66 protein-coding genes and 2 pseudogenes (2 of these 68 only partly in view) are annotated in these 53,649 nt (G+C 49.5%); 51 read left to right on the top strand and 17 right to left on the bottom strand.

The genetic code is table 11. The features are described from left to right. Positions 1–1,416: the 5' portion of an AsmA family protein gene (locus tag CKV66_RS11945; protein ID WP_085363488.1), read on the bottom strand. 738 nt of this gene lie to the left of the window's left edge; 1,416 of the gene's 2,154 nt are visible here — the first part of the coding sequence; the start codon lies at positions 1,414–1,416; its stop codon lies beyond the left edge, outside the window. A 224-nt stretch (positions 1,417–1,640) separates the two neighbouring features. On the opposite strand from CKV66_RS11945, the gene CKV66_RS11940 reads away from it, so the two are divergent. Then, a complete protein-coding gene (locus tag CKV66_RS11940) occupies positions 1,641–2,516 on the top strand; it encodes a chorismate mutase (RefSeq protein WP_085363489.1) in 876 nt (291 codons plus the stop codon). Between the two features lie 164 nt (positions 2,517–2,680). Here CKV66_RS11940 and CKV66_RS11935 read toward each other — a convergent pair whose 3' ends face one another. The 8 genes from CKV66_RS11935 to CKV66_RS11900 all read right to left on the bottom strand — a co-directional run bounded on the left by CKV66_RS11935 (position 2,681) and on the right by CKV66_RS11900 (position 10,708). Next, complete coding sequence (locus CKV66_RS11935; protein ID WP_085363490.1) at positions 2,681–4,612, bottom strand: sigma-54-dependent Fis family transcriptional regulator; 1,932 nt, start codon at positions 4,610–4,612, stop codon at positions 2,681–2,683. A gap of 374 nt (positions 4,613–4,986) precedes the next feature. Further along, the gene (locus tag CKV66_RS11930; RefSeq protein WP_085363491.1) at positions 4,987–6,615 is read right to left on the bottom strand and encodes an ABC transporter substrate-binding protein; all 1,629 of its coding nucleotides are present in this window, start codon (positions 6,613–6,615) and stop codon (positions 4,987–4,989) included. A gap of 137 nt (positions 6,616–6,752) precedes the next feature. Beyond that, positions 6,753–7,724: a phosphatidate cytidylyltransferase gene (locus CKV66_RS11925; protein ID WP_085363492.1), complete on the bottom strand. Its 972-nt coding sequence runs from the start codon at positions 7,722–7,724 to the stop codon at positions 6,753–6,755. Further along, the gene (locus CKV66_RS11920; RefSeq protein WP_085363493.1) at positions 7,721–8,401 is read right to left on the bottom strand and encodes a lysophospholipid acyltransferase family protein; all 681 of its coding nucleotides are present in this window, start codon (positions 8,399–8,401) and stop codon (positions 7,721–7,723) included. Before CKV66_RS11920 ends, CKV66_RS11925 begins: the two co-directional genes overlap by 4 nt. Before the next feature lie 83 nt (positions 8,402–8,484). Continuing rightward, positions 8,485–9,261 (bottom strand): exodeoxyribonuclease III, encoded by a 777-nt coding sequence (locus tag CKV66_RS11915; RefSeq protein ID WP_085363494.1) that lies wholly within the window; start codon positions 9,259–9,261, stop codon positions 8,485–8,487. Positions 9,262–9,535: 274 nt separating this feature from the next. Further along, positions 9,536–10,099, bottom strand: coding sequence for a hypothetical protein (locus tag CKV66_RS11910; protein ID WP_095197894.1), 564 nt, complete (start codon positions 10,097–10,099; stop codon positions 9,536–9,538). 200 nt (positions 10,100–10,299) lie between these two features. Then, complete coding sequence (locus CKV66_RS11905) at positions 10,300–10,491, bottom strand: hypothetical protein (RefSeq protein WP_085363496.1); 192 nt, start codon at positions 10,489–10,491, stop codon at positions 10,300–10,302. Further along, a complete protein-coding gene (locus tag CKV66_RS11900) occupies positions 10,475–10,708 on the bottom strand; it encodes an RNA-binding S4 domain-containing protein (RefSeq protein ID WP_085363497.1) in 234 nt (77 codons plus the stop codon). Before CKV66_RS11900 ends, CKV66_RS11905 begins: the two co-directional genes overlap by 17 nt. Before the next feature lie 294 nt (positions 10,709–11,002). Here CKV66_RS11900 and CKV66_RS11895 point away from each other — a divergent pair, with 294 nt between their 5' ends. The 7 genes from CKV66_RS11895 (at position 11,003) to CKV66_RS11865 (ending at position 17,045) form a co-directional block, all read left to right on the top strand. Next, entirely contained in the window at positions 11,003–12,532 is a 1,530-nt protein-coding gene (locus tag CKV66_RS11895; RefSeq protein ID WP_085363498.1) for a catalase, read from the top strand. A 250-nt stretch (positions 12,533–12,782) separates the two neighbouring features. Then, positions 12,783–13,274, top strand: coding sequence for an REP-associated tyrosine transposase (locus CKV66_RS11890; protein WP_085363499.1), 492 nt, complete (start codon positions 12,783–12,785; stop codon positions 13,272–13,274). A gap of 57 nt (positions 13,275–13,331) precedes the next feature. After that, the gene (locus CKV66_RS11885; protein WP_085363500.1) at positions 13,332–14,171 is read left to right on the top strand and encodes a PHP domain-containing protein; all 840 of its coding nucleotides are present in this window, start codon (positions 13,332–13,334) and stop codon (positions 14,169–14,171) included. Between the two features lie 294 nt (positions 14,172–14,465). Next, the gene (locus tag CKV66_RS11880; RefSeq protein ID WP_085363567.1) at positions 14,466–14,840 is read left to right on the top strand and encodes an ACP-like domain-containing protein; all 375 of its coding nucleotides are present in this window, start codon (positions 14,466–14,468) and stop codon (positions 14,838–14,840) included. A gap of 110 nt (positions 14,841–14,950) precedes the next feature. Beyond that, positions 14,951–15,571, top strand: coding sequence for an L-threonylcarbamoyladenylate synthase (locus tag CKV66_RS11875; protein WP_054599871.1), 621 nt, complete (start codon positions 14,951–14,953; stop codon positions 15,569–15,571). 128 nt (positions 15,572–15,699) lie between these two features. After that, positions 15,700–16,320, top strand: a complete 621-nt coding sequence (locus tag CKV66_RS11870; protein ID WP_231990492.1) for a Type 1 glutamine amidotransferase-like domain-containing protein — start codon at positions 15,700–15,702, stop codon at positions 16,318–16,320. Between the two features lie 74 nt (positions 16,321–16,394). Beyond that, positions 16,395–17,045, top strand: a complete 651-nt coding sequence (locus tag CKV66_RS11865) for a site-2 protease family protein (RefSeq protein ID WP_054599872.1) — start codon at positions 16,395–16,397, stop codon at positions 17,043–17,045. Positions 17,046–17,126: 81 nt separating this feature from the next. Here the strand turns inward: CKV66_RS11865 and CKV66_RS11860 are convergent, their stop codons facing one another. Together CKV66_RS11860 and CKV66_RS11855 are read right to left on the bottom strand one after the other, a co-directional pair. Then, positions 17,127–17,651: a gluconokinase gene (locus tag CKV66_RS11860; protein ID WP_085363501.1), complete on the bottom strand. Its 525-nt coding sequence runs from the start codon at positions 17,649–17,651 to the stop codon at positions 17,127–17,129. A gap of 18 nt (positions 17,652–17,669) precedes the next feature. After that, positions 17,670–19,055: a GntP family permease gene (locus tag CKV66_RS11855; RefSeq protein WP_085363502.1), complete on the bottom strand. Its 1,386-nt coding sequence runs from the start codon at positions 19,053–19,055 to the stop codon at positions 17,670–17,672. A gap of 459 nt (positions 19,056–19,514) precedes the next feature. Here CKV66_RS11855 and rplC point away from each other — a divergent pair, with 459 nt between their 5' ends. The 30 genes from rplC (at position 19,515) to fumC (ending at position 36,493) form a co-directional block, all read left to right on the top strand. Continuing rightward, positions 19,515–20,159 (top strand): 50S ribosomal protein L3, encoded by a 645-nt coding sequence (gene rplC / locus CKV66_RS11850; RefSeq protein WP_085363503.1) that lies wholly within the window; start codon positions 19,515–19,517, stop codon positions 20,157–20,159. After that, positions 20,159–20,779: a 50S ribosomal protein L4 gene (gene rplD, locus CKV66_RS11845; protein WP_085363504.1), complete on the top strand. Its 621-nt coding sequence runs from the start codon at positions 20,159–20,161 to the stop codon at positions 20,777–20,779. Before rplC ends, rplD begins: the two co-directional genes overlap by 1 nt. Further along, the gene (gene rplW / locus CKV66_RS11840) at positions 20,776–21,090 is read left to right on the top strand and encodes a 50S ribosomal protein L23 (RefSeq protein ID WP_197697455.1); all 315 of its coding nucleotides are present in this window, start codon (positions 20,776–20,778) and stop codon (positions 21,088–21,090) included. Before rplD ends, rplW begins: the two co-directional genes overlap by 4 nt. A 5-nt stretch (positions 21,091–21,095) precedes the next feature. Continuing rightward, a complete protein-coding gene (gene rplB, locus CKV66_RS11835; RefSeq protein ID WP_085356006.1) occupies positions 21,096–21,929 on the top strand; it encodes a 50S ribosomal protein L2 in 834 nt (277 codons plus the stop codon). Between the two features lie 5 nt (positions 21,930–21,934). After that, positions 21,935–22,213: a 30S ribosomal protein S19 gene (gene rpsS, locus CKV66_RS11830; protein ID WP_002215422.1), complete on the top strand. Its 279-nt coding sequence runs from the start codon at positions 21,935–21,937 to the stop codon at positions 22,211–22,213. Positions 22,214–22,221: 8 nt separating this feature from the next. Continuing rightward, entirely contained in the window at positions 22,222–22,551 is a 330-nt protein-coding gene (gene rplV, locus CKV66_RS11825) for a 50S ribosomal protein L22 (protein WP_085363506.1), read from the top strand. Positions 22,552–22,560: 9 nt separating this feature from the next. Then, positions 22,561–23,262: a 30S ribosomal protein S3 gene (rpsC, locus tag CKV66_RS11820; protein WP_054599880.1), complete on the top strand. Its 702-nt coding sequence runs from the start codon at positions 22,561–22,563 to the stop codon at positions 23,260–23,262. Further along, entirely contained in the window at positions 23,246–23,662 is a 417-nt protein-coding gene (gene rplP, locus CKV66_RS11815) for a 50S ribosomal protein L16 (RefSeq protein WP_054599881.1), read from the top strand. The genes rpsC and rplP overlap by 17 nt, the downstream gene beginning before the upstream one ends. Beyond that, a complete protein-coding gene (gene rpmC, locus CKV66_RS11810) occupies positions 23,662–23,853 on the top strand; it encodes a 50S ribosomal protein L29 (RefSeq protein ID WP_085363507.1) in 192 nt (63 codons plus the stop codon). Before rplP ends, rpmC begins: the two co-directional genes overlap by 1 nt. Then, positions 23,853–24,116, top strand: a complete 264-nt coding sequence (gene rpsQ / locus CKV66_RS11805) for a 30S ribosomal protein S17 (RefSeq protein WP_085363508.1) — start codon at positions 23,853–23,855, stop codon at positions 24,114–24,116. Before rpmC ends, rpsQ begins: the two co-directional genes overlap by 1 nt. 229 nt (positions 24,117–24,345) lie before the next feature. Continuing rightward, positions 24,346–24,714 (top strand): 50S ribosomal protein L14, encoded by a 369-nt coding sequence (gene rplN / locus CKV66_RS11800; protein ID WP_054599884.1) that lies wholly within the window; start codon positions 24,346–24,348, stop codon positions 24,712–24,714. A 12-nt stretch (positions 24,715–24,726) separates the two neighbouring features. After that, on the top strand, positions 24,727–25,050 hold the full coding sequence (gene rplX, locus CKV66_RS11795) for a 50S ribosomal protein L24 (RefSeq protein ID WP_085363509.1): 324 nt from the start codon (positions 24,727–24,729) through the stop codon (positions 25,048–25,050). A 9-nt stretch (positions 25,051–25,059) separates the two neighbouring features. Then, positions 25,060–25,599, top strand: coding sequence for a 50S ribosomal protein L5 (gene rplE, locus CKV66_RS11790; RefSeq protein ID WP_085363510.1), 540 nt, complete (start codon positions 25,060–25,062; stop codon positions 25,597–25,599). Between the two features lie 3 nt (positions 25,600–25,602). Next, a complete protein-coding gene (gene rpsN, locus CKV66_RS11785; protein ID WP_085363511.1) occupies positions 25,603–25,908 on the top strand; it encodes a 30S ribosomal protein S14 in 306 nt (101 codons plus the stop codon). A 14-nt stretch (positions 25,909–25,922) separates the two neighbouring features. After that, positions 25,923–26,315 (top strand): 30S ribosomal protein S8, encoded by a 393-nt coding sequence (gene rpsH, locus CKV66_RS11780; protein ID WP_085363512.1) that lies wholly within the window; start codon positions 25,923–25,925, stop codon positions 26,313–26,315. 16 nt (positions 26,316–26,331) lie between these two features. Further along, positions 26,332–26,865, top strand: coding sequence for a 50S ribosomal protein L6 (gene rplF, locus CKV66_RS11775; RefSeq protein WP_085363513.1), 534 nt, complete (start codon positions 26,332–26,334; stop codon positions 26,863–26,865). 14 nt (positions 26,866–26,879) lie between these two features. Beyond that, positions 26,880–27,233, top strand: coding sequence for a 50S ribosomal protein L18 (gene rplR, locus CKV66_RS11770; RefSeq protein WP_085363514.1), 354 nt, complete (start codon positions 26,880–26,882; stop codon positions 27,231–27,233). A gap of 17 nt (positions 27,234–27,250) precedes the next feature. Further along, a complete protein-coding gene (rpsE, locus tag CKV66_RS11765) occupies positions 27,251–27,772 on the top strand; it encodes a 30S ribosomal protein S5 (protein WP_085363515.1) in 522 nt (173 codons plus the stop codon). Then, entirely contained in the window at positions 27,765–27,950 is a 186-nt protein-coding gene (gene rpmD, locus CKV66_RS11760) for a 50S ribosomal protein L30 (RefSeq protein WP_085363516.1), read from the top strand. Before rpsE ends, rpmD begins: the two co-directional genes overlap by 8 nt. Positions 27,951–27,952: 2 nt before the next feature. Next, positions 27,953–28,387: a 50S ribosomal protein L15 gene (rplO, locus tag CKV66_RS11755; RefSeq protein ID WP_085363569.1), complete on the top strand. Its 435-nt coding sequence runs from the start codon at positions 27,953–27,955 to the stop codon at positions 28,385–28,387. Between the two features lie 13 nt (positions 28,388–28,400). Then, complete coding sequence (gene secY, locus CKV66_RS11750; RefSeq protein ID WP_085363517.1) at positions 28,401–29,714, top strand: preprotein translocase subunit SecY; 1,314 nt, start codon at positions 28,401–28,403, stop codon at positions 29,712–29,714. An 11-nt stretch (positions 29,715–29,725) separates the two neighbouring features. Then, entirely contained in the window at positions 29,726–29,944 is a 219-nt protein-coding gene (infA, locus tag CKV66_RS11745; RefSeq protein ID WP_003684714.1) for a translation initiation factor IF-1, read from the top strand. 14 nt (positions 29,945–29,958) lie between these two features. After that, on the top strand, positions 29,959–30,072 hold the full coding sequence (gene rpmJ, locus CKV66_RS11740; RefSeq protein ID WP_003697674.1) for a 50S ribosomal protein L36: 114 nt from the start codon (positions 29,959–29,961) through the stop codon (positions 30,070–30,072). 63 nt (positions 30,073–30,135) lie between these two features. Further along, positions 30,136–30,498, top strand: coding sequence for a 30S ribosomal protein S13 (gene rpsM, locus CKV66_RS11735; RefSeq protein WP_054599894.1), 363 nt, complete (start codon positions 30,136–30,138; stop codon positions 30,496–30,498). Positions 30,499–30,517: 19 nt separating this feature from the next. Continuing rightward, entirely contained in the window at positions 30,518–30,913 is a 396-nt protein-coding gene (gene rpsK / locus CKV66_RS11730) for a 30S ribosomal protein S11 (protein ID WP_054599895.1), read from the top strand. Between the two features lie 18 nt (positions 30,914–30,931). Beyond that, positions 30,932–31,552 carry a 30S ribosomal protein S4 gene (gene rpsD / locus CKV66_RS11725; protein ID WP_085363518.1) on the top strand — a complete coding sequence of 207 codons (621 nt, stop codon included), beginning with the start codon at positions 30,932–30,934 and terminating at the stop codon, positions 31,550–31,552. 25 nt (positions 31,553–31,577) lie between these two features. After that, complete coding sequence (locus tag CKV66_RS11720) at positions 31,578–32,564, top strand: DNA-directed RNA polymerase subunit alpha (RefSeq protein ID WP_085363519.1); 987 nt, start codon at positions 31,578–31,580, stop codon at positions 32,562–32,564. A 24-nt stretch (positions 32,565–32,588) separates the two neighbouring features. Further along, positions 32,589–32,963, top strand: a complete 375-nt coding sequence (rplQ, locus tag CKV66_RS11715) for a 50S ribosomal protein L17 (RefSeq protein WP_085363520.1) — start codon at positions 32,589–32,591, stop codon at positions 32,961–32,963. Between the two features lie 542 nt (positions 32,964–33,505). Beyond that, on the top strand, positions 33,506–34,918 hold the full coding sequence (cysS, locus tag CKV66_RS11710; RefSeq protein ID WP_085363521.1) for a cysteine--tRNA ligase: 1,413 nt from the start codon (positions 33,506–33,508) through the stop codon (positions 34,916–34,918). A gap of 186 nt (positions 34,919–35,104) precedes the next feature. Further along, complete coding sequence (fumC, locus tag CKV66_RS11705; RefSeq protein ID WP_085363522.1) at positions 35,105–36,493, top strand: class II fumarate hydratase; 1,389 nt, start codon at positions 35,105–35,107, stop codon at positions 36,491–36,493. Positions 36,494–36,593: 100 nt separating this feature from the next. On the opposite strand, the gene CKV66_RS11700 is transcribed toward fumC, so the two are convergent. The 3 genes and pseudogenes from CKV66_RS11700 to CKV66_RS11690 all read right to left on the bottom strand — a co-directional run bounded on the left by CKV66_RS11700 (position 36,594) and on the right by CKV66_RS11690 (position 38,008). Continuing rightward, entirely contained in the window at positions 36,594–36,989 is a 396-nt protein-coding gene (locus tag CKV66_RS11700; RefSeq protein ID WP_085363523.1) for a rhodanese-like domain-containing protein, read from the bottom strand. Positions 36,990–37,096: 107 nt separating this feature from the next. After that, positions 37,097–37,426 (bottom strand): annotated as a pseudogene (locus tag CKV66_RS11695) (ribonuclease E inhibitor RraB); the annotation flags it as partial. A 63-nt stretch (positions 37,427–37,489) separates the two neighbouring features. Beyond that, entirely contained in the window at positions 37,490–38,008 is a 519-nt protein-coding gene (locus tag CKV66_RS11690) for a DUF695 domain-containing protein (protein WP_085363525.1), read from the bottom strand. Between the two features lie 50 nt (positions 38,009–38,058). On the opposite strand from CKV66_RS11690, the pseudogene CKV66_RS12710 reads away from it, so the two are divergent. Beyond that, positions 38,059–38,198: pseudogene (locus CKV66_RS12710) on the top strand (lipoprotein signal peptidase); the annotation flags it as partial. Between the two features lie 94 nt (positions 38,199–38,292). Here CKV66_RS12710 and CKV66_RS11680 read toward each other — a convergent pair. Next, positions 38,293–39,816 carry a fumarate hydratase gene (locus CKV66_RS11680; protein ID WP_085363526.1) on the bottom strand — a complete coding sequence of 508 codons (1,524 nt, stop codon included), beginning with the start codon at positions 39,814–39,816 and terminating at the stop codon, positions 38,293–38,295. A gap of 292 nt (positions 39,817–40,108) precedes the next feature. On the opposite strand from CKV66_RS11680, the gene CKV66_RS12705 reads away from it, so the two are divergent. Continuing rightward, positions 40,109–40,255 (top strand): lipoprotein signal peptidase, encoded by a 147-nt coding sequence (locus CKV66_RS12705; RefSeq protein ID WP_085363527.1) that lies wholly within the window; start codon positions 40,109–40,111, stop codon positions 40,253–40,255. A 51-nt stretch (positions 40,256–40,306) separates the two neighbouring features. Here CKV66_RS12705 and cysE read toward each other — a convergent pair whose 3' ends face one another. Further along, positions 40,307–41,110, bottom strand: a complete 804-nt coding sequence (gene cysE, locus CKV66_RS11670) for a serine O-acetyltransferase (protein WP_085363528.1) — start codon at positions 41,108–41,110, stop codon at positions 40,307–40,309. 305 nt (positions 41,111–41,415) lie between these two features. On the opposite strand from cysE, the gene CKV66_RS11665 reads away from it, so the two are divergent. The 4 genes from CKV66_RS11665 to orn all read left to right on the top strand — a co-directional run bounded on the left by CKV66_RS11665 (position 41,416) and on the right by orn (position 44,063). Then, a complete protein-coding gene (locus CKV66_RS11665; RefSeq protein WP_157739169.1) occupies positions 41,416–42,291 on the top strand; it encodes a Slam-dependent surface lipoprotein in 876 nt (291 codons plus the stop codon). Positions 42,292–42,367: 76 nt separating this feature from the next. Beyond that, a complete protein-coding gene (locus CKV66_RS12700; protein WP_231990550.1) occupies positions 42,368–42,556 on the top strand; it encodes a lipoprotein signal peptidase in 189 nt (62 codons plus the stop codon). A gap of 123 nt (positions 42,557–42,679) precedes the next feature. Then, positions 42,680–43,414 (top strand): hypothetical protein, encoded by a 735-nt coding sequence (locus tag CKV66_RS12375; RefSeq protein ID WP_085363530.1) that lies wholly within the window; start codon positions 42,680–42,682, stop codon positions 43,412–43,414. Between the two features lie 100 nt (positions 43,415–43,514). Continuing rightward, entirely contained in the window at positions 43,515–44,063 is a 549-nt protein-coding gene (gene orn, locus CKV66_RS11650; RefSeq protein WP_085363531.1) for an oligoribonuclease, read from the top strand. A gap of 80 nt (positions 44,064–44,143) precedes the next feature. Here the strand turns inward: orn and CKV66_RS11645 are convergent, their stop codons facing one another. After that, positions 44,144–45,130, bottom strand: coding sequence for a hypothetical protein (locus tag CKV66_RS11645; RefSeq protein ID WP_085363532.1), 987 nt, complete (start codon positions 45,128–45,130; stop codon positions 44,144–44,146). A 1,098-nt stretch (positions 45,131–46,228) separates the two neighbouring features. Between CKV66_RS11645 and CKV66_RS11640 the strand changes: the two genes are divergently transcribed. The 7 genes from CKV66_RS11640 to CKV66_RS11610 all read left to right on the top strand — a co-directional run. Next, positions 46,229–47,545, top strand: a complete 1,317-nt coding sequence (locus tag CKV66_RS11640) for a M23 family metallopeptidase (protein ID WP_231990549.1) — start codon at positions 46,229–46,231, stop codon at positions 47,543–47,545. A gap of 270 nt (positions 47,546–47,815) precedes the next feature. Next, entirely contained in the window at positions 47,816–48,418 is a 603-nt protein-coding gene (locus CKV66_RS11635) for a CDP-alcohol phosphatidyltransferase family protein (protein WP_085363533.1), read from the top strand. Positions 48,419–48,525: 107 nt separating this feature from the next. After that, positions 48,526–49,146, top strand: a complete 621-nt coding sequence (locus CKV66_RS11630; RefSeq protein ID WP_085363534.1) for a DUF2238 domain-containing protein — start codon at positions 48,526–48,528, stop codon at positions 49,144–49,146. 71 nt (positions 49,147–49,217) lie between these two features. Next, positions 49,218–50,960: a bifunctional alpha/beta hydrolase/class I SAM-dependent methyltransferase gene (locus CKV66_RS11625; protein WP_085363535.1), complete on the top strand. Its 1,743-nt coding sequence runs from the start codon at positions 49,218–49,220 to the stop codon at positions 50,958–50,960. 239 nt (positions 50,961–51,199) lie between these two features. Continuing rightward, entirely contained in the window at positions 51,200–52,612 is a 1,413-nt protein-coding gene (locus tag CKV66_RS11620; RefSeq protein ID WP_220182130.1) for an amino acid permease, read from the top strand. A 116-nt stretch (positions 52,613–52,728) separates the two neighbouring features. Further along, a complete protein-coding gene (locus CKV66_RS11615; protein WP_085363537.1) occupies positions 52,729–53,010 on the top strand; it encodes an accessory factor UbiK family protein in 282 nt (93 codons plus the stop codon). Positions 53,011–53,025: 15 nt separating this feature from the next. Then, positions 53,026–53,649 carry the start of a YifB family Mg chelatase-like AAA ATPase gene (locus CKV66_RS11610; protein WP_085363538.1) on the top strand. Its footprint extends 867 nt past the window's final position, so the window shows 624 of its 1,491 coding nt (coding positions 1–624); it begins with the start codon at positions 53,026–53,028; its stop codon lies off the right edge, out of view.

Below are 53,649 nucleotides of genomic sequence, written 5' to 3'. Positions count from 1 at the left end.
CATCTGCAGGCCGGGCATGTTTAGGCTGCCGATGTTGATGTCGGCATGAACTTGGGTTTGGGCAGATTGGGTCAGAAAGGCTGGAAAAAGATTGCCACTTTTGGCTTGGAAATCGCTCCAATAGGGATGCAGGGACAGCTTCTGTATGCCCACTGTGGTGTTGAGTTTGGCGGGATTATCTTTGTGCGCTGCGGTATATTGGGCGGAAACTTCGGCATTTTGTCGGTCAAACAAACCTTTTAACGACAGCGTCCAATCTTTGTTGCCGGATAATGCAAAACGGCCTTCCATTTGGCTGATCAGCCGTGAGCGTGGCGCAGCTTTTAAGCTGTCTTGATGTGTGCTTAGAACGAATTTTTCAGACTCGAGCAGCGTATCTTTTTGCCAGGTCAGCGGTCCGGCGATATTGAATGTAGTTTGTCTGCCGAGGTTTTTGTGGCTGCCGTTGAATTCAAACTCGCTGATGGTGGCAACGCTCGGGCGCAGGCTGACGCGGGAGAGCGACAAAGAACCGTCCCAGCTGCTTTCTTCTGAAGAGCCGGCAGTAAACACCGCGCGGATGTCGCTCAGGCTGATGTGTTTCTTTTTCCACAACAGAGCAGGGCTTTGTGCGGTGAGATGTAATTTGTGGAAAGAACTGTCGGCGCGAAGGCGTAAATTGCGCGCTTGTAAAGTGTCGTTTTGCGGTTGCCAAGTTACGTCGGCATCGGCGGAAATCGAAGCGGTTTCTTTTTTGAACGGCACCGTGGCATCCACATGCAGGGCAGGGAGCAGCCACTCTTGTCCGTTATTCATATTCAGACGGCCTGTGCTGTTCCATTTGAAAGTAGATTGGTTGTTGAGACGTGTTGTTCCGCTCAAAGCAAATTCACGCACCGCTTCCGATTCGCCGCTGAGGTTTAGGTTAAGACTTTCCGTATGGTAATGCGCTTCGGGCGTACCTATATTCAGACGGCTGTTTTCAATGATAACTCTGTTGATTTGCACCGGACGGCCGGATGTTTTCCATAAATCCCCAATATTCCACGCACCGTCGGGCTGGCGGGTTGCTTCAGCATCGGCTTCTTTAATTACCCATTTTTCAATAGTCGGCATATCGCTCCACAGATTGCTCCATGCCAAACCGATGCGCATTTCTTTCGCATGCAGAGCCGAAGCCGTGCTGTTTGGCTTGCTAATCATCACATTGTGCAACGTGACGGTAGGGCGGGGCAGCCATGAGCGGTTGATATCGCCGCTGAAACGCACCGTGCGACCGCTTCCGCGCACGGCCTCGTCTGCAAAAGCCTGAATGCGCTGACTGCTGAACAAATAATGCAGCAGAGATTGAGCGATCAGTAAAGCAGAAACGAAAGCAATCAGGCCGTAGAAGGCGAAACGCAGCCAGAATTTGCCGGAACGGAACAGACTAACCATGATAAAAGAATAAAAAGAAACATTTGCAGTATAGCATAGAGGCCGTCTGAAACATCAGTCGGTAGCGCATATCATTGAATATTGCTACCATTCGGCCACGCATTATTGTTGAGACCAAACAGGTTTACCGCCTTGCGCCGATTGGGTTTCAAATCGACAGCACGCTGTATATAGTATAGACGGCCACACTTTGAATTTCCCCGCCGGCAATCACGGAGCGAATGATGATTATTGTTATGCAGAAACAGGCAGCGCCGGAAGCAGTTGAGCGCGTGATCGAATTTATCCGCAGCAGAGGTTTGCAAGAACACGTTTCGCGCGGAGAAGAGCGCACCATTATCGGCGCAGTCGGCGACGAGCGCGTGTTCCACCCCAATGAATTGGAACGTCTAAACGGCGTTGAGCGCGCCATCAGAGTGTTGAACGAATGGAAAATCATCAGCCGCGAAACCAGCCCCAACAATACCGTTATTACCGTGCGCGGCGTATCAATCGGCAGCGGCAAAATGCTCAACATCACAGCAATTGGCGAACGCTCCGATTCAGCCGACATGATATTTGCCGACCCCTTCTACTTACCATCGCGCCCTTATAGCGATCATTCATTCCACAACGAACAAGAGCAGATCCGCACCATGCAGGCCGAGGTGGCCAAATACCACGCCGCCGGCAAACCCGTAATTGTACGCATCCGCGACGTCCGCCAGCTCGCCCCCGCTTTAGAAGCCGAAGCCGACGTGCTTTATCTTGGCGGCGAACTCATGAGCAACCGCGCCCTTCAAGACGAAGTAGGCCGTCTGAATACGCCCGTCGTTTTATGTAAAGACAAACACCACCGTGCCGATGAATGGTTGGTTGCCGCCGAGCACATCGCCCTTCGCGGCAACCACCATCTCATTCTCGGCGAAGCCGGCACACTCAGTTTCGAGCCGGAGCACCCGTACCGTTTAGACGTCGACGCCATCGTGCGCGTGCACCGCGTAACCCATCTGCCCGTTATCGCCAACATCACCCGCCTCTGGCATGGCGATATGCCGCAAGACATTCTGTACAAACTCGTCGAAGCGGCAGGTGCCGACGGCATCGTAAACAGCTTGTAAGGTTGGGGTATTTCTTCCGCGGATTCGTGTGAACGGCGCGCGGGTGGATATGTGTCATCCCTACGAAGATGCGGATATTTTTTCAGACGGCATCGCCAATATATATGCAGTATTGCAGTCGTTTTTTCAGATGGCCTTTATCAAGTCTTACGCGCTAACAACCATCAGCGATCCAAGCCGTATTTTTTCAAGTAGCGGTACACCGTCATGCGGCTGACACCGATGTGTTTGGCCAAAGCGGAGACATTGCCTTGATGTGCCAGCAGCCCAGCTTGCAGGCTTTTAGCGCAGGTCAAAACCGATTTTCCCATCGGTGTGTCTTCCGCAGCGACGGCGGGGTTTGAAGGTTCGTGAAAAAAAGGGCGGGCAGCGGTTTTGATGTAGTCGGGCAGGTCGTCGTATTCGATGCGCGTGCCGGGCGAAGTGAGTAAGGCTACTTCGAGTACGCCGGCCAGTTGGCGCAGGTTGCCGGGCCAGTCGTAGGCGCGGAGGGTGTCGAGCGCACGGGCAGACAGCGCTTTGGGCGGTCGGTCGGTTTTTTCGGCGGCACGTTCCAAAATCATGCGCATGATGTAATCGAAATCATCGCGTTCGCGTAAGCGCGGCAGCTGCACGTGGGTGCTGTTGAGGCGGTAATACAAATCTTCGCGGAATTTGCCGCAGGCAATCCGCTCCTGCAAATCGGCATGGGTTGCCGAAATCACGCGGATATCCACTTTGACGGCACGCACGCTGCCCACCGGCATCACTTCCCGTTCGGACAACACGCGCAACAGGCGCGATTGCAGGTAAAGCGGCATGTCGCCGATTTCGTCGAGAAACAGTGTGCCGCCGTCGGCCGCCTGAATCAAACCGATTTTGCCTTTGCGGTCGGCGCCTGAAAAACTGTGCGGTGCGTACCCGTAAAGCTCGCTTTCAATCAAGTTTTCAGGAATCGCTGCGCAGTTGACCGCGATAAAAGGCTTGTCGGCGCGGCTGCTTGAGCGGTGGATGGCGCGGGCGAGAAATTCTTTGCCCGAACCGGTTTCGCCGTTAATCAGTATCGGCACGGGCGTGTCTGACAAAGCGGCAATACGCTGCAAACTTCGGCGGTAACGGCTTTGCGGGCCGTACAGGGCTGCGAGTGCGGCGGGCAGTTCCGGCTCGCGCGGAGAAGCGGGAACAGGACGGCAGGTTGGTGCGGAGGCTGCGGCAAACAGGCGGTTGTTGCCAAGCATCAAGGAGGTATGGCCGCCTGAAGCGGAGTAAACGCCAGTCAGGCAGGTGTCGGAGAGTAAATCGAACAGCCGGTCGATAAGCTGTCCGGCAGGAATATCCAAATGCGCTGCCGCCCATTCGTGGAAGGCATGGTTGGCACCGCTGATTTTTCCGTCGTCATCAACGGCAATCAGAAATTCAGGCGAAACATTCAGAAATTCGGCAGCGTGACCGAGCCGTACAATCCAATGGCGGCGGTGCGCCTGCAACAGGGCGGCAGTTTCCACCAGACCGGCGAAATGGCGCACCAGCTGCAAAACCCATTGTTGGCTTTGTTTGGCAGAAGGCGGTGTCAGTGCAGACACATCCAATACGGCACGCAGGCGGTTGTGTGAGTCAAACACGGGCGCGGCAGTGCAGGTGAGGCCGATATGGGTGGCGTCGAAATGGTCGGCACGGTGGACAATTGAGGCGTCGCCCGTGGCCAATACCATGCCGACCGCACTGGTGCCGTTGGTGTGTTCGCGCCAAAGTGCACCCAAATGCAACCCTGCGCGGGTAAGCTCGGTTTTTTGCCGGTCGAATCCGAAGGCCTCCACCACCACACCGTGTTCGTCTGCCAGCAAAACCACATAACCCATGTCGCGGATTTGCTGCCACAACACCTGCATCCCGTGGCGGGCAACAGCCGTCAGGTTGTCCATGGCATCCAGATGTTCGACTAAATCATGATGGGGCAGGATGATGGCTTCGCACAGTTGTTCGGGATCAAGGCCGTGCCGGTGCACGCAGCGTTGCCATGAGGCGGCGATGCCCGGGTCGATATGGGGATGGGACAATCCGTCGCCATAGACAAGTGCCAGCACATCGCGGATGTGTCGGGTTTGTTTGGCCAACATATGGCTTGCGCTCCTTATGTATGTGTCGATTGTTTGAAAATACAGGTGCGGGCTTTATGTGTGTGGATTGGGTGTAATAGGCGTAATTTGTTGCTTATTCAGGATATTTTTAGTTCTTTGCAGTATCTTAGGAGGAAAGTAAGTAAGGGTCGGTACATGGATGTGAAAGATATGCAAAGATATCAAAGCACTGAAAGGGAAGAGTGTGTGCCGGATATAGCCGGAAAGGTTTCAGACGGCCTCGGTTAAGTAAATGTGATGACTTTTATGTTTGGAGCAGCGTATCTTGGGCTTTAACAACTCCAAAGGCCGTCTGAAAACTTTTAGCGAAACTCGCTAGCTCGTTTTCAGACGGCCTTTGTATATCAACCAGCTTATTTCTTGATAAACAAACGCTTGCTGGGCAGTTCGTTCAACACGTCTTCGCTTGAATAGCCGCCGATGCGCTCTTTTACCAAACGTGAGTTGACGTAGCCGTAAACGGGAATCACGGCGGTGTCTTTATCGATTTGCGCTTCAGCTTGCGTGTAGAGGCGGGTGCGCTTTTGGTCGTTGATGCCGGCGTTGAGGGTTTTTGCAAGCAAGGCGTCGTAGTCGGCGTTTTTATAGAAGGCGCGGTTGCTGCTGTTGGCCGATTGCAGGGTGTTCAAGAATGTGGAAGGCTCGTTGTAATCGCCGCACCATGATGCGCGGGCGATTTGGTAGTTGCCGTTGCGGCGGCTGTCGAGATAGGTTTTCCATTCTTGGTTTTCGAGGTTCACTTTCACATTGCCCAGTGCTTCCTGCCACATGGCAGCGGCGGCTACGGCGATTTTTTTATGTTGCTCGGAGGTGTTGTAGAGGAAGGTGAAGGTCAGCGGTTTGGCTGCGCTGTATCCGGCTTCGGTCAGCAGTTTTTTGGCTTCTTCCACGCGGGCGGGGTAGTCGAGTTTGGTCCATTCGGGCTGGTGCGAGGTGAAGCCTGCGGTGCCGACGCGGGTCAGGTTGTAGGCGGGTTCTTCGCCGCGGCCCAGTACTTTGGCGGCGATGGTGTCGCGGTCTAAGGCCAATGACAATGCTTTGCGGACGCGCACGTCGTTAAACGGGGCTTTTTGGTTGTTGATTTCAAAATAGTAGGTACACAGATAGGGGCTGCGTTTGAGTTCGTTGGGGTATTTTTCTTGCAGCTTGCTGTACATTTCGGGCGGCAGGGCGTCGGTGATATCAACTTCTCCGGCTTCGTAGCGGGCAACGTCATCGGTTTGCGAGCCGATGGGCAGGAAAACGACTTTGTTGATTTTGACGTTGGCGGCATCGCGGTATTGGGGGTTTTTTTCTAATTCGATGCGCTCGTTAACCACCCATTTTTTCATTACATAGGCGCCGTTGCCGACGAAGTGTTCGGGCTGAGTCCATTTGATGCTGTGTTTTTCCACGGTGGCGCGGTGCACCGGTTTGGTGGCGACGTGGTAGAGCATTTGCGGGAAGTAGGGCACGGCGGCGGTGAGGGTGACTTCCAGAGTATGCGGGTCGAGGGCTTTTACGCCTAAGGTGTCGGGGGATTTTTTACCGGCGAGGATGTCGTCGATATTGGCTACTTTGGCGGCTTGCAGGTAAGAGGCGTATTGTGAGGCGGTTTTGGGGTCAACCAAACGCTGCCAGCTGTACACGAAATCTTCGGCGGTTACGGGGTCGCCGTTGCTCCATTTGGCATCGGGGCGGAGCTTGAAAATCCATACTTTGTTGTCGCTGCTGCTCCACGATTCGGCGGCAGCGGGGGTGACTGCGCCTTTTTCATCGGTTTCTACCAAGCCTTCCAGCAGGTCGCGCACGATGTTGATTTCGGGCACGCCGGTAATTTGATGCGGGTCGAGCGACTGCGGTTCGGTTACATTATTACGTGTCACGGTGTTTTCTGCAGCGGGAGCGGCAGTTTGCGGTGCGCTGCTTTCTTGGTTTCCGCAGGCGGCGAGCAAAAAGGCGGCAAGTGCCAAAGCGGAAAAGCGGAAGGGAACGGCAGGCATGTTTTTCTCCTCTTGTTGTGGAAGGTGTAACCAGTAAAGCCCCGAATATAACGGAAATTATTTTGTGATGAAACCGAAATCAGATGAAAGGCCGTCTGAAAGGTTTCAGACGGCCTCAAGCAGCTGCGGCAGCGGTTTCAGCCGTGCCAAAAATAGCGAACGATATGGAAAAACACCGGTGCGGCGAAGCAAATCGAATCGACGCGGTCGAGCATGCCGCCGTGCCCTTGAATCATGTTGCCCCAGTCTTTCACGCCGTAATCGCGTTTGATGGCTGACATCACCAGTCCGCCGAAAAAGCCCATCAGGCACAACACCAGCCCGATCAGCCCGGCTTGAAAGGGAGAAAACGGCGTAATCGGCGAGAGCAGCACGGCAATCAGGGTGGCCGACGCAATGCCGCCTACCGTGCCGGCCACGGTTTTAGACGGGGAAAGTGTGGGCATGATTTTGCGTTTGCCCAAAGTTTTGCCCCATACATATTGCAGCACGTCGCTTGATTGCACCACGGCGATCATAAAGATCAGCAAGAGTACGTTTTGACCGTGGGGAAAGCCGTCCAAATGCAGGTTTAGCAAGGCGGGAACATGCGATAAACAGAATATCGACACCATCGCTGCCCATTGCGTTTTGGCCGTCCGCTCTAAAAAGTGCTCGGTTCGGCCGCTCAAGCTGGCAATAATCGGCAGCAGCAGAAAGCCGTACACCGGGATGAAAATCGAAAACATGCCGTACCATTCGGTCAGCACAAAATAATATTGGATGGGCAGCAGTAAATAGAAGCATGCCACCATCACGTTGTAATCGCTGCTGCGCTGGTAAACCAGCGTGAGAAACTCGCGCAGGGCGGCAAACGAAATCAGCAGAAACAGAATCACGGTGCCGACTTTGCCGAACCAAAAAGCCAACAACAGCACCAAAGTCATCACCCACCAAGCGTACACGCGGGCGTTGAGGTTGGAAATCGTCGGATTGTTGCGGCCTTTTTTGCGCTTGAGCCATTGTCCGACAAAACTCGCCGCCAGCAATACGGCAAACACCCCGATAAAAATATAGCCCGCCTGCAAAGGTATGGCCGAAGCGTGGGGCTGGGTTGCGAAGAGGTTCATACGATATCCTCCTGTCGGGCGGCTTTTTGCTGTTTTTCAGACGGCGCCAATGCAAGCAGGGCATGGCGTGCGCGCAGTAGAAACGCTTCTTTGCTTTCGTTGCCCGCCAAGCGGATTTCCTCGCCTATGTTGACGTCGCACAATAGAGGTACGGGCAGGATTTTGCCTTTGGGCAGCACATGGTTGATGTTGTTGATCCACATCGGAATAAAGCTCACATCAGGATTGGCGCAGGCGAGATGATAGATGCCGCTTTTAAACGGCAGCAGCACCAAGTCGTCATCCACATTGCGTGTGCCTTCGGGGAAAATAATCAAAGAATCGCCGTTTTGCAGCGCCTCGCTCATTTGCGCGACCACTTGCTGCGGGTCGCTGCCATCGCGGTCGATCAAGAGTGCATTGAAAACATTATTGATGATAAAACGTTTGATTTTATTGCTCAGCCAGTAATCGGCACCCGCCACGGGGCGCACGCACATCCGCCATAAGCGTGGCAGCGAAATCCACACCAGCACAAAATCTCCGTGGCTGCCGTGGTTGGCGTAATACACTTTTTTAGCGGGCGTAAACGACAGGCTGCGGGGCGCTTTAGGGCGCACGCCGGTCATAAACGATACAAACAGGCACAAGGCTTGGTCGGTAAGCCAAGCAGCATGTTTGGCGAGAAATGCTTTCATGATGTTTTCCGTATCCGTGCGGGCAATGATGTTTTCAGACGGCCTCAAGGCTTATCGCGAATCATTGCCCGGAGAAGTTTTTGTTAGACCGAATAATCGTATGCGACAACCAAAGGCGCATGATCGGAAAATTTTTCTTCTTTATACACATGCGCTTCCACCGCTTTGGCCGCCAGCTCGGGCGTGACCATGTGGTAGTCGATACGCCACCCCACATCCTTCGCATACGCCTGCCCGCGGTTGCTCCACCAAGTGTAGCCGGGCACTTCGGGATACAGTGTGCGCCACATATCCACCCAGCCCAAGTCGGCAATCACTTTGCCTATCCATGCGCGTTCTTCCGGCAGAAAGCCCGAATTTTTCTGATTGCCTTTCCAGTTTTTCAAGTCGATGTTTTGATGGGCGATGTTCCAATCGCCGCACACCACGATATCGCGGCCTTCCGCTTTCATCTCGGCCAACATGGGATAAAACGCATCCAAAAAGCGGTATTTCAATTCCTGCCGTTCCGGCGCGCTGGTGCCGCTGGGCAGATAAAGCGAAATCACGCTCAATTTGCCGAAATCGGCGCGCACGAAACGGCCCTCGCTGTCGAATTCTTCAATGCCCATGCCGATTTGCACATTGTCCGGGCGTTGCTTGCTGTATATCGCCACGCCGCTGTAACCGCGTTTTTCGGCGCAATGCCATACGCCATACATACCGTGCGGATTTTTCATATCGTCCGACAAATCCGGCTCTTGCGCTTTCAATTCCTGCACGCAAACGATGTCGGCGCCCGACGCGGCGATGTATTCGTGGAAGCCCTTTTTATAAGCGGAACGGATGCCGTTCACATTGGCGGAGATGATTTTCAACATAATGTTTCAGTGTGATAAAGAAAAGGCGCATTGTACCTGAATTATTTTTTACAGTTTCAGCCTTTGGGATAGGTTGGGTTGATTTACCTACAATCGGTAATATTTCAATGAAGATGCAGTAGTAAGGCCGTCTGAAAACGGGCTTGCGGGTTTCGCTAAAAGTTTTTCAGACGGCCTTAAAGTGTTGGATAGTGTCGGCTTTTGTTTGAATTGTGCACAAACATCATGCTGTCAAACCGATTGTTGAATATTGGTGAGCATGAAAGCTTGCCGGCTAACGCTCCGGCGTAAATAAAATTTCGTTGATGTAAAAATAGTCGTTTTCTATTTCGTGTGCTGCCGCTTTGCCTGTGAGCGTTACCGTTTGCCCTTTTTTCCAATGAGGGCTGTCGAGCAACATCAGCCGTTTATAAACCCCGCCTCTGCCGCTTTTCGGTAAAACGGTATAAAAAGGCTGATGCACCGGCTTGATAAACCAGCGTTTGCGGCGGATTTCCGCATTGGGTTCGCGCGTGCAGTTATGTAAAAACTTTCGGTGTATGTTCGGGCTTTCGTAAACCAATTTGCCCTGTATGGTTGAGGCTCTGCCTTCGAGCGGTATGATGTCGCGTTGGAAATGCTCCCGCGCAGCTTGATCGGATGTTACATCGCTTTGGGCGATAATCAGTTTTTTGCCGTATACCGAACGGGCGCCTTTCGGTAAATCAAGATAGAGATAATCGCCGTCGTAAACGCGGCTGCCCGCAGCGGCCTCTTTTCCTGAAATATACCTGCCGAAGAAATAGACTTTATCGGCATATTCGACTTGATACTTTTTACGGCTTTCTCCCGTGCTCACATCATTTTTCGTTAAACGCCGGGAATAATTTTTATCTTCTTTTAAATCAACAAAATAAGGATAAGTAATGGCGGATGAAAGGAAACATACGTCAGCTTTCGCCGCAGCCGATAGTGCCAAACATAAAACAGGGATGCTCTTCAATAACCGATTCATGATGACCTTCCAAAGTAGGAACCCGGGTTTTGCAGGATAAAACTTTATTCTTGTGGGTCGTTTTCTTCGGCGGCTTGCTGCTCGCGCCAGATTTTCTGCTGTTCGTCGTACTTGGCTTTTTCATTCCAATAAATGGTTTGGATGCAGGCGTCGCCGCAATCGCTGCCGCAGCATTCCCATGATTCGGGGCGTACCGGCTCGGGGAGCAGGTCTTCCGGTTTAAGCTTCTGGGTCATAGCCGTCTACCACTTCGAGAATGGCGCCGTTGAATTCGATGATGTCGCCGCCGCGTATTTTGGCCGTTTTGCGGGTTTCGGTGGCGCCGTTGCGCAATACTTCTCCCGCAGTAATAGCCATTTTCGCCTGCCCGCCGCTGTCGGTAAGGCCGGCGAGTTTCAAGAGGTCGCACAAGGTGATGTATTCGTTATCTTCCAAATAAACAGTTGCTTGCATGGTTTTTGTGTTATGGTGGGAACAGAGTGCGTATTTTACGCTAAAACAAGATGTTCTAAATCATTTAAAAATAAGCTATTGAAATTTATTTTCCAATATAAAATAACTAAAATAAATCGGAATCATAGTTTTAATAGTGAAAATCTTAATGTATAGTGCGCTCTATAGATTAAAGCAAACGTGAAGAGCAGGTTGCCGCACTATGAGCCTGATCCTAAATTTGCTGTTTTACGCTAACAAACACACGCACATCATTTTTCAATCACTACCGACATTACTTAAGGAGCACAAACCATGTCCAAATGTCCCGTAACCCATTTAACCATGAACAACGGCGCGCCCGTTGTCGACAACCAAAACAGCCTCACCGCCGGCCCGCGCGGCCCCTTGTTGGCTCAAGATTTGTGGCTGAACGAAAAACTGGCGAACTTCGTGCGCGAAGTGATTCCCGAGCGTCGTATGCATGCTAAAGGTTCCGGTGCTTTCGGTACGTTCACCGTTACCCACGACATCACTCAATACACCAAAGCCAAAATTTTCAGCCAAGTAGGCAAAAAAACCGAAATGTTCGCCCGCTTTACCACAGTAGCCGGTGAGCGCGGTGCGGCCGATGCCGAGCGCGACATCCGCGGTTTCGCCTTGAAGTTCTACACTGAAGAAGGCAACTGGGATATGGTGGGTAACAACACGCCCGTATTCTTCATGCGTGACCCGCGTAAATTCCCCGATTTGAACAAAGCGGTAAAACGCGACCCGCGCACCAATATGCGTTCCGCCACCAACAACTGGGACTTCTGGACTCTTCTGCCCGAAGCCTTCCACCAAGTAACCGTTGTGATGAGCGACCGCGGTATTCCTGCTTCTTACCGTCACATGCACGGTTTCGGCAGCCATACTTACAGCTTCATTAATGCACAAAACGAGCGTTTCTGGGTGAAATTCCATTTCCGTACCCAACAAGGCATTAAAAACCTGACTAACGAAGAAGCTGCCGCAATCATTGCCAATGACCGCGAAAGCCATCAGCGCGACCTGTATGAGTCTATCGAGAAAGGCGATTTCCCGAAATGGACCATGTATATCCAAGTGATGCCTGAAGCCGACGCAGAAAAAGTGCCTTACCATCCGTTTGACTTGACCAAAGTATGGCCCAAAGGCGATTACCCGCTGATCGAAGTAGGTGAGTTCGAACTGAACCGCAACCCTGAAAACTTCTTTGCCGATGTTGAGCAATCTGCCTTTGCACCGAGCAATCTGGTTCCCGGTATCAGCGTATCTCCCGACCGCATGTTGCAAGCCCGCTTGTTTAACTATGCCGACGCACAGCGTTACCGCTTGGGTGTGAACCACCATCAAATTCCGGTGAACGCACCGCGCTGCCCCGTACACAGCAACGCCCGCGACGGTTACGGCCGCGTTGACGGCAACTACGGCAGCACCCTGCACTACGAGCCGAACAGCTTCGGCCAATGGCAAGAGCAAGCCCAATACGCCGAACCGCCTTTGAAAATCAACGGTGATGCGGCACATTGGAACTACCGCGAAGACGACGCAGACTACTTCAGCCAACCGCGCGCGCTGTTCAACCTGATGAGCTGCGAACAAAAAGAAACCCTGTTCAAAAACACTGCCGCGGGTATGGGCGATGCGCTGGACTTCATCAAATACCGCCACATCCGCAACTGCTACGCTTGCGACCCGGCTTACGGCGAAGGCGTTGCCAAAGCACTGGGCATGACTGTGGCCGACGCGATGGCTGCCTACAAAACCGACCCCGCTATGGGCCAACCCGGTTTGTTGGACTTCAGCGACTACAAAGGATAAGCCGTTGCACAGTTTGAAACCTTATTGAATTAAGGTTGATTGGAAAGGCCGTCTGAACATTTCAGACGGCCTTTGGCTTTGCAATAGCAATCCCGTAGGAGCGGATTACATATCCGCCCGTGTGCGGTTCACGGAAATATGTGAGGGCAATCGGGAATCTTCAGGGATGGGGCGTATATTGATGCTTCAGTAAGGGCTGGCGTGTTTATCAATTTTTTAAACATTTCATCAATCAAAAGGGGATTTGCAAATGGCAGAGCTTTTGCCTACCAGACGCAGAATGCGCTTGCCTGATTATGATTATGCTGCGGTAGGCGGCTATTTTGTAACGCTGTGCATTCATGGCCGCCATAATGTTTTCGGCAGGGTGGAAAATGGTGTGATGCTGCTGAACAGTGCGGGCGAAATGGTGCAGGATGTTTTGTGTGAATTGAACGGACATTTTGAAGGCGGGTATTTAGATCGGTATGTGGTGATGCCTAACCATGTTCATTTTATTTGGGTAAACCGCTGCGGCAGAGTGAATTTGTCTAACGTTGTGCAATGGTTGAAAATAGTCAGTACCAACCGTTATATACGAGGAGTAAAAGAAAGCGGGTGGCCTGCGTTTGAAGGCAAGCTTTGGCAGCGTGGTTTTCATGATCATGTAATCCGCAATGAGGCTGATTATTTCCGTATTGCGGAATACATCGCTAATAATCCGCTGCAATGGCATTTGGATACGCTATATCGCGAAAATTGATTACCCAAACATCTATGCTAAGATGCGCGGCAATGTTCACCTTGCTTTATTCACACAATGATAGACCTCCATTGCCATTCTAATATTTCAGACGGCCTGTTAAGCCCCGCCGAAGTTGCGCGTTTGGCGCATGCCAACGGCTGCACGATGCTGTCGCTAACCGACCACGACCATACCGGCGGGCTGGCGGAAGCGCGTGCCGAAGCGGAAAAGCTCGGCATGCGTTTTATCAATGGGGTGGAGGTTTCGGTAACGTGGCGCAAGCGTACGATACATATCGTCGGGCTGGATTTCGATGAACACAACGAGGTGTTGCAAAATCTGTTGGCCAAAGTGCGCACAGGCCGTCTGAAACGCTTGGAAGCGATTGCTGCAAAGCTTGAAAAGAAGGGCATAAGCGGTGCGTATGAAGGGGCGTTGGCTTTGGCGGCGAACCCTGAAATGGTCAGCCGCACCCATGTTGCGGAATTTCTGATTAACGAAGGCCATGTGCGCAACAAGCAGCAGGCGTTTACCAAATATTTGGGCGACGGCAAACCTGCTTCGGTGCCGCACGAATGGGCTGCGTTGGAGGAATGTGTGGCGGCCATTAACGAGGCGGGCGGTATGGCGGTGATTGCCCATCCGATGCGCTATGGTTTTTCGGCAACGGCCAAGCGCAATCTTTTTGAAGAGTTTAAGGCTTTGGGCGGGCAGGGCATTGAAGTGCATAGCGGCAATTGCGATAAAAACGACCGTTTGAATTATGCTTTGCTGGCGCAACGCTACGGCTTGTTGGCAAGTGCAGGCAGCGATTTTCACCGTTTAAACGATTACAGCGGCGGGATATTGGGCGCATGCCCCGAACTGCCGGATATCTGCCGGCCGGTATGGGAAGAGTTTAGGGCGGTTCAATAAGCGGTAAGAGTTGCTGTTGATGCAAGGGCGCCCGGCCGGAAACGGTGTGAAAATGGTGCGGAAATGTGGTGATGATGCCGGTGTGCAACAGCAAAAAACGGCTTATTATTCGTGCAAATATTTAAATAAATTTATATATATATCAATGGGTTGATTTTGTCTTACTCAAAATTACATTTGGCTGTCTTTTCATAAAACCGAACAAACCTATAATCCGCCGCATGCATTCGCTGCCCCGTTGCCGGGAATATGCAGAGTATGCCGAATATCTTAATTTTGATGAAAGAAAAGCATATGAAAATCTTATCTACTGCGTTATTGGTAGCGGCTACATTGGTTGCCGGTGTTGCCCATGCGGATGCCGGTCAGGCCGTACGCAAATCTTCTGTGAGCTATACTTGCCAACAAGGTAAAAAAGTAAAAGTAACTTACGGTTTCAACAAGCAAAATCTGCCTGTTTACGCTTCTGCCTACATGAACGGCAAAACCCGCTATATGCCGATTAACCTGAATGCTTCAGACAATGTTGATACTGTGTTCGGCGATGAAAACAACTTCAAGTTGAGCACCGGCTATTTGGATCGTTCCAACCACCGCCGCAATTCGATTATGATTACTTCGCCCGGTCAGGACATCCTTTTCAAGAGCTGTAAACCGCGCCGCCGTTAATACCGGTTGATGGATTAGGGAGGCCGTCTGAATAGGTTCAGACGGCCTTATTCATTATATAATTCTGTTTCTAAAACATTTGATACCGATAAATAAGCAAGGAACGCAATATGGCACAATTTTTCGCGATCCACCCCGATAATCCGCAAGAGCGTTTGATTAAACAGGCGGTGGAAATTATTAGAAAAGGCGGCGTTATCGCTTATCCTACCGATTCCTGTTATGCGCTGGGTTGCCATTTGGGTGATAAAGAAGCAATGGAGCGGGTGTTGAATATCCGTAAAATCGATCAGAAACACCACCTTACTTTGATGTGTGCCGACTTAAGCGAACTGGGCACTTATGCCAAAGTTGATAACAGCCAGTTCCGCCAGTTGAAAGCGGCCACGCCGGGCAGTTATACCTTTATTTTGCAGGCCACCAAAGAAGTGCCTAACCGCACGCTGCACCCCAAGCGTAAAACCATCGGTCTTCGTGTGCCCGACAACAAAATCGCTTTGGCGTTGCTAGCCGAATTGGGCGAGCCGTTATTAAGTTGTACCCTGATGTTGCCGGAAGACGACGAACCGCTAACCGACCCGTATGAAATCCGCGACCGTTTGGAGCACACGGTAGATTTGGTGATCGACGGCGGTTGGTGCGGCACCGATCCGACTACGGTAATCGACATGACCGATGGTGTGGAGCTGATTCGGGAAGGCAAAGGCGATAAGGCTTTGTTTGGTTTGTAAGAGCCTGTTGAATGCGCTGTTGTAACGGTGGCTTGGGTCGAAATGCCGGAAGTCTTGCTTTGACAACGATAAGGCCGTCTGAAAATAAATGGCATTGCCTGCCAGCCTGAAAGCATATTGAGAGGGGCATGATGAAACTGTTTTTAACTGCTTATTTTGCACAAACCGCATCGTTGTTGCCGCCGTTTCTCGGCGAGCCGATGCAGGGTAGAAGTGTGGGTTTTATCGCTACTGCGGCGGATGTGGAAGCCGTAGATTTTTATGTTGAAGAGGCACGCCGCATTTGGCATTCGTGGGGTGTGGAAATCGATATGGTTGATGTGGTGGCGTTGAGTGCCGAAGAAATTGCCCGCAAACTTCACCGTAGCGACTATATTTATGTGAGTGGCGGAAACACTTTTTATTTGCTGGCACAATTGCGGCAAAAGCAGGCGGATAAGGTATTGGCGGAGGAAATCGCTTCCGGCAAACCGTATATCGGCGAATCGGCGGGCAGCATGATTGTGGCCGAAAATCTGTCTTATGTGCATGAAATGGATGAAGTCAGCAGGGCGGAATACGATACTCGGCATGGGTTGGGCGTGTTGGATGTCTGCATCGTGCCTCATGACGGCGAAGAGCCTTTTGCAGAAGCCACGCAAGCCATTAGAGAGAAGTATGCGCATCTGCCGCTTTATCCGCTCAACAATTCACAGGTGTTGCTGGCAGAAGGTGGCCAACCGCCGGCAGTAACCGTTCGGGCCGTCTGAAAATAAGATTCGGCAAAGGTGTAAGGCTGGGGGGGTTCAGACGGCATCACACACAAAAAGGAAAATTAAAAATTATGTTTCAAAATTTCGATTTAAGTATCTTTTTACTCGCCTTGTTGCCGGTGCTGCTGGCAATTACCGTGCACGAAGCCGCACATGCTTATGCTGCACGCTACTGGGGAGACCGAACGGCGGAGCAGCTGGGCAGGCTCACACTCAATCCGGTGGCGCATATCGACCCTGTCGGCACAATCGTGGTGCCTTTGCTGATGTTTATGTTTACCCCGTTTTTATTCGGTTGGGCCAAGCCGGTTCCCATTGTGCCGCGTAATTTCCGCAACATGCGCATGGGTTTGCGGATGGTGGCGATTGCCGGGCCGCTGTCTAATTTGGTGATGGCTTTCGGCTGGGGGCTGGCGATGGTGTTGGCACCGCATGTGCCTGAGTCGTTTCAGTATCCTTTAGGCGAAATGGCCAAATACGGCGTGATGATCAATGCCGTTCTGTTTGTGCTGAATATGATTCCGATTCTGCCGCTGGATGGCGGACGCTTTGTCGACAGCTTCCTGCCTGCCCGAGCTTCGATGCAGTTTCATAAAATCGAACCTTACGGTACATGGATTATTTTGATTCTGTTGATGACAGGGCTGCTGGGTAAAATCATGATGCCTTTTGTGGGCGGAATTATCGTATTGGTTACTTCGGCTGTTGGTGTGTTTATGTAAGCCGTAGTGTGTAAGAAAGCCGGAGGCCGTCTGAAAAATATTCAGACGGCCTCCGGCTTTCTGTTCCGGGTTGGAAAGAAGTTATACAAAATTTTGCGCTTTTATCCAGCTGATGATTTCGGCCTGAACATCTTCCGCGCTGCCGACGCTGTCAATACGCACACCTTCTTCATCGGCTTGCAGATCTTCCAAAATTTCAAGCTGAGAGGCCAGCATATCTGCTTTCATATAATGGCCTTTACGCGCCATCATGCGTTCCAAGTTGACATCGTGGGGCGGAGCCAGATGAATAAACACCACTTTACCTTCGGCTTCACGCAGGATGTCGCGGTATTCACGCTTTAACGCCGAGCATGTGACTACGCTTACTGCTTCGCCGCTTTGCGCTTGGCTGCTCATCCAATCGCGCAGGCTGCGCAACCACGGGTAACGGTCTTCATCGGTTAGCGGAATGCCCGAACCCATTTTGTCGCGGTTGGCTTGCGAATGGAAATCGTCGCCTTCGGCATAAGGGCATCGATAATGTTGTTGCAGGGCAACCGCAGCGGTGGTTTTGCCGCAGCCGCTTACGCCCATCACCACAAAATGCACGGTAGGTTTGCTCATCTCGACACTCCTTTATTATTACAACACGCTGAATGCCAAAGCCGACAAAGCAAAGCCGATAATGGCAATCAGGGTTTGATTGACCGTCCACGTTTTCAGCGTAGTGGGAACATCCATATCCAGCAGGCGGCCCACCAGCCAGAAGCCGGAATCGTTGAAGTGGCTCACGCCCACCGAACCGGCGGCAGTCGCCAATACGATTGCGGCAAGCTGCCAGTCGCTGAAGCCGGCGGCAGCAACAGCGGGAGCCATCAGCGCGGCGGCGGTGGTTAAAGCCACGGTTGCCGAACCTTGCGCGATACGCAGAGCCAAGGCCACCAAGAAGCAGCCCAGCAATACGGGAATACCCAGTTGCCCCATGCTGTCGGCCAAAGCCTGACCGATGCCGGAAGCACGCAGCACGCCGCCGAACATACCGCCCGCACCGGTGATCAGAATCACCGAGCAAACCGAGCCGAGTGCGCCGTCGATGGTTTTTTCGAGTGCCGTCGCTTTTTCGCCGCGCTTACGCCCCAGCACAAACATCGCAACCAATACCGAAATCAGCAGCGCAACCGGTGTCGAGCCGATCATACGTAGGGTTTTCACCCATTCGGCGTTGCCGTCGACCATTTTTTGGGCAATCAGCGTGGCTAAACCGGTATTGAGGAAAATCAGCAACATCGGAATCAGCATAATGCCGATAACCGTGCCGGCTCGGGCGGGCGCTTTGGGTTCGTCGCCATCCTGTTTGCCGCCGCTGAGCAAGTCCGGCACCGGTACATGAATGCGGCGGCCGAGAAACTGACCCAGTAGATAACCGCTGAAATACCAAGTGATGAAGGCCAGCGGCAAACCGAGCAGCAGCACGTGGCCGATGCTGGCACCGTAAAATTCGGATGCGGCAATCGGACCCGGATGCGGCGGCAGAAACACGTGCATCACCGAAAACGCGCCGATGGAAGCCAAGCCGTAGGGCAGAATCGGTGCTTTCATGCGGCGGGCGGTGGCAAACACAATCGGCAGCATCACCACCAAACCGGCATCAAAGAAAATCGGAAAACCGAAAATCAGCGAAGCCACGCCTAAGGCGAAAGGCGCGCGTTTCTCGCCGAACGCCCGCACCAACGCATCGGCCAGCGATTGCGCCCCGCCCGACGTTTCCACCAAACGGCCGAGCATCGCGCCCAAACCCACCAGCAAGGCCACATTGCCGAGCGTGCCGCCGAAACTTTTTACCAATACGTCGCCTACGATACTGCCCATCGGCAGGCCGGTGGCAATCGCGGTAAGCAGGCTGACGATCATCAGTGTCAACAGGGCGTGCACGCGGAATTTGATGATCAGTATCAAAATCAGCAGAATCGCCCCTGCCGCAATGCCGAGCAACTCGCCCGTGCCTAAAGTTTGGGTCCAGTTTTCCATTGTTTGAATCCTTTTGTCATTGAAGCGTTAATATGAGGATGTAAATATTAATTTGAAGGCAATTTTGAATAGTAATATTAATATTAGAAGGATGCATATCCTCCGTCAGAAGGTTTGAGGCCGTCTGAAAAGCCATAATGAAAGTTTAGAGAGAGTATAGTATCTATAAATTTCATGAAGCTGATCGTTAATGCAAACGCTTTAGGTCTGTGTTCATCATTATCATGCAGTAGAGATGCCATAGTGGTAAGAGAAAAAACAGGTGGATAAGTTCGGTTGATATGTAAATATATTGTTTCCTTTTTGGCAGCTTAAGTAGTTGCACTTAAATAAAGATTTTCTTGAGTTTTTTTGAAAAAACTATGGTATAGTACAGAGCTTGGCATTTGCCAAGTTTGTATTTTGTGCAAGGCCAATCAATCGTAATTGGCCCCTTTAATTTAAAAAAGGAAAATAATCATGACTTTAGGTCTGGTTGGGCGCAAAGTAGGTATGACTCGCGTGTTTAACGAACAGGGTGCTTCCGTTCCAGTAACCGTGTTGGATATGTCTGCTAACCGCGTCACTCAAGTGAAATCCAAAGATACCGACGGCTATACAGCAGTACAGGTTACCTTTGGTCAGAAAAAAGCAAATCGCATCAATAAAGCCGAAGCCGGTCACTTTGCAAAAGCAGGTGTTGAGGCAGGTTGCGGTTTGATTGAATTTGCTTTAACTGAAGAAAAGCTGGGCGAGCTGAAAGCCGGCGATCAAATCGCTGTTGATATGTTTGAAGCTGGTCAGCTGGTAGATGTAACCGGTACCTCAAAAGGTAAAGGTTTCTCTGGTACGATCAAACGCCACAATTTTGGTGCGCAACGTACTTCTCATGGTAACTCGCGTTCACACCGCGTTCCCGGTTCTATCGGTATGGCTCAAGATCCCGGTCGCGTATTCCCTGGTAAACGCATGGCCGGTCAATATGGTAACACCAAATCTACTGTTCAAAACTTGGAAGTAGTGCGTGTAGATGTTGAGCGTCAGCTGCTGCTGGTTAAGGGTGCTGTTCCCGGTGCGGTAAACAGTGATGTTGTGGTGCGTCCTAGCGTGAAAGTAGGTGCGTAATGGAATTAAAAGTAATTGATGCTAAAGGGCAAGTGTCGGGCAGCTTGGCTGCTTCTGATGCATTGTTTGCTCGTGAATACAATGAATCTTTGGTTCATCAGTTGGTTACTGCATTTTTGGCTAATGCCCGTTCAGGCAACCGTGCTCAAAAAACACGTGCAGAAGTTAACCACTCAACCAAAAAACCATGGCGTCAAAAAGGTACAGGCCGTGCCCGTTCAGGTATGACTTCTTCTCCGCTGTGGAGAAAAGGTGGCCGCGCGTTCCCTAACAAACCGGATGAGAACTTTACTCAAAAAGTAAACCGCAAAATGTACCGTGCCGGCATGGCAACCATTTTGTCTCAGTTGGTTCGTGACGAACGTTTGTTTGTTATTGAGACGCTTAACGCACAAACGCCTAAGACCAAAGAATTTGTTGAGCAAGTGAAAAGCTTGGGTCTGGAGCAAGTTTTGTTTGTAACTAAGCAGTTGGATGAAAATGTTTATTTGGCGTCGCGCAACCTGCCTAATGTGCTGGTTTTGGAAGCTCAGCAAATTGATCCGTATAGCTTGCTGCGTTACAAAAAAGTAGTCATCACTAAAGAAGCAGTAGCGCAGTTAGAGGAGCAATGGGTATGAATCAACAACGTTTAACACAAGTGATTTTGGCTCCTGTTGTTTCTGAGAAAAGTAACCTGTTGGCAGAAAAACGCAATCAGATGACTTTCAAAGTATTGCCTAATGCAACTAAACAGGAAATTAAGGCCGCTGTGGAGTTTTTGTTTGGTGTAGAAGTTGCTTCTGTGACTACTGTTACCACTAAAGGTAAAACCAAACGCTTCGGTCGTACCATCGGTCGCCGCAGTGATGTTAAAAAAGCTTATGTAAGCTTGGCTGCCGGGCAAGAATTAGATTTGGAAGCCGCTGCTGCAGCTGCAGATAAGGAATAAGTGACATGGCTATTGTAAAAATGAAGCCAACCTCTGCTGGTCGCCGCGGCATGGTTCGTGTAACCACTGAAGGTTTGCATAAAGGTGCTCCATACGCTGCACTGCTGGAAAAGAAAAACTCTACTGCTGGTCGCAATAATAATGGTCATATTACTACTCGTCACAAAGGCGGTGGGCATAAACACCATTATCGTATCGTAGACTTCAAACGTAATAAAGACGGCATCCCTGCCAAAGTAGAGCGAATCGAATACGATCCAAACCGTACTGCGCATATTGCATTGTTATGCTATGCGGATGGTGAGCGTCGTTACATTATTGCTCCGCGTGGTATTAAAGCAGGTGCGGTATTGGTTTCTGGCGCTGAATCTGCGATTAAAGTAGGTAATACTCTTCCTATTCGTAATATTCCCGTTGGTACCACAATTCACTGTATTGAGATGAAGCCTGGTAAAGGTGCACAAATTGCACGTTCTGCCGGTGCATCTGCCGTACTGTTGGCTAAAGAAGGAATCTATGCTCAAGTACGTTTGCGTTCAGGTGAAGTTCGCAAGATTCATGTAGATTGTCGTGCTACCATTGGTGAAGTTGGCAATGAAGAGCAAAGCCTGAAGAAAATCGGTAAAGCTGGTGCAAACCGCTGGCGCGGCATTCGTCCGACTGTTCGAGGTGTTGTAATGAACCCTGTAGATCACCCGCATGGTGGTGGTGAAGGACGTACTGGTGAAGCTCGCGAACCTGTTAGCCCATGGGGTACACCTTCTAAAGGCTACCGTACTCGTAACAATAAACGCACGGACAATATGATTGTTCGCCGCCGTTACTCAAATAAAGGTTAATTAATATGGCTCGTTCATTGAAAAAAGGTCCATATGTAGACCTGCATTTGCTGAAAAAAGTAGATGCGGCTCGTGCAAGCAATGACAAGCGCCCGATCAAAACCTGGTCGCGTCGTTCTACTATTTTGCCTGATTTTATCGGTTTAACCATCGCTGTGCATAACGGACGTACTCATGTCCCTGTGTTTATCAGTGATAATATGGTTGGTCATAAATTGGGTGAGTTCTCATTGACCCGTACCTTTAAAGGCCATTTGGCTGATAAAAAGGCTAAAAAGAAATAAGGTGAATCATGAGAGTAAGTGCACAACATAAAAATGCCCGTATCTCTGCACAAAAGGCTCGTTTGGTCGCAGATTTAATTCGTGGTAAAGACGTTGCCCAAGCTTTAAATATCTTGGCATTTAGCCCTAAAAAAGGCGCTGAGCTTGTTAAGAAAGTGCTGGAATCTGCAATTGCAAATGCAGAGCATAACGAAGGTGCTGATATTGACAAGTTAAAAGTGGTAACCATTTTTGTTGACAAAGGTCCGAGTTTGAAACGTTTTCAAGCTCGTGCCAAAGGTCGTGGTAACCGCATTGAAAAACAAACTTGTCACATTAATGTGACAGTAGGTAATTAAGGAAAAGCTATGGGACAAAAGATTAATCCTACCGGCTTTCGCTTGGCGGTAACTAAAGACTGGTCTTCAAAATGGTTTGCTAAAAGTAGCGATTTCCCTACTGTTTTGAAGCAAGATATTGATGTTCGTGAGTATTTACGTAAGCGTTTGGCGAATGCCTCAGTAGGTCGTGTAGTGATTGAGCGTCCTGCAAAATCTGCCCGCATTACCATTCACTCAGCTCGTCCTGGTGTTGTGATCGGCAGAAAGGGCGAAGATATCGAAGTTCTGAAACGCGATTTGCAAAAATTGATGGGTGTGCCGGTTCATGTAAATATTGAAGAAATTCGTAAACCTGAATTGGATGCTCAAATTATTGCTGATGGTATTGCACAACAGCTTGAAAAGCGTGTTCAATTTCGCCGTGCTATGAAGCGTGCAATGCAAAATGCCATGCGTGTTGGAGCTAAAGGTATCAAAATTATGACCTCTGGCCGTCTGAATGGTGCCGATATTGCTCGTAGCGAATGGTATCGTGAAGGCCGTGTGCCTTTGCATACTTTACGTGCAAATGTTGATTATGCTACCAGTGAAGCTCATACAACCTATGGTGTGTTGGGTTTGAAAGTTTGGGTTTATACAGGCGAAGGTAACGAAAAAGTTTCTCAAGCTAAACCTGAGCAAGAAAAAAGACAAAGAAAGGTAGGAGGCCGTCATGCTGCAGCCAACTAGACTTAAATATCGAAAACAGCATAAAGGCCGTAACACCGGTATTGCTACTCGAGGAAACAAAGTAAGCTTTGGTGAGTTTGGCTTAAAAGCGGTTGGTCGTGGTCGTCTGACTGCGCGCCAAATTGAGGCTGCCCGTCGTACAATGACCCGTCACATTAAGCGCGGTGGTCGAATTTGGATTCGAGTGTTTCCTGATAAACCGATTACATCTAAACCTGCAGAAGTTCGTATGGGTGGCGGTAAAGGTTCTCCTGAGTATTACGTTGCCGAAATCCAACCGGGTAAAATGTTGTATGAAATGGATGGAGTTCCAGAGGCCTTGGCTCGTGAAGCGTTTGAGCTTGCTTCTGCTAAACTGCCGATTCCGACAGTATTCGTAGTAAGACAGGTAGGTCAATAATGAAAGCGAATGAATTAAAAGACAAATCGGTTGAGCAATTAAACGCAGATTTGCTTGATTTGCTAAAAACCCAGTTTGGCCTGCGTATGCAAAATGCTACTGGTCAATTAGGTAAACCGAGTGAATTAAAACGAGTACGTCGCGAAATTGCCCGTATTAAAACCATTTTAACTGAAAAAGGTGCTAAGTAATGAGCGAATCAAAAAATGTTCGTACTTTGCAAGGCAAAGTGGTTAGTGACAAAATGGATAAGACAGTAACCGTTTTGGTGGAGCGTAAAGTAAAGCACCCCTTGTATGGTAAAATTATCCGCCGCTCGACCAAAATTCATGCTCATGACGAGCAAAATCAATATGGCATTGGAGATGTGGTTGTGATTGAAGAAACTCGTCCTCTGTCAAAAACTAAATCTTGGGTTGTTAAAGAGTTGGTGGAAAAAGCACGCTCTGTTTAAAATTTAATACAGTAATGCTTAAAAAAGAAACGAAGTCTTGCATTGATGGAAATTTGCATGTAAACTTCGTTTCTTATCTTTCAGCTTCTCTTTGAGAGCTTCTTCCCTTCGGGATCCAAGACTGGTTTACTAGAACCTATGTAGGTTTCAGTTTAGTAGGCACAAAATCTAATATTGTGTGGACTGGCTGAAAGAGGTAGATTAAGTTGGTTTTTTAAAAGGTAATAAAATGATTCAAATGCAGACCATTTTAGATGTGGCTGATAACTCTGGTGCGCGTCGTGTAATGTGTATCAAGGTTTTAGGCGGATCTAAACGTCGTTATGCTTCGGTTGGCGACATTATTAAAGTTGCAGTTAAGGATGCGGCTCCGCGTGGTCGTGTGAAAAAGGGTGATGTATTTAATGCTGTTGTGGTTCGTACTGCAAAAGGCGTACGTCGTCCTGATGGTGCACTGATTAAATTTGATAATAATGCGGCCGTTTTGTTGAATAATAAGCTTGAGCCTTTAGGTACCCGTATTTTTGGTCCGGTTACTCGTGAGCTGCGTACGGAGCGATTTATGAAAATTGTTTCATTGGCACCTGAGGTATTATAAGGAATAACGGCGATGAATAAAATTATTAAAGGTGACCAAGTAATTGTGATTGCTGGTAAAGATAAAGGCAAGCAAGGTCAGGTTGTAAAGGTTTTGGGTGATAAGGTTGTTGTTGAAGGTGTTAACGTTGTTAAGCGTCATCAAAAGCCGAATCCTATGCGTGGTATTGAGGGTGGCATCGTTGTGAAAAATATGCCTTTGGCTATTTCTAATGTTGCTGTTTTCAATCCTGAAACAAATAAAGCTGATCGTGTTGGCGTCAAATTGGTTGAGAGCGATGGCAGGGTAAAGCGTGTCCGCTTCTTCAAGTCTAATGGCTCTATCATTGGGGCATAAGGAGATAACATGGCTCGTTTGAGAGAGTTTTATAACAGTACTGTGGTTCCGGAATTGATGAAGCAATTTGGTTATAAATCAATTATGGAAGTGCCTCGTATTGAGAAAATTACGTTGAATATGGGTGTTGGCGAAGCTGTTGCTGATAAAAAAGTGATGGAACATGCTGTTGCTGATTTGGAAAAAATTGCTGGTCAAAAGCCGGTAGTTACTGTTGCCCGTAAGTCAATTGCTGGTTTTAAGATTCGTGATAACTATCCAGTGGGTTGTAAAGTTACTTTGCGTCGTGATCAAATGTTTGAATTTTTGGATCGTTTGGTTACTATTGCTTTGCCTCGTGTGCGTGATTTTCGGGGCGTTAGTGGTAAATCTTTTGATGGTAGCGGTAACTACAATATGGGCGTGCGTGAGCAAATCATTTTCCCGGAAATTGAATATGACAAAATTGATGCTTTGCGTGGTTTGAATATTACTATCACAACAACCGCTAAGACTGATGAGGAAGCAAAAGCTTTGTTATCATTGTTTAAGTTTCCGTTTAAAGGATAATTCATGGCTAAAAAAGCACTTATCAATCGCGAATTAAAACGCGTTGCTCTGGCGAAAAAATATGCCGCTAAGCGTGAGGTTATTTTTGCTATTATTAATGATTCAAATGCTTCGGATAAAGAGCGCTTTGAGGCTCGTTTGAAACTTCAAGCAATTCCTCGTAATGCTGCGCCTGTGCGTCAGCGTCGTCGCTGTGCTCTTACAGGTCGTCCTCGTGGGACCTTCCGTAAGTTCGGTTTGGGTCGTATTAAAATCCGTGAAATTGCTATGCGTGGCGAGATTCCGGGTGTTGTTAAAGCTAGCTGGTAATAGGAGTAATAACTATGAGTATGCATGATCCTATTTCCGATATGTTGACTCGTATCCGAAATGCACAGCGTGCAAACAAAGTTGCCGTTTCTATGCCTTCTTCTAAATTGAAATGCGCCATTGCTAAAGTATTAAAAGAAGAAGGGTATATTGAAGATTTTACAGTTTCAAATGACTTGAAACCTGTTTTGGAAATTCAATTAAAATATTATGCAGGCCGCCCTGTTATTGAGCAGATTAAGCGTGTATCACGTCCTGGTTTGCGTATTTATAAAGCCTCAAATGAAATACCTAGCGTAATGAATGGCTTGGGTGTTGCTATTGTAAGCACTTCTAAGGGTGTAATGACAGATCGTAAAGCTCGCTCCGAAGGTGTTGGTGGTGAGTTGTTGTGTATTGTTGCCTAAGTAGGAGATTTTTAAGATGTCACGCGTAGCTAAAAATCCAGTGACTGTTCCTGCTGGGGTTGAAGTGAAATTTGGAACAGATTCCATTATAATTAAGGGTAAAAACGGTGAGTTATCCTTGCCTTTGTCTGCTGATGTTGCAATTGAATTGACCGATGGTCAATTGACTTTTGCTGCAAAGAACGACAGTAAGCAGGCGAATGCCATGTCTGGTACCGTTCGCGCTTTAGTTAATAATATGGTTAAAGGTGTTTCTGAAGGCTTTGAGAAAAAATTACAGCTTATTGGTGTAGGTTATCGCGCTCAAGCTCAAGGCAAGGTATTAAATCTTTCTTTAGGTTTTTCTCATCCTGTTGTTCATGAAATGCCTGAAGGTGTTTCAGTGCAAACGCCGAGTCAAACAGAGATTATTTTGACAGGTGCGGATAAACAAGTTGTTGGCCAAGTTGCTGCGGAAATTCGTGCATATCGCTCGCCTGAACCTTATAAAGGTAAAGGTGTTCGCTATGTTGGGGAAGCAGTAGTAATGAAAGAAGCCAAGAAAAAATAATTGAGGTTTTCCTAATGAATAAACATGTAACCCGACTGCGTCGTGCTCGTAAAACACGTGCTCGTATCGCAGATTTAAAAATGGTTAGATTGTGCGTATTCCGTTCAAACAGCCATATTTATGCACAAGTTATTAGTGCTGAAGGTGATAAAGTTTTGGCTCAAGCTTCAACTTTAGAGGCAGAAGTGCGCAATGACCTGAAATCAGGCGGTAATATTGAAGCAGCTGCAATTGTAGGTAAGCGAATTGCTGAAAAAGCTAAAGCTGTTGGTGTTGATAAAGTTGCTTTTGATCGTTCTGGTTTTCAATATCATGGCCGCGTGAAGGCTTTGGCTGAAGCTGCACGTGAAAATGGCTTAAGCTTTTAAAAGATTGGAGATTTCAAATGGCAAAACATGAAATTGAAGAGCGCGGCGACGGCTTAATTGAAAAAATGGTAGCTGTAAATCGTGTAACAAAAGTAGTTAAAGGTGGCCGCATCATGGCTTTTTCAGCTTTAACTGTGGTTGGTGATGGAGATGGCCGTATTGGTATGGGCAAGGGAAAATCAAAAGAAGTTCCTGTGGCTGTGCAAAAAGCGATGGATCAAGCTCGTCGTTCAATGATTAAGATACCATTGAAAAATGGCACAATTCATCATGAAGTAATCGGAAAGCACGGTGCTACTCGTGTATTTATGCAGCCTGCTAAAGAGGGTAGCGGTGTTAAAGCTGGTGGTCCGATGCGCTTAGTATTTGACGCAATGGGTATTCATAACATTTCTGCAAAAGTACACGGTTCTACAAACCCTTACAATATTGTACGTGCTACTTTAGACGGTTTATCAAAATTATACACTCCTGCTGATATTGCTGCTAAACGTGGTTTGACTGTTGAAGATATTTTGGGAGCCAATAGTAATGACTGAGCAAAAGAAAATTAAAGTAACTTTGGCAAAAAGTTTAATTGGTACTATCCAGTCTCATCGAGCTTGTGCGCGTGGGTTAGGCTTACGTCATCGTGAACATACCGTTGAGGTTTTGGACACTCCTGAAAATCGTGGCATGATTAATAAGATCAGCTATCTATTAAAAGTGGAGTCTTAATGATGTTTTTAAATACTATTCAACCTGCTGAAGGCTCAACTCATTCTAAACGACGTGTGGGTCGTGGTATTGGTAGTGGTTTAGGCAAAACTGGCGGGCGTGGTCACAAGGGCCAAAAAAGCCGTTCGGGTGGGTTCCATAAAGTAGGTTTTGAAGGTGGACAAATGCCATTGCAACGCCGCCTGCCTAAGCGTGGTTTTAAATCTTTATCAACTGCAAAAAATGCAGAAGTTAGTTTGAATGAGTTGTCATTGATTGCAGTTGATGTAATTGATTTGCTAACTTTAAAACAGGCTGGCTTGGTTGATTCACGCGCCCAAAATGTTAAAGTGATTGCTTCTGGTGAGATTCAAAAAGCAATTGTTTTAAAAGGTGTTAAGGTTACGGCAGGTGCGAAAGCAGCGATTGAAGCTGCTGGTGGAAAAATTGAAGAATAAGGCTTGGATTTAAGTGGCTAATCAACTATCTTCATTAGTACTGAAAAAGTACGGTGATCTTAAGCAGCGATTATTATTTTTGCTTGGAGCATTAATTGTATTTCGTATTGGTGCTCATATACCCGTACCAGGTGTTGATGCAGTTGCTTTAGCTAAGCTATACGAAAGCGCAAGCAGCGGCATCTTGGGTATGTTAAATATGTTCTCAGGAGGTTCGCTGGAGCGCTTTAGTATTTTTGCTATTGGGATTATGCCTTATATTTCTGCGTCAATTATTGTTCAATTGGCGTCTGAAATCTTTCCTTCGTTGAAGGCTCTTAAAAAGGAAGGTGAGTCAGGAAGAAAAATCATTACTAAATACACTCGTTATGGTACGGTAATTTTAGCATTGCTTCAAAGTTTTGGCGTGGCCACTTTTGTTTATCAGCAAAATGTTGTAGTTACTTCCCAATTTGAGTTTTATGTTTCAACTGTTATTTGCTTGGTAACTGGAACTATGTTCTTGATGTGGTTAGGGGAGCAGATGTCTGAGCGAGGTATAGGTAATGGGATTTCTCTAATTATTACTGCTGGTATTGTATCTGGTATTCCATCTGCTATCGCACAGTTACTGACCTTGACTAACCAGGGATCAATGAGTGTACTAATGGCAATTTCTATTGTGCTTGGTTCACTAATATTAATTTATGCTGTCGTGTATTTTGAAAGTGCACAGCGAAAAATACCAATTCATTATGCTAAACGCCAGTTTGGGAATAGGATTGTACAAGGGCAGAGTACTCACATGCCTTTTAAATTAAATATGGCTGGAGTGATTCCTCCTATTTTTGCTTCGAGTATTATATTGTTCCCTGCAACTTTAGTGGGTTGGTTCGGCTCAGCAGACTCAGGTGGTTGGTTAAGTAAGTTAGCTACCTTGTTACAACATGGTCAGCCTATTTATATTGTTTTGTTTGCAAGCACTATAATATTCTTTTGCTATTTTTATACGGCTTTGGTATTTAGTCCAAAAGAGATGGCTGAGAATTTAAAAAAGAGCGGTGCTTTTGTGCCTGGTATTAGGCCGGGCGAGCAAACTTCAAGATATCTGGAGAAAGTTGTATTGCGTTTAACTTTTTTTGGTGCCTTGTATATTACTATTATTTGTTTAATTCCTGAGTTTTTAACAACAGCTTTAAACGTACCTTTTTATTTAGGTGGAACTTCATTGTTGATTTTGGTTGTTGTTACAATGGATTTTAATACCCAGATTGCTTCGTATAGAATGACTCATCAATACGAACATCTGATTCAAAAAACTGATATAAAATCACTATCACGTCACTAAATAAAAGAAATATGGCTAAAGAAGACACTATACAAATGCAAGGTGAGATATTGGAAACTTTGCCTAATGCAACTTTTAAAGTAAAGCTTGAGAACGATCATGTTGTTCTAGGGCATATCTCTGGAAAAATGCGAATGCACTATATTCGTATTTCTCCTGGTGATAAAGTTACTGTTGAGCTTACTCCATATGATTTGACTCGTGCACGTATAGTGTTTCGAGCTAGATAAAGAAAGGAAATAAAATGCGTGTACAACCTTCTGTAAAGAAAATTTGCCGTAACTGCAAAATTATTCGTCGTAATCGTGTAGTGCGTGTAATTTGTACTGATCCCCGTCACAAGCAACGTCAAGGTTGAGTATTTTTACTTGAAAATGATTTTGTGGTATAGTGACAAAATTTTGCCCTTAAAGGAAATGATATGGCTCGTATTGCAGGGGTGAATATCCCTAACCATGCCCATATCGTAATTGGCCTTCAGGCTATTTACGGTATTGGTTCTACTCGTGCTAAATTGATTTGCGAAGCTGCTAACATTACACCTAGCACCAAAGTAAAAGATTTAGATGAGTCGCAATTAGAAGCATTGCGTGAGCAAGTTTCTAAGTTTGAAGTTGAAGGCGATTTGCGTCGTGAAGTGACAATGAGTATTAAGCGCTTGATGGACATGGGCTGTTACCGTGGCTTCAGACATCGTCGTGGTTTGCCTTGTCGTGGGCAGCGTACTCGTACAAATGCCCGTACCCGTAAAGGTCCGCGTAAAGCAATTGCCGGTAAAAAATAATTTTTGAGGATTTTAATTAATGGCTAAAGCAAACACAGCTTCACGTGTACGTAAAAAAATACGTAAAACCGTAAGTGAAGGTATTGTGCATGTACATGCATCTTTTAACAATACCATCATTACTATTACTGACCGTCAAGGAAATGCATTATCTTGGGCTACCTCTGGCGGTGCGGGTTTTAAAGGTTCACGTAAAAGTACACCTTTTGCTGCTCAAGTAGCAGCAGAGGCCGCTGGTAAAGTTGCCCAAGAGTATGGCGTTAAAAATTTAGAGGTTCGCATTAAAGGTCCTGGCCCTGGTCGTGAATCTTCAGTTCGTGCGCTCAACGCTCTTGGTTTTAAAATTACTAGTATTACTGACGTTACCCCGTTGCCTCATAACGGTTGCCGTCCACCTAAAAAACGTCGTATTTAAGATTGGAGTGATTGAAATATGGCACGTTATATTGGCCCTAAATGTAAATTGGCGCGCAGAGAAGGCACAGATTTATTCTTGAAAAGCGCAAGACGTTCTTTAGAATCTAAATGTAAAATGGATTCTGCTCCTGGTCAGCATGGTGCAAAGAAGCCTCGCTTGTCAGATTACGGTTTGCAATTGCGTGAAAAGCAAAAAATCCGTCGAATCTATGGTGTATTGGAGCGTCAATTCCGTCGTTATTTTGCGGAAGCTGCACGACGCAAAGGTTCTACAGGTGAATTGCTTCTGCAACTTTTAGAGTCTCGTTTGGATAATGTTGTATATAGAATGGGTTTTGGCTCTACTCGCGCAGAAGCCCGCCAACTCGTTTCTCACAAAGCAATCGTAGTGAATGGTCAAGTTGTTAACATTCCGTCTTATCAAGTTAAGGCTGGTGATGTTGTCAGCATCCGTGAAAAAGCCAAAAAGCAAGTCCGTATCCAAGAAGCTTTGGGCTTAGCCACTCAAATTGGCTTGCCAAGTTGGGTTTCGGTTGATGTGAATAAAATGGAAGGCATATTTAAAAATATGCCTGATCGCTCAGAATTGACTGGCGATATTAATGAACAGCTGGTGGTAGAATTCTATTCTAAATAATGCTAGCTCAGTGAGGGACAGTTAAATGCAAAATAGCACTTCCGAATTTTTGAAACCTCGTCAAATTGATGTTGATACTTTATCTGCAACCCGCGCTAAGGTATCTATGCAGCCATTTGAGCGTGGTTTCGGTCACACTCTTGGTAATGCTTTGCGTCGTATCTTACTGTCATCCATGAATGGTTTTGCACCTACTGAAGTAGTTATTTCGGGTGTGTTACACGAGTACTCCACTGTGGACGGTGTTCAAGAGGATGTTGTTGACATCCTTTTGAACCTGAAAGGTGTAGTATTCAAATTGCACGGAAGAAACTCTGTTCAGTTGTCTCTGAAAAAGTCTGGTGCTGGAGTCGTGCTGGCAAATGATATTAACTTGCCTCATGATGTTGAAATCATTAACCCTGAGCATGTGATTTGTCATTTGTCTGATAATGGTCAGATTGAAATGGAAATCAAAGTTGAGCAGGGACGTGGTTATCAATCTGTTTCCGGTCGTCGTACAGTACGTGATGAGAGTAAGCAGATTGGTGCAATTCAATTGGATGCGAGCTTTTCGCCCATCAGTCGTGTTAGCTTTGAAGTTGAGCCCGCACGCGTAGAGCAGCGTACGGATTTAGATCGTTTGGTTTTGGATATTGAAACCGATGGTTCTATTGATCCCGAAGAGGCTGTACGCAGTGCGGCACGTATTTTAATTGATCAAATGTCTATTTTTGCAGATTTGCAAGGAACACCAGTCGAAGAAGTAGAAGAAAAAGCTCCTCCGATCGATCCTGTATTGCTGCGCCCAGTAGATGATTTGGAATTAACTGTACGCTCAGCTAACTGCCTGAAAGCTGAAGATATTTATTATATTGGTGATTTGATTCAGCGTACTGAAACCGAGCTTCTCAAAACGCCTAATTTAGGTCGTAAGTCTTTAAATGAAATTAAAGAAGTACTAGCTTCCAAGGGTTTAACTTTGGGTTCTAAATTAGAAGCTTGGCCGCCGGTGGGTTTGGAAAAGCCGTAAGTTTGAATATTAAAGGATTATGACATGCGTCATCGTAATGGCAACCGTAAATTAAATCGTACTAGCAGCCATCGTGCTGCAATGTTACGTAACATGGCAAATTCTCTGTTGAGCCATGAGACTATTGTAACGACTTTACCTAAGGCTAAAGAATTACGCCGTGTGGTAGAGCCATTGATTACTTTAGGAAAAAAACCTTCATTGGCTAATCGCCGTTTAGCTTTTAATCGTACTCGCGATCGTGATGTAGTTGTTAAGCTGTTTGATGATCTGGGTCCTCGTTTTGCTAATCGTAACGGTGGTTATGTGCGCATTTTGAAGTATGGCTTCCGCAAAGGTGATAATGCTCCGTTAGCTTTGGTAGAGTTGGTTGAAAAAGCTGAAGTTTCAGCTGAATAATTTAATAATCAGCTGAATAATTTAATAAACTGATTCTGCTTTAATTGGAATTATCTAACCCATACTTTGTTGAGTATGGGTTTAGTTAAAAAGCCGTTTGAAATTAATTTCAGACGGCTTTTTTAATTGATTATATTAATCCATCTTTATAAGGGTGTAATCTACTTCAGCTTCAAACAAAATCAATAGTAATAAGCGCGTTGCTGGCCAGAGTTTGTTCTGCTGAATAATATTTTGGATGAAGATGGCCCGAGCTATACAATTTATTAGGGAAGGGTATCAATGGGAGTTTTTGCGATGGCCAATACCGTTTTCAGACGGCCTGAATAGCATATAGGCCGTCTGAAATGATTCTTTTCGCTTACGCACAACTTTATTTCCTAATCCTCCCTCTTGCTAATTGGCAACATAATATTGCTATCCTCAAAAATAGCATCTAAACCTTAAGCCTATTTTCTTAATAGGGAAAATCGGGCAGAATCACACTTCTTGTGCAAGAAGCACTTAATTAGTCTCTCCATAACTCAATATAAAGAACAATCATGCTAACCGTTTACAACACCCTCACCCGCCAAAAAGAAGAATTCATTCCTATCAACCCGAAAAACGTGCGCATGTACGTCTGCGGTATGACCGTTTACGACTACTGCCACCTGGGGCACGCCCGTGTGATGGTGGTGTTCGACATGATTGCCCGTTGGTTGCGCGCGCAGGGCTATCCGTTGACTTATGTGCGTAATATTACCGACATCGACGACAAAATTATTGCCCGCGCCGCTGAAAACGGCGAAACCATCGGCGAGCTGACCGAACGTTTTATCCGAGCCATGAATGAAGATGCGGCGGCTTTGGGCGTGATCCGCCCCGATGTAGAACCGAAAGCCACCGAGCATGTGCAACAGATGTTGGGCATGATCCAACGCCTGATCGACAAGGCCAAGGCTTATGCCGCCGATAACGGCGACGTTTACTACGCCGTGCGCGAATTTGCCGCATACGGCCAGCTTTCCGGCAAGTCGCTGGACGATTTGCGCGCGGGCGAGCGCGTGGAAGTGGACGGTTTCAAACGCGACCCGTTGGACTTCGTTTTGTGGAAAGCCGCCAAGCCCGGCGAACCGGCGTGGGAAAGCCCGTGGGGGCAAGGCCGGCCGGGTTGGCATATCGAATGCTCGGCCATGAGCGAAGAGTTGTTCGGCGACACCTTTGATATTCACGGCGGCGGTGCGGATTTGCAGTTTCCGCACCATGAAAACGAAATCGCCCAAAGCTGCGGCGCGCACGGCGGTAGTTGCGGCCACAACCGTTCGGGCGGCAAAGCGATTGAAAGTCATGTGAAATATTGGCTGCACAATGGTTTTATCCGCGTCGATAACGAAAAAATGTCCAAATCGCTGGGCAACTTCTTTACCATCCGCGAAGTGTTGGAAAAATACGATGCCGAAGTGGTGCGTTTCTTTATTTTACGCGCGCATTACCGCAGCCCGTTGAATTATTCCGATGCCCATTTGAACGATGCCAAAGGCGCGTTAACCCGCCTGTACACCGCTTTGAAAAACACGCCGCCTGTCGAGTTTGCCGTCAGCGAAAACGCCAACGACTACACCCGCCGTTTCTTCGCCGCTATGAACGACGACTTCGGCACCGTAGAAGCGATAGCCGTGTTGTTTGAATTGGCCAACGAAGTCAACAAAACCAACAGCTCCGAGCTCGCGGGCTGCCTGAAAGCACTCGGCGGCATCATCGGTTTGCTGCAACGTGATCCGCAGGAATTTTTGCAGGGCGGCAGCGTTTCAGACGGCCTCTCCAACGAAGAAATCGAGAGCCTGATCGAACAGCGCAAACAAGCGCGTGCCGAGAAAAACTGGGCCGAATCCGACCGCATCCGCGATTTGCTCAACGCCGAAAACATTATTTTGGAAGACGGCGCGGGCGGTACGACTTGGCGACGTGGTTGATTGAAACACAGAGTTTGCTGAATCATTAACTGATTGAAGCTGAAAGGCCGTCTGAAAACTTTTTTCAGACGGCCTGATTTTTATCTGATTCATTGAATAAATTGATTGTGATTATCATTTATTTTTTTGTGTGCGATAATGCGCTTATTGTTTCCGAAGTAAGCACATCAGCAAAGGAGAAAAGTAATGACTACTCGTACCGAACACGACACGATGGGCAATGTGGAAGTGCCTGCCGAGGCCTATTGGGGTGCGCAAACCCAACGCAGCCGCGACAATTTCAAAATAGGCGGCGAAACTTTGCCGGAGCCTTTAATCAACGCGATGGCGCTCGTGAAAAAGGCGGCGGCTTACACCAATGCCTCACTCGGCCGCATTCAGCAGAAACAAGCCGATTTGATTGTGAAGGCGGCAGATGATGTGTTGGCAGGCAAGCTGGCAGGGCAGTTTCCTTTGGTGGTGTGGCAAACCGGTTCGGGTACGCAGTCCAATATGAACATGAACGAAGTGCTGGCCAACCGCGCCAATGAAATCGCCGGCACGGGATTGGCTGCATATCAGCCCGTGCACCCCAACGATCATGTGAACCACGCCCAATCCACCAACGATTCATTCCCGACCGCGATTCACGTTGCCGCAGCGATTGAAATCAACCGACTGCTGATTCCGGCCGTGAAAGCGTTGCGCGATATCTTGGATGCAAAAGCCAAAGCGTTTGCACCGATTGTGAAAATCGGCAGAACCCACTTGCAGGATGCCACGCCGTTAACTTTGGGGCAGGAGTTTTCGGGCTATGTGAGCCAGTTGGATCACGGTTTAGGCCGTCTGAACGATGCTTTGGAAGGTTTGTACGAACTGCCGTTGGGCGGCACGGCGGTGGGCACGGGGTTGAACAGCCACCCCGATTATGCGGTAAAAGCGGCGGAAAAGCTGGCCGAACTTTCCGGCCTGCCGTTTGTTACCGCGCCGAACAAGTTTGAAGCACTCGCCGGCCGCGATGCGTGCGTGTACGCTTCGGGCGCACTCAAAACCCTTGCCGCCAGCCTGAACAAAATCGCCAACGATATCCGCTGGCTGGCTTCCGGCCCGCGCTGCGGTTTGGGTGAAATCAAAATCCCCGAAAACGAGCCGGGTTCTTCGATTATGCCGGGTAAAGTCAACCCGACCCAAGCCGAAGCCATGACTATGGTGTGCTGCCAAGTATTCGGCAACGACGTAACCATCGGCATGGCCGGCGCATCGGGCAATTTCGAACTGAACGTGTATATGCCCGTGATCGGTTACAACCTGCTGCAATCGGTGCGACTGCTCGGCGATGCCTGCAACAGTTTCAACGAACATTGCGCCGTCGGCATCGAGCCTGTGCCGGAAAAAATCGACTACTTCCTACACCACTCTCTGATGTTGGTAACGGCGCTGAACCGCAAAATCGGTTATGAAAATGCGGCGAAAGTGGCGAAAACGGCTTATAAAAACGACAAATCTTTGCGTGAAACGGCAATCGAGCTGGGCTTGCTCAGCGGAGAAGAGTTTGACGAGCTGGTGAAACCGGAAGATATGGTGGCGCCGCGCTAAGCGTAAAAACATGTGAGACACGGCAAAATGTAGCCGATTCACTATTGAGGCCGTCTGAATGTTTTCAGACGGCCTCACGGCTTTTCAAGCATCTTGATAATCAAGCGTTTTTCTCGATAGGCGCGTTTTGTTCTTTCCACGCCGCAAAACCACCGTCGATGTGGGAAACGTTGGTCATGCCCATATCTTGCAGGGTTTTGGTGGCTAAGGCGCTGCGCCAGCCGGCACCGCAGAATAAAATAAACTCGGTATCTTCGTTGGCAAATATCGGTTTGTGGTAGGGCGATTCGGGGTCAACCCAAAATTCCAGCATCCCGCGCGGCGTATGAAACGCATTGGGCACTCTGCCGCTGTGTTCGAGTTCGCGGATGTCGCGGATGTCGATTAAGGTGGCTTTTCCCGATTCGGCACGGCGGCGCGCTTCTTCAACGCTGTGCGTGGTGATTTGGCTCATGGCTTCGTTAACCAGCGTTTTGAATCCTTTTGTAATCGGCATGATTTTCTCCTGTGTAGTGTTTCCGTCACATCAGGCCGTCTGAAACGGAATTTTGCCCGTTTACGATACGGACGGCGAACGGTGCGCGACGGCTTGATAAGTGCAGTCTAAGGGATATCGGCGCAACAGAAAACCGCAGCGTGTTTATCTTGGGACATTCCGTTTTCAGACGGCCTGAATGCTGCGAGGCTCAATGCGGTTTTTGAGTGACCAGCACGCAGCCCCCAGCCGTCGTAGCAGCCGTTGTTTTTCTCAGCCAACACCATCAGCTCGTGCACATATTCGTCAATTTCGTTGGGCAGGGTGTTGTTGTAACGGCTGATGTTGAGTTGGTGGGGATATTCGCCGCCGTCTGAAACATGCTCGAGGGCAAGCATGGTGTAGCCGAGACCTTCAGCCTCGGAAGCAGCCGCTTTTGCATCGTCGGCGGTGGGGAAGTGGAGCCAATGGTCAACGGCGCGCTCGACTTCGTGGAGGTTGCCTTGCTGCTCGAGTTGCGTTCAGATTTTTCTGTTGACGATGAATTGGTATTCGTAGGCGTCGGGATAGAGAAAGCGCAAGTAGGCTTCCCATTCGGGGTCTGCCTCGCTGTGGTAGCTGTATTCGTAGCCGCCGTATGACTTCATCACGCCGTCGATAATTTTGTCGTAGTCTTGTGTGTCGGGAGAGTAGAAAATCAGGCTGAATTGGCCGTGGCCGGTTACGGAGCCGACCATAACTGCGCCCCGCGCTACCAAGGCGTCGGTGATATCGTCTTCGATTTTGCAGATGGCGGGGTATTCTTCCGGTGCGGTTAAGCCGTGTTCGTTGGGCTGGCGGGGTTTGAGCGTAATCCAAGTGCGTTGATCCATTCCGGCCAGAGGAGCAAGGTCTTGCAAGGCTAAATTCAGGCGGTTGCTGGCGGGCAGATTGTCATCGGTTTGATAGAGGTAAGAACCCCAGTCTTCCGGCAGCTTGGGTGCGGAACGGGCGGGAGTGGAGGTGTCGGACAGTAATTGTTTAAACCATTTCATAATCATTGTGTTACTCCTTGTGTAGGGGGCGGCTGTTTTTAGGTATGCCGAGACCTTTGCAAACCCCCCGTCTGCGGCGCATTTCTGCGTTGTGCGCTGCCCGCCCGTTTGCCTATCGTGTGATATGTCTGCACTCGCTGTGCTGCTAAGCCTTGAACTGCATCCACATCTGAGGGTTTTGCAAAGGTCTCATGCCGTTTTAATTGGAAAGTTTCTGAAGACTTCGTGTAATAAGAAAACAGGCCGTCTGAAAAGTTTCAGACGGCCTGTATTTTTAGGTTGGGCTGCGATTAGGCTTCAACCGGAATAATGCCGATTTTCGCCTGCCATTGCTTCGGCGCGATGGCGTGCACGGATTGGCCGCTGCTGTCCACCGCCACAGTTACGGGCATGTCTTTCACTTCAAATTCGTAAATCGCTTCCATACCCAAGTCTTCAAAGGCCACCACTTTGGCTTCTTTAATGGCTTTGGCCACCAAGTAGGCCGAACCGCCTACCGCCATCAGATAAACCGCTTTGTTGTCGGCAATGGCTTCGCAGGCGGCGGCACCGCGTTCGGATTTGCCGATCATGCCGAGTAAGCCGGTTTGCTCCAGCATTTGGCGGGTGAATTTATCCATGCGGGTGGCGGTGGTGGGGCCGGCGGGGCCGACTACTTCGTCGCGCACGGGGTCAACCGGGCCGACGTAGTAAATCAGTTTGTCGGTGAAATCGACCGGCAGTTTTTCGCCTTTGTTGAGCATATCGACCATGCGTTTGTGGGCGGCATCGCGGCCGGTGTAGATTTTGCCGTTGAGCAACAGCACATCGCCCATTTTCCAAGTGGCAACTTCTTCTTTGGTGAGCTTGTTTACGTCTACGCGCTTGCCGTTGTCGGGGCTGTATGTGATGTCCGGCCAGTCTTCCAATGAAGGCGGGTCGAGTTTCACGGGGCCGGAGCCGTCCAATTCAAACTCAACGTGGCGGGTGGCGGCGCAGTTTGGAATCATGGCTATGGGTTTAGATGCGGCGTGGGTGGGGTAATCCAAGATTTTTACGTCGAGAACGGTAGTCAGGCCGCCCAAGCCTTGTGCGCCGATGCCCAGCGCGTTCACTTTTTCATACAACTCCAAACGCAGGGCTTCGGTGGTGGAAAGTTCCGCGCCCGAAGCGGCTTTTTCCTGCAATTCGTGAATATCGACGTGGCTCATCAATGATTCTTTGGCCAGCAAAGTGGCCTTTTCGGGTGTACCACCAATGCCGATGCCCAAGATACCGGGCGGACACCAGCCTGCGCCCATAGTGGGGATGGTTTTCAGCACCCAATCGACAATCGAATCGGAAGGATTCAGCATGGCGAGCTTGGATTTGTTTTCCGAACCGCCGCCTTTGGCCGCGCAGGTTACTTCGATTTTGTCGCCTGCAACCACTTCCATATGGATGACCGCCGGCGTGTTGTCTTTGGTGTTTTGGCGTTTGCCGGCAGGGTCGGCCAAAACCGAGGCGCGTAAAGTGTTGTCGGGGTGGGTGTAGGCGCGGCGCACGCCTTCGTTGACCATTTCCTGCACGCTCATTTGCGCGTCCCATTGCACGTTCATGCCCACTTTTAAAAACACGGTGGCAATGCCGGTATCTTGGCAGATGGGGCGGCGGCCTTCGGCACACATGCGGCTGTTGACCAGAATCTGCGTCATCGCGTCTTTAGCGGCAGGGTTTTCCTCTTTTTGCCACGCTTTATATAAGGCTTGAATGTAATCGACGGGGTGGTAGTAGCTGATGAATTGGAAAGCATCGGCAATACTTTGGATAAAGTCTTCTTGTTTGATAACGGTCATGGAGGGTGTCCTTTGGAGTGGTTTTATGGTTGATGAATCTTTTGGAAACAGCGGGTTAGGGTATTTCATTCCGAGCACGGCTGATGCCGCGCGTGATGTGTACAGCCGATATTTCGCAAGATTTCAGTTTGTGTGTTGTTGTACCGGCCTTTTTCAGACGGCCTTTGGGTAAAGAATACAGGGTTAAAATGTTAATTTGTGTTAATTCGAAAGATGTCGGAGAAGAAAGGTGGAAAGGCCTTAAAAAAGACAGGCTCAGCCGGATTGTGTTGCCGACAGCAGCCAGAGACCTTTGCAAAACCCCCATCTGCGGCGCATTTCTGCGTTGTGCGCTGCCCGCTCGTTTGCCTATCTATATGATATGTCTGCACTCGCTGCGCTGCTACGCCTTGAACTGCATCCACATCTGAGGGTTTTGCAAAGGTCTCAGCCTATCTGATTTGAAATTTTGGGGATAGAAATAGAATATGAATCAACAAAGCAAAGTGCGTTAAATCATAAATCCCATACTTTGATCCATTTCGCCGGCAGGATTCTTGACTGCCTTGCCCGTTTGCTTGGCGGGTACGCCTACCACGGTGGTGTGCGGCGGCACATCGGCTACCACCACGCTGCCCGCGCCGACTTTGGCATTTTCGCCGATACGGATATTACCCAAAATCGAAGCATTGGCACCGATCATCACGCCGTCGCCCACTTTCGGATGGCGGTCGCCGCTTTCCTTACCCGAACCGCCCAGCGTTACGCCGTGCAAAATGGAAATATTGTTGCCGAGCACGGCAGTTTCACCGGCAACAAAGCCGGTGGCGTGGTCAAGCATCAAGCCGTGGCCGAAACGCGCAGCAGGGTGGATATCGACGCCGAACACTTCCGAAGAGCGGTTCTGCAGAAAATAAGCCAACGTTTTGCGTCCGTGTTCATACAGCCAATGATTGATGCGGTGGGCCTGTATCGCGTGAAAGCCTTTGAAATAGAGCAGCGGTAGCGAATATTCGTCACACGCCGGGTCGCGCTCGTAGCAGGCAAGTAGGTCGAGTTTCACGGCTTCAATGATGTCGGTATCGCAGCACAGCGCCTGCTGATACATTTCAAACAGAGCGCGGGCGTCCATAATCGGGCTGGAAAGTTTGCTCGACAGATGGTAGGCCAGCACGGAGTCCAGCGAGGAATGGCGCAGAACGGTTTGGTGCAGAAAGCTTGCCAGCAGCGGTTCGGCTTCAACGGCTTCTTCCGTTTCCAAACGGATGGCCTGCCATAAATCGAAATCGGGGGTGTTGAGGTGGTCTTTTTTCATAGATGGGCCGTCTGAAAAATAGGATCAGGCGGTTGTTATATTATAAGTGTGGCGTTTTTGGCAAGTTTGTTAACGGTGCTTTTTAAGGTGAGTAATGAAACATAAAAAATAGTAAAACAAGTGGTAGTATCTGTATAAGTAAGCTTTTCGCGGCATCTCGGCTTTTCGGTGCTGCGCTTTTTTATGATGAGCGGCTAAACAAAACTTAAAGATATTCGGTTGTTTTTTTATACAGACGGTTGAAAACTGCTTTGCGAGCCTATATGATGCGAACCCTTGTCATCACTATAAAGGTTTATATGTACATGAAGGACTTCACATTCAGAGGAAAAAAAATCAATAACAAACAAGCAAATATTGCACTTTCAGCTTTAGTTTTACTGGCACTTTCCGCATGTGGCGGCGGGGGCGACAAACCTTCGGTCGAATCTACTTCCACCACAACTTCTAATACGGTAACGATGGAATCATCGTCCCAATCAGATGCCCAACCTATTGCAGTAAAAGGTACGCAAGCAAACACTGCTGCACAACCCACAGCCTTCCGTTCTGCTGCCGCGGCTCCTGTCCAGCCACCCTATACCGTGACCATCAACGGCCATACCCATGCAGGTGGTAAAAAAATTGTGTTGGATGACTTTGCCATGTCTGCGTTCAGCAATATTCCGACAGCCAACAACGGATCCGTGCGTGCCTACCGCCAAAAACATTCCATTATTGCAGGTTATTTAGGCCCCAAACGTGTTATCGCAAAAGATGATGATGGTAAGGAAGTGATCATACAAGACCCGATGAAAGTCGGCCTGATCAAAGGCGATATTACGCAAACTTTACCTGATTCAGGTAAGTTTACTTACAGCGGCCAAGCGTTTAGCGATACGAGTGTAGGCCGTCTGAATTATGAGGTTGACTTCAACAGCCGCAAGGGTAGTGGCAGCGTTACTGGCATTGCTGAAACCGGTGCGATTACGTTGAAAGAAGCCGATATTAAAAACGTGATACATCACAATGCCTTAGACGGCAGCCGCGTTATCGGTAAAGGTATCGAAGGTGTGGCGGATACTCAGAAAAAAGGCCGCGGTGATTACAGCTTAACCTTCTTTGGCCCGAATGCCGAGGAAATCGGCGGTGTGGTTTACCATCCGGGCGGTGAAGTCGGTGTAGGCGGTTCGAGAAGATAATTTCTATTTTCTATTCGACAAAACCTTTGCTTAGTAAAACGGCAGAATGCTCTAACAGCGTTCTGCCGTTTGTGTTATCGGGTGGATATTGCCCGGTCGGATTATTAGCCTGAGACCTTTGCAAAACCCCCATCTGCGGCGCATTTCTACGTTGTGCGCTGCCCGCTCGTTTGCCTATCTATATGATATGTCTGCACTCGCTGCGCTGCTACGCCTTGAACTGCATCCACATCTGAGGGTTTTGCAAAGGTCTCAGCCTGTATAAGCTTTCTACTCAAATTAGATTTATATCAATATTTATCCAAAAAATCGTAAGTAAGATTTGAGCGTTTGTTTGGATTGTAATAATATTACATAAAACTATTTTCCGATTTATCGCTATTGCAGAATGATTCGCAGCTTAAACAAAATCATCAATTCGTCTGTTTCAATGGCTTTCGTGGGGATAACCAGTTGGGCAACTGCATATTGCTACGGCTGGGGGCAGGCGCTTTTTCATGGTTATCCGTGGTGGCATGTATCCAAAGGGCCGGATAATGTTGCCCGCAGCTTGGCTTATGTGTGCATTACGTCGCTGGTGTTGGCGGTAGGTTACGGTATCGGCTACCTGCTGCTGAGGGCGGTAAAGAAAAGCAGTTGGTTTGAGCATATCGGTTTCTTAAGGATTTTTGTATTGCTCAATGTGCTGTTTTTCCCGATTGCGGTGGAGTGTTATCTGTTGCTCGGGTATATGCCTTTGAAAATTTTATTGGCTTACTTGGGCGTTTCTTTATTGTTTTCAGCCGTTTTTCACCGCATCGGCAACCGTTTTCAAATGGATATGTCGCTGATTCGTAATGAAGAACAATATTCTCCGTTTTTTACCGCCTTCATTTTTCTTTATTTCACCGCACTTGCTTTCTGTATCGGATACACGCGGCCTTATTTCCGTACTACCTACGACAAAATGGTGTTTGAAAACAAGCCTTACTACATTTTGGCCAGCAGCAGTGACGTGTACATCATGGGCGAAAAAATCCGCGATAACCATGAATTTGTGTTTTTCAACTACCAAACCTTGAAGGGTTACAAAATTGATGTGGTGGAGATGCCGAAATATTTTTCCAACGATTTCGATTTATAAACGGCTTGGTAAGCCTGCTGTTTTTCAGACGGCCTTGCCCGTTTGAAATCCTTTATAATGGCTGCTGTTTGAAATTTTTAATGTAAAGGCCGTCTGAAAAATGACCCAAAACGCAAACCATCTGTGCTGGCTCGATATGGAAATGACCGGGCTGAACCCCGAAACCGACAAAATCATCGAAGTGGCGATGATTATCACCGACCAAGATTTAAACGTGCTGGCTCAGTCGGAAGTGTATGCCGTTCATCAAAGCGATGATATTTTGAACAATATGGACGAGTGGAACACCGCCACCCACGCCCGCACCGGTTTGACCCGGCGCGTCCGCGAATCGCAATACACCGAAGCGGAAGTGGAGCGGAAATTATTGGATTTTATGGCGCAGTGGATTCCCGAGAAAACCACGCCGATGTGCGGCAACACCATTCATCAAGACCGCCGTTTTATGGTGCGGTATATGCCTAAATTGGAAGCCTATTTCCATTACCGCAATTTAGACGTGTCCACGCTGAAAGAGCTGGCGCGCCGCTGGAATCCGGCCGTGTATAAAGGTGTGGTGAAGAAAGGTTCGCATCAGGCTTTGGACGATATTTTGGAAAGCATCGAAGAGATGCGTTATTATCGCGATACTTTTATCAAGATGCCGTAAGGCAAAATCAAACAGCGGCCTGCGGGCCGCTTGTTTATTGGGTTGGAGGTGTCGGATTATTTTCAGACGGCCTCATCAGGCTATTTGAGCTGTCCGGCAAACGTTTTTTTCCTTTTCCAAAACGCCCGACTTGCTTTGGATTTAATGTTCAGACGGCCTCCATGCTCGCCGTCGGTGATGATGTTTAATTCTTTCAGACGGCCTTCTTGCAAAGCCTGCCACAGCGGCTCAAACCAGCAGTGTTCCCATTTTTCCAGTATTTCTTTATAAGCCCACACGTCGGCGGTGTGGCGCGTAACCAGCAAGTCGTCTAAAAATATCAGGCCGTCTGAAACCATAGAGCCGGTTTCCTGTCTCATGCTTTCCCAAGCCGCGAAGTCGTAGGGCGCATCTACGGTTTTGCCCGGATAAAACTGCGCCCACGGGCTGTCGCAAGCCAGCAAAGGCGGGTTGGTTTGGCCGCCTTCGATGTCTTGCCACATCCATACTCCGTTGATGGCCGGTGTTTTGGCGGCAACACGCGCCGCGTTGATCGGATGGGTGTGCAGCCACATTTGAATTTCGGTTTGCTTTTGAAGCCAAGCGCCGCTGCCTGCACCTTCTGCGCGTACCGTGCCGTCTATTTGGCCGAGCACGTCCAACACCGGTTCCGCCTGCCACAGCGGGGGAGAGGGCAGCGTAACCAGCCATAAGTCGGGTCGCAGAGTATAAAAACGCCAGCCGTCATCTTCCAAAAAAGCATTCAACCCGCCGCACAATTCGGCGGCTTCTTGCGCTTGAACCTGAATATCCGTGCCGCCGAGCATGTCCATATGGTGCATGCCCATCTGTTGCCATACGGGGCTGGCAAACACCGCCGCTTGTTCGCGGGCTATGTGTAAATGCCGCTTGGCTTGCTCGAGCAGGCTGCCGTTCCACAGTAAACGGCCGTAAAATTCAGACGGCCTCGACGGTGTTGCAATATAACGACCGAAACGCAGCATTTTATTGAGAGAGGGCAAACTGAGTGTCGGAATCTGTTCCGAACTGTTGAAATTTAAAGCGGGTAGGGCTAAGGTTAAGTTCATGGGAGTAATATGTGTAGGCAATAAAACCGCACATATTTTACGCTATTACGCATATTTTTCACGCAGCAAAACACCCGCTTAAAGCAGGGAAGGTGCTTTTATGGTAAACTTCAATATGAAAAGAAGTGCATAAAATACTTGTGAAAATCAAAGTAATAGCAATACAAAGCCGGATTTATCCGCATAACTAGATAAGCATTTAAGAGGCCTGATATGAAAAAGCCCTTGAGTAATTTTTTAAAGGCACCCGCCCAAAATAACGACGGCAGTTTGCCGGTTGTTACCGCGGAAAGCGAAGCACACACCGCTGACAACAGCATCGTACATACCGAAACCGAATACATTGCCGCAGATGCTGCGGTACTGTGTGCCGAACCGATGATGACCACTCCGTTGGAGGTGAAGTCCGTGCCGGTAGAGCCTGTGGTGGTTAGACCGGAGCTGATCCATTTCGATGCAGCAAAACCTGTTGCCGCGGCAGCCGAGCAGGTTGAAGCGCCGGTAGCGGTTGAAGCCGAAGAAGTGCAAGAGATTGCCGAACCTTCCGCTCCAGTGACCCACATTGTGGCGAGAGCCAAAGTTGCAGCAGTGAAATCATTGGCAACCGGTTTCAAACCGGCAATGAACGTCAAACCTTCTGCCTTCATGCCGCAAGAAAAGACTGTAGAAATACCGGTGGCCAAAGCCGCAGAACCTGTGGCTGACGAACCGGTAATCGAACCTGTAGTACAACAGGTGGAGCAAGTTGAACCGGAAACCGCGCCTATTGCGATTCAGACGGCCGAACAACCGGTTGAGATTGAAGTTGAAGCATCAGAAACTGCCGCAGCAAAAGTGGCGGTGGAAGAAGCAGTTGAGCGGCCGTCTGAAACGGTTGCGGAAGCTGCGGTGAAAACTGAAGTTAAAGCTATTGAAACCGAAGCGCCTGCCGTACAGGTTGCCGCTGCGGTTAGCGAGCAACGCAAGCCTGCCTTTAATCCTGAAACGGTTGTAACGGCACCTGCTGCCGTGCCTGCAAGTGCGCGGGTGAAAGGAAAGGCGGCGGTGTTTAAATCGGCCGTTAAACCGATACGGGCAGCCATTTCCGCTTTGCCTGCGCTGCCTGCCGTGGCTGCTGCGGGACGTTTTTGGCAAAACAAACCTGTCCGCTGGTCGATTTTGGGCGTGTTGCTGCCCGTCTCAGGCATGGTGGCCGCTTATGCGGTTAACGAGCCGCAGCCTGAGAAAGACCTTTACCGCGCCGAGCGCGTGATGGAAGAGTTGCCGCCCGTTTATGTGGAAAGCGGTATCGTGAATGGCAGCTATTGGGCGCAGGAAGCGGTACAGCCGGGCGATTCGCTCACCGATGTATTGTTCCGTATCGGTGTGTCGGAAGAGAACATCCGCCAAGTGCTGGTGCACAGCTCGATTGACCGCGACTTGATCCAACTTCGCGCGGGGCAGTCGGTTAACGTGCGCTTTGATGCGTCGGGCGACGTAACCGATGTGCAGTTCTTCAACGATGACGACAACGGTTTCCGCGATTTGGTGGCGATTGAGAAAGTGAACGGTAAATGGGGCACTTCCACTTCCGCCATTGATATGGAAACCATGCCTACCCTGCGTTCGGTGCAAGTGCGTACTTCGGCGCGCGGTGCGTTGGCTCAGGCCGGTGTGCCGGTGGAAATCCGCGAATCGTTGAGCGAGATTTTCACTGATGTGGTTAATGTTGAAGAGTTGGGCGAAGGTGATTCCATCCGTCTGCTTTACAACAGCATGTATTTCCGCGGTCAGGAAATGGCTACGGGCGATATTTTGGCCGCCGAAGTGGTTAAAGACGGCAAAACCTATCAGGCTTATTATTACAGCCAAGGTAAGGGCGACGAGGAAAGCGGTAGCTACTACGACCAACACGGTAAAGCACTGCACTCAACCGACGGTTTCAATGTGAAACCGGTTGAATACACGCGTATTTCTTCGCCTTACGGTATGCGCGTTCACCCTGTATTGCACACGGTTAAGATGCACACCGGTATCGACTATGCTGCCGCCACGGGTACGCCTATCCGCGCAACTGCCGACGGTACGCTGACTTTCAAAGGCTGGAAAGGCGGTTACGGTAATACGGTGGTGCTGACGCACAGCAACGGCATCGAAACTCTGTATGCGCATATGAGTGCTTTCTCTCCGGCTGAGGGTAAAGTGAAAGCCGGCGAAGTGATCGGTTATGTGGGCAGTACCGGACGTTCTACCGGCCCGCACTTGCACTATGAAGTGCGCAAGAACGGCCAGCACATGAACCCGACCGCCATCGCCTTGCCGACGCCGAAGCTGACGCCGACCAATATGGCCGAATTCCGCAAACAGCAGGAAACGCATTCTGCTACGCTGGCAGCGGTACGCAATCTGCCGGTAGCGGTCACGCAGCTCGACTAAATACGATTTCATTGCAGTATCCAAACACCCAAACGATAAGCATCGTGCGGGTGTTTTTTCTTGGCGATCAGACGGTTAGATTGCGGATTTTTAAAAAGAACGGCGCAGACGGTTAAAGCATAACCTTGCCCGCGCGCCGCAAAATTTTATATGACAATCCGTTGCGCAGATTTCGCCGCCGATTATCGTGCGGGGCATTTTTTACCTGTTCGATAAACTATAATCCGCGTTTTCAGACGGCCTCTTAATTCTTAACCTCTTCATTTTTCTATGAGCATCTACGCCCTCAAACCCAAATTTCAAAATCTGTTGCGCCCGCTGGTGCGCCGCCTGTATGCGCGGGGTGTTACCGCCAATCAGGTAACGCTGTTTGCCTGTGCAGTTTCGATTGCGCTCGGCGTGTGGTTGAGTATTTTTGCCGATACACCGGCATGGTTTTGGCTGCTGCCGGTATGGTTGTTTGTGCGCATGGCTTTGAATGCGGTCGACGGCATGCTGGCGCGTGAGTTCGGCCAGCAGTCGAAACTGGGCGGTTATCTGAACGAAGTTACCGATGTGGCCGCCGATGCCGCGCTGTATCTGCCGTTTGCGTTTATCGCGCCGTTTGGCGGTGTGCAGATCGGCTTGTTTATCTGGCTGGCGGCAATGAACGAATTGTGCGGCGTGCTCGGTCAGGTGCACGGTAACGGCCGCCGTTACGACGGGCCGGTGGGTAAAAGCGACCGCGCATTTGTGTTCGGCGCTTTGGGTTTGTGGTATGCGCTTTCAGACGGCCTGCCGCAATGGTTGGAATGGGGTATGTGGCTGTTGGCTGCATTGCTGGTTTACACCTGCGTGCGGCGTATCCGCAACGGCTTGCAAGAGGCCGTCTGAAAAGATGTTTGCTTGTATGGCAAATAAACTTATTTCCTATGCAAGGCAGCAAGCCGCAGCGGGAATAAAGTTTATTTGCGACAGTGATGATTTGATAAAGGGATGTTATGCCTCAACGCCGCCGTTTTTTTCCGCTGATGCTCGCTTTTGTGTTGTTTACCGTGATCATTTGGTCGGGCATCAATCCCGTCAACCGCGCCGTGTGGTGGGCGGAAATCCTGCCGATTGTGGCCGTTTTTTTGGGCTTGGTGTTTACGTTTCACAAGTTCCGTTTCAGCAATCTGGCTTATCTGTTGATGAGCTTTTGGCTGCTGATGCACACCGCCGGCGCGCATTATACGTTTGCCGATGTGCCGTTTGACTGGGCCAACCGCATGCTCGCGCCGCTGCTGGGCGAGGGGCGCAACCATTTCGACCGTGTGGGGCATTACATCATCGGCTTCTACGCTTTCCCGATGGCCGAATGGCTGATGCGCCGCCGCATGTGCAGTATGAAGCTGGCGTTTTTCTTTTCGCTGTTTTTCATCATGGGCGTGGCGGCGGCTTATGAGATCATCGAGTGGCAGTATGCCGTTATCGAAGGCGGCAGCGCGGGCATCGAGTTTCTCGGTTCGCAAGGCGATATTTGGGACGCGCAGAAAGACATGCTGGCCGATACGCTGGGCGCGTTAACGGCGCTGGCGGTTTACCTGTTTGCCCGCCCCGACAAGCGCATTCAGGCTTCTTGAATTGTGTTCAGACGGCCTCGGGGAGATAAGAGGCCGTCTGAAAAACTTATTCCCTCAAGCAAGGAAACATCATGCAAGAACAACAAAAAACATTTGCTACCGCCGACGGCACCAAACTTTTCTATCGCTACCGCCCCGCACCGGACGGCAGCAACGATAAAGCCATCATCTTGTTCCACCGCGGGCACGAGCACTCCGGCCGCATGATGTTTGTGGCCGACGAACTCGGCTTCGACGATTTTGCCTATTTCGCTTGGGACGCACGCGGCCACGGTCACAGCCCGGGCGAGCGTGGCGACAGCCCAAGTTTGGGTACGTCGGTGGCCGACATTCAGGATTTCGTGCAGCACATCGGGCGCGAATACGGCATTAAACCGGAAAACATCGCCGTTATCGCCCAAAGCGTCGGTGCCGTGCTGGTGTCGGCATGGCTGCACGACTACGCCCCGAAAATCCGCTGCGCCGTGTTAGCCTCGCCCGCGTTCAAAGTGAAACTGTATGTGCCGTTTGCCCGCACCGGCTTGAAACTGATGCAGAAATGGCGCGGCAATTTCTTTGTGAACAGCTACGTTAAATCACACTACCTGACCCACAACAAAGAACGCCAAACCAGCTACGACAACGACCCGCTGATCGCCCGCGCCATTTCCGTGCGTATCCTGTTGGGTTTGTACGATGCCGCCGAGCGCGTGGTGGCCGATGCCCAAGCCATCACCACGCCGATACAGTTGTTGGTGTCCGGCAGCGATTGGGTGGTGCATCACAAACCGCAACACGATTTCTACAACCGCCTCGGCAGCCACATTAAAGAACGCCACATTTTCAGCGGCTTTTATCACGACACCCTCGGCGAAGAAAAGCGCGAACTCGCGTTTGTCGAAATGCGCCGCTTTATCCGCGAGCGTTTCGGCGAACCGCTGCAAACCGTCGACGTTACCCGCGCCCATATCCACAGCGACAGCCGCCGCGAAGCCGACGAATTGGCCACGCCGCTGTCGCCGTTCACCCCGCGCGGCGCATACTGGGCGGCGCAACGCCGGCTGATCGGCCTCGGCGCAAACTGGAGCGAAGGCTTGAAAATCGGCAAAGAAACCGGTTTCGATTCCGGCAGCACCCTCGATTATGTGTACCGCAACCAACCGCAAGGCACCAACAAATTCGGCGAAGCGGTCGACAAATATTATCTCAACGCCATCGGCTGGCGCGGCATCCGCCAACGCAAAGAAAACATCGGCAAAGCCATTCAGACGGCCTTTGCAGAACTGCGCGAACACGGCAAACCCGTGCATGTGCTCGACATCGCTTCCGGCCACGGGCGTTATGTGCTCGACGCACTCACCGCCGAAAGCCTGCCCGACAGCGTGCGCCTGCGCGATTACAGCCCCGTCAACGTCGAAGCAGGGCGCAAACTGATTGCCGAACGAAAGCTACAAGACACCGTTACTTTTGAAGAAGTGAACGCCTACGACCGCGCCAACTACCAAAACCTCAACCCGCGCCCCACACTCGGCATCGTCTCCGGCCTGCACGAACTGTTTTCCGACAACGACTTAATCATGCGCTCGCTCAAAGGCTTCTGCGACGCACTCGAATACGGCGGCTACCTCATCTACACCGGCCAGCCGTGGCATCCGCAGCTCGAAATGATTGCCCGCGCGCTGACCAGCCACAAAGAGGGCAGCCCCAACTGGGTAATGCGCCGCCGCAGCCAGCAGGAAATGGATCAACTGGTCGAGCAGGCGGGTTTTAAGAAAATCCACCAATGGATTGACGAAGACGGCATCTTTACCGTGAGTTTGGCCGTGAAAGTGTAAGAGGCCGTCTGAAAACCGCCGCCGGAGTTGACGGCAATACGCACAAACTTTTCCAGTAATCGGTGCAAATTCCAAACAGAATGGCAACAATCCGCACACGGAAAAACGGTTTTTCTGTATGATGCGATTTTTACTGTTTTTTTACTCTTTATTGCGGCTTTATAAACCGGATTAACATTATGTCAGACACTCAACACAATACTCAGGTAAAACGCCGTCTGAAAACGCGGCATTTATCGATGATTGCCATTGGAGGCTGCATCGGCACGGGATTGTTTATGGCCAGCGGTACCGCCATCAGCTCCGCCGGGCCGGGCGGTGCGCTCATCGCTTATGCCGCTATCGGCTTGATGGTGTATTTTTTAATGACCTCGCTGGGAGAAATGGCCACTTATCTGCCCACTTCCGGCTCGTTCAGCACCTACGCCACCCGCTTTGTCGATCCGTCGCTGGGTTTCGCGCTCGGCTGGAACTATTGGTTTAACTGGGTGATTACCGTCGCCGCCGACGTGGTGATTGCAGCAGTGGTGATTACCTATTGGGAGCCGATGCGCTTCATGGAGCCGTGGGCATGGAGTTTGCTGTTTTTTATAGTGATTTTCCTGCTGAACACCCTTTCCGTGCGCGCTTACGGTGAATCGGAGTATTGGTTTGCCCTGATTAAAGTCGTAACCGTTATCGTGTTTCTGGCCGTTGGCTTGCTCACCATTCTCGGCATCCTCGGCGGAGAATTTGTCGGCCTGAGCAATATGACCGTAGGCGATGCGCCTTTCTTAGGCGACGGCGTGGCCGGTCAATTCCTGACCATGCTCGGCGTGTTCCTGATTGCGGGTTTCTCGTTTCAAGGAACCGAGTTGATCGGTATTACTGCGGGCGAATCCGAAAATCCCGAAGAGAGCATTCCCAAAGCAGTGAAACAAGTGTTTTGGCGCATTTTGATTTTCTACATTTTGGCTATTTTGGTTATCGGTTTGCTGATTCCCTATACCAGCCCGCAACTGTTGGGCGCGGATGTGAATGAAATCGCCAAATCGCCGTTTACGCTTGTGTTTGAACGCGCAGGCTTAGCGTTTGCCGCTGCCGTCATGAATGCCGTCATCCTGACTTCGATTTTGTCGGCAGGCAACTCAGGCATGTACGCTTCTACGCGTATGCTGTATGCCATGGCCAAAGACGGTTTGGCTTATAAAGCCTTCGCCAGAACCAATGTCAGCGGCGTGCCGGTGTTGTCGCTGTTGGCAACCGGTGCCGTGGTGTTGGCCGTGTTTTTACTGCAACTCACCAGCGACAAAACCTATCAATACATTCTGGCCGCTTCAGGTTTGACCGGCTTCATCGCTTGGTTGGGCATTGCCGTGAGCCACTACCGCTTCCGCCGTGCTTACATTGCACAAGGCAAAGACCTGAACGCATTGGTGTACCGTGCCAAATGGTTCCCCTTCGGCCCCTTGCTGGCGCTGGCTTTGTGTGTGCTGGTGATTATCGGTCAAGACACCGAACTGGTTTTGAAAGGCAGCTTGGATTGGGATCGCCTCATTATTACCTACATGGGCTTGCCGGTATTTTTAGGTTTCTACTTCTACCACAAGCTGCGCTATAAAACCCGTAAAGTGCCGCTGAAAGAAGTGGATTTGAGCCAAGACGCTCATTAACCCGCCTATATCCGCATTACCATCACAGGCCGTCTGAAACGCTGCCCGAAGCAGTTTTCAGACGGCCTGATTCACTATACAATGCCTATAAACCCCATACATTAAGGAGCAGCAAAATGATCGGCAAAAAACTGTTTGAAGAAGTGTCTGCCAAATTGAGCGAAACCATCGCCAACAGCCCCGCCAAAGACGTTGAGAAAAACGTTAAAGCTCTGTTGGGCAGCGCGTTTAACCGCATGGATTTGGTAACGCGTGAAGAGTTCGATATCCAGCAGCAAGTGCTGATTAAAACCCGCACCAAACTGGCCGACTTGGAAGCCCGTCTCGCCAAGCTGGAAGGAGAGCAACCGCTCCAGCAAGTAGAAACCACAGCCGAAGTGCCGGAACAAGTCGAATAAGGCCGTCTGAAACAGATGTCGCTCGCCCTTGTTTACAGCCGTGCGCTAAACGGTATGAATGCGCCGTTGGTCGAGGTGGAAGCCCACCTTGCCAACGGCTTGCCTGCTTTTAATATCGTCGGCTTGCCCGATACCGAAGTTAAAGAAAGCCGCGACCGCGTCCGCGCCGCCATCATCCAAAGCGGATTCGAATTTCCCGCCAAAAAAATTACCGTCAATCTCGCCCCTGCCGATTTACCCAAAGAATCCGGCCGTTTCGACCTGCCGATCGCGCTCGGCATTCTTGCCGCTTCCGGTCAAATTGCACCCGATAAACTGAACCAATACGAGTTTGCCGGCGAATTGGCGCTGTCCGGCGCTTTACGTCCCGTCCGCGGCGCACTGGCTATGGCGTGGCAGGGTATGCAGTCCGGCAGAGCATTTGTTTTACCGGGTGAAAACGCCCGACAAGCGGCGGTGATGAAAAACATCACCGTTTACGGCGCCGAAAATCTGTGCAAGGTTGCCGCCCATCTGAACGGCGTTGAGCCGCTGGCCCAAACTGTTTACGATATCAGCCAAAGGCCGTCTGAAAATCGTCATGTGCCTGATTTGAAAGACGTGAAAGGCCAACATACCGCACGTTTGGCTTTGGAAATT

This window comes from Neisseria zoodegmatis (assembly GCF_900187305.1).
In the GTDB taxonomy this organism is placed as follows: domain Bacteria; phylum Pseudomonadota; class Gammaproteobacteria; order Burkholderiales; family Neisseriaceae; genus Neisseria; species Neisseria zoodegmatis.
Note: the sequence above shows the minus strand (reverse complement) of the source record. Positions and strands in the feature narration are given on the sequence as shown.

What these genes read in the sequence shown, in the direction of transcription:
- CKV66_RS11615 (WP_085363537.1), top strand. Translation starts at nt 52,729, where the DNA reads ATGATCGGCAAAAAACTGTTTGAAGAAGTGTCTGCCAAATTGAGCGAA.
- CKV66_RS11905 (WP_085363496.1), bottom strand. Translation starts at nt 10,491, where the DNA reads ATGACCCAGAAGCTTAAACCGGAAGACCTGCTCCCCGAGCCGGTACGC.
- rpsQ (WP_085363508.1), top strand. Translation starts at nt 23,853, where the DNA reads ATGAGCGAATCAAAAAATGTTCGTACTTTGCAAGGCAAAGTGGTTAGT.
- CKV66_RS11875 (WP_054599871.1), top strand. Translation starts at nt 14,951, where the DNA reads ATGGCACAATTTTTCGCGATCCACCCCGATAATCCGCAAGAGCGTTTG.
- rplR (WP_085363514.1), top strand. Translation starts at nt 26,880, where the DNA reads ATGAATAAACATGTAACCCGACTGCGTCGTGCTCGTAAAACACGTGCT.
- CKV66_RS11680 (WP_085363526.1), bottom strand. Translation starts at nt 39,816, where the DNA reads ATGACCGTTATCAAACAAGAAGACTTTATCCAAAGTATTGCCGATGCT.
- rplN (WP_054599884.1), top strand. Translation starts at nt 24,346, where the DNA reads ATGATTCAAATGCAGACCATTTTAGATGTGGCTGATAACTCTGGTGCG.
- rplD (WP_085363504.1), top strand. Translation starts at nt 20,159, where the DNA reads ATGGAATTAAAAGTAATTGATGCTAAAGGGCAAGTGTCGGGCAGCTTG.
- cysE (WP_085363528.1), bottom strand. Translation starts at nt 41,110, where the DNA reads ATGAAAAAAGACCACCTCAACACCCCCGATTTCGATTTATGGCAGGCC.
- CKV66_RS11915 (WP_085363494.1), bottom strand. Translation starts at nt 9,261, where the DNA reads ATGTTGAAAATCATCTCCGCCAATGTGAACGGCATCCGTTCCGCTTAT.
- CKV66_RS11690 (WP_085363525.1), bottom strand. Translation starts at nt 38,008, where the DNA reads ATGATTATGAAATGGTTTAAACAATTACTGTCCGACACCTCCACTCCC.
- CKV66_RS11935 (WP_085363490.1), bottom strand. Translation starts at nt 4,612, where the DNA reads ATGTTGGCCAAACAAACCCGACACATCCGCGATGTGCTGGCACTTGTC.
- rpsD (WP_085363518.1), top strand. Translation starts at nt 30,932, where the DNA reads ATGGCACGTTATATTGGCCCTAAATGTAAATTGGCGCGCAGAGAAGGC.
- CKV66_RS11635 (WP_085363533.1), top strand. Translation starts at nt 47,816, where the DNA reads ATGAGCATCTACGCCCTCAAACCCAAATTTCAAAATCTGTTGCGCCCG.
- rpsM (WP_054599894.1), top strand. Translation starts at nt 30,136, where the DNA reads ATGGCTCGTATTGCAGGGGTGAATATCCCTAACCATGCCCATATCGTA.
- rplV (WP_085363506.1), top strand. Translation starts at nt 22,222, where the DNA reads ATGAGAGTAAGTGCACAACATAAAAATGCCCGTATCTCTGCACAAAAG.
- rplF (WP_085363513.1), top strand. Translation starts at nt 26,332, where the DNA reads ATGTCACGCGTAGCTAAAAATCCAGTGACTGTTCCTGCTGGGGTTGAA.
- cysS (WP_085363521.1), top strand. Translation starts at nt 33,506, where the DNA reads ATGCTAACCGTTTACAACACCCTCACCCGCCAAAAAGAAGAATTCATT.
- CKV66_RS11895 (WP_085363498.1), top strand. Translation starts at nt 11,003, where the DNA reads ATGTCCAAATGTCCCGTAACCCATTTAACCATGAACAACGGCGCGCCC.
- CKV66_RS11885 (WP_085363500.1), top strand. Translation starts at nt 13,332, where the DNA reads ATGATAGACCTCCATTGCCATTCTAATATTTCAGACGGCCTGTTAAGC.
- CKV66_RS11720 (WP_085363519.1), top strand. Translation starts at nt 31,578, where the DNA reads ATGCAAAATAGCACTTCCGAATTTTTGAAACCTCGTCAAATTGATGTT.
- rplX (WP_085363509.1), top strand. Translation starts at nt 24,727, where the DNA reads ATGAATAAAATTATTAAAGGTGACCAAGTAATTGTGATTGCTGGTAAA.
- CKV66_RS11930 (WP_085363491.1), bottom strand. Translation starts at nt 6,615, where the DNA reads ATGCCTGCCGTTCCCTTCCGCTTTTCCGCTTTGGCACTTGCCGCCTTT.
- CKV66_RS11920 (WP_085363493.1), bottom strand. Translation starts at nt 8,401, where the DNA reads ATGAAAGCATTTCTCGCCAAACATGCTGCTTGGCTTACCGACCAAGCC.
- rplC (WP_085363503.1), top strand. Translation starts at nt 19,515, where the DNA reads ATGACTTTAGGTCTGGTTGGGCGCAAAGTAGGTATGACTCGCGTGTTT.
- rplB (WP_085356006.1), top strand. Translation starts at nt 21,096, where the DNA reads ATGGCTATTGTAAAAATGAAGCCAACCTCTGCTGGTCGCCGCGGCATG.
- rpsC (WP_054599880.1), top strand. Translation starts at nt 22,561, where the DNA reads ATGGGACAAAAGATTAATCCTACCGGCTTTCGCTTGGCGGTAACTAAA.
- rpsH (WP_085363512.1), top strand. Translation starts at nt 25,923, where the DNA reads ATGAGTATGCATGATCCTATTTCCGATATGTTGACTCGTATCCGAAAT.
- rpmC (WP_085363507.1), top strand. Translation starts at nt 23,662, where the DNA reads ATGAAAGCGAATGAATTAAAAGACAAATCGGTTGAGCAATTAAACGCA.
- rpmD (WP_085363516.1), top strand. Translation starts at nt 27,765, where the DNA reads ATGACTGAGCAAAAGAAAATTAAAGTAACTTTGGCAAAAAGTTTAATT.
- CKV66_RS11890 (WP_085363499.1), top strand. Translation starts at nt 12,783, where the DNA reads ATGGCAGAGCTTTTGCCTACCAGACGCAGAATGCGCTTGCCTGATTAT.
- CKV66_RS11630 (WP_085363534.1), top strand. Translation starts at nt 48,526, where the DNA reads ATGCCTCAACGCCGCCGTTTTTTTCCGCTGATGCTCGCTTTTGTGTTG.
- rplQ (WP_085363520.1), top strand. Translation starts at nt 32,589, where the DNA reads ATGCGTCATCGTAATGGCAACCGTAAATTAAATCGTACTAGCAGCCAT.
- CKV66_RS11900 (WP_085363497.1), bottom strand. Translation starts at nt 10,708, where the DNA reads ATGCAAGCAACTGTTTATTTGGAAGATAACGAATACATCACCTTGTGC.
- CKV66_RS11870 (WP_231990492.1), top strand. Translation starts at nt 15,700, where the DNA reads ATGATGAAACTGTTTTTAACTGCTTATTTTGCACAAACCGCATCGTTG.
- CKV66_RS11665 (WP_157739169.1), top strand. Translation starts at nt 41,416, where the DNA reads ATGAAGGACTTCACATTCAGAGGAAAAAAAATCAATAACAAACAAGCA.
- CKV66_RS11625 (WP_085363535.1), top strand. Translation starts at nt 49,218, where the DNA reads ATGCAAGAACAACAAAAAACATTTGCTACCGCCGACGGCACCAAACTT.
- CKV66_RS11925 (WP_085363492.1), bottom strand. Translation starts at nt 7,724, where the DNA reads ATGAACCTCTTCGCAACCCAGCCCCACGCTTCGGCCATACCTTTGCAG.
- rpsE (WP_085363515.1), top strand. Translation starts at nt 27,251, where the DNA reads ATGGCAAAACATGAAATTGAAGAGCGCGGCGACGGCTTAATTGAAAAA.
- CKV66_RS11645 (WP_085363532.1), bottom strand. Translation starts at nt 45,130, where the DNA reads ATGAACTTAACCTTAGCCCTACCCGCTTTAAATTTCAACAGTTCGGAA.
- CKV66_RS11860 (WP_085363501.1), bottom strand. Translation starts at nt 17,651, where the DNA reads ATGAGCAAACCTACCGTGCATTTTGTGGTGATGGGCGTAAGCGGCTGC.
- CKV66_RS12375 (WP_085363530.1), top strand. Translation starts at nt 42,680, where the DNA reads ATGATTCGCAGCTTAAACAAAATCATCAATTCGTCTGTTTCAATGGCT.
- orn (WP_085363531.1), top strand. Translation starts at nt 43,515, where the DNA reads ATGACCCAAAACGCAAACCATCTGTGCTGGCTCGATATGGAAATGACC.
- rpmJ (WP_003697674.1), top strand. Translation starts at nt 29,959, where the DNA reads ATGCGTGTACAACCTTCTGTAAAGAAAATTTGCCGTAACTGCAAAATT.
- rplP (WP_054599881.1), top strand. Translation starts at nt 23,246, where the DNA reads ATGCTGCAGCCAACTAGACTTAAATATCGAAAACAGCATAAAGGCCGT.
- rpsN (WP_085363511.1), top strand. Translation starts at nt 25,603, where the DNA reads ATGGCTAAAAAAGCACTTATCAATCGCGAATTAAAACGCGTTGCTCTG.
- rpsK (WP_054599895.1), top strand. Translation starts at nt 30,518, where the DNA reads ATGGCTAAAGCAAACACAGCTTCACGTGTACGTAAAAAAATACGTAAA.
- rplO (WP_085363569.1), top strand. Translation starts at nt 27,953, where the DNA reads ATGTTTTTAAATACTATTCAACCTGCTGAAGGCTCAACTCATTCTAAA.
- rplW (WP_197697455.1), top strand. Translation starts at nt 20,776, where the DNA reads ATGAATCAACAACGTTTAACACAAGTGATTTTGGCTCCTGTTGTTTCT.
- CKV66_RS11880 (WP_085363567.1), top strand. Translation starts at nt 14,466, where the DNA reads ATGAAAATCTTATCTACTGCGTTATTGGTAGCGGCTACATTGGTTGCC.
- CKV66_RS11700 (WP_085363523.1), bottom strand. Translation starts at nt 36,989, where the DNA reads ATGCCGATTACAAAAGGATTCAAAACGCTGGTTAACGAAGCCATGAGC.
- CKV66_RS11940 (WP_085363489.1), top strand. Translation starts at nt 1,641, where the DNA reads ATGATTATTGTTATGCAGAAACAGGCAGCGCCGGAAGCAGTTGAGCGC.
- rpsS (WP_002215422.1), top strand. Translation starts at nt 21,935, where the DNA reads ATGGCTCGTTCATTGAAAAAAGGTCCATATGTAGACCTGCATTTGCTG.
- rplE (WP_085363510.1), top strand. Translation starts at nt 25,060, where the DNA reads ATGGCTCGTTTGAGAGAGTTTTATAACAGTACTGTGGTTCCGGAATTG.
- fumC (WP_085363522.1), top strand. Translation starts at nt 35,105, where the DNA reads ATGACTACTCGTACCGAACACGACACGATGGGCAATGTGGAAGTGCCT.
- CKV66_RS11855 (WP_085363502.1), bottom strand. Translation starts at nt 19,055, where the DNA reads ATGGAAAACTGGACCCAAACTTTAGGCACGGGCGAGTTGCTCGGCATT.
- CKV66_RS11865 (WP_054599872.1), top strand. Translation starts at nt 16,395, where the DNA reads ATGTTTCAAAATTTCGATTTAAGTATCTTTTTACTCGCCTTGTTGCCG.
- CKV66_RS11620 (WP_220182130.1), top strand. Translation starts at nt 51,200, where the DNA reads ATGATTGCCATTGGAGGCTGCATCGGCACGGGATTGTTTATGGCCAGC.
- infA (WP_003684714.1), top strand. Translation starts at nt 29,726, where the DNA reads ATGGCTAAAGAAGACACTATACAAATGCAAGGTGAGATATTGGAAACT.